Genomic DNA, 51,622 nt, shown 5'->3' on the forward strand with positions numbered 1-51,622 from the left:
CGAGGACGACACGCCGTACGCCCTTCCACAGCGCCGGGTCGGTGGCCCTCCGCCCGTCCACCAGGACGCGCACATGGGGCAGTTCGGCGGGGGTCAGGGAGCGGTACTCCTCGTGGTCGGCCTGGAGGACGGCGGCGGTCACCGGCTGCCCGTCGTGCGGGGTCAGCCCGAGCGCCGTCAGCTCCTCCGCGCCGTACATCGGGTCCGCCACGTACGGCCGTGCCCCGCGCGCCCTGAGCGCCTCGACGGTGGGGAAGACGCCGGAGAACGCGGTCTCCTTCACGCCGCCCCGGTAGGCCGCGCCCAGGACGAGCACCTCGGCGTCCCGCAGGTCGCCGTAGTGGTCGGCCAGGACGTCGACGGCGTAGTGCGGCATCTCCGCGTTGGCCTCGCGGGCCGCGCGGACGACGGTGGCCTCCGGGTCGTTCCACAGGTACATCTGCGGATACACGGGGATGCAGTGGCCGCCGACGGCGATGCCGGGGCGGTGGATGTGGCTGTACGGCTGGGTGTTGCAGGCCTCGATGACGGCCTCGGCGTCGATCCCCGCCCGGTCGGCGAACCGGGCGAACTGGTTGGCCAGCGCGATGTTCACGTCCCGGTACGTCGTCTCGGCGAGCTTCGCCATCTCCGCCGCCTCGGCCGAGCCGAGGTCCCACACGCCGTTGGGGCGCGGCAGGTCGTCCCGCTCGTCGAAGTCGAGCACCGATTCGTAGAACCGCTTGCCGGCCGCAGCGGAGGACGGGCCGAGGCCGCCCACGAGCTTCGGGTAGCGACGCAGGTCGGCGAAGACCCGCCCGGTGAGGACGCGTTCGGGGCTGAAGACCAGCGGGAAGTCCCGTTCGGCGGCGAGCCCCGAGCCCTCCTCCAGCATGGGCGCCCAGCGCTCCCTGGTCGTGCCGACGGGCAGGGTCGTCTCGTAGCTGACGAGCGTGCCGGGGCGCAGGCCCGCGGCGACGGCGCGGGTCGCGTCGTCCATCCAGCGGAAGTCGGGCGCGCCCTTCGCGTCGACGAAGAGCGGCACCACCAGGACGACGGCCTCCGCCTCGGCGACGGCCGCCGTGGTGTCGGTGGTGGCGGTCAGCCGCCCGGCGGCGACGGCCTCCTTGAGGCGGACGGCCAGTCCGCTCTCACCGGGGAAGGGCTCCGTCCCGTCCTTCACCAGCCGCACCACGCGGCCGTCCACGTCGGCGCCCGTCACGTGATGTCCCTTGGCCGCGAACTGGACGGCCAGCGGCAGCCCGATCTTCCCGAGCGCCACCACACAGATCCGCATTCTCGTCTCCTTCTCGGAAGAGTTCCGGGTCGTCGGTCAGGCCGTCCGGCAGGCCGTCGGCCGGGCCGTCGGCCAGAAGGCGGGTGTAGAGGCCGTCGAGCTTCCGCCCCTGCGCCTCCCAGGTCCACTGCTCCAGCAGGCCCGGCGCGTCGTAGGCGGCGCGGTAGCGCGCGGGGTCGGCGAGGACGGCGCGGAGGGCGCGAGCGCAGTCCTCCGGGTCCTCGGCGCGGAAGACCTCGCCCTGTCCGGTGGCGCGCACGGTCTCGGCCATGGTGCGCACGTCGCTGACGACCAGGGGCAGCCGGGCCTGGGAGTACTCGAAGAACTTGTTGCTGAGGGCGATCTCGTGGTTCGCCAGGTGGTGCAGCGGGCTGACGGCGACGTCCGCGGGCTCGACGAACGGGACCACCTGCCAGTACGGCACGTAGGGCAGTACGTGGATCCGTTCGTCGATCCCGGTGTGCCCGACGACCGCGCGGGCCGCCGGTGTCAGTCCGGACTGCGGATGCTTGGACACCAGCGCCAGGTGCACGCCGGGCATCCGCCTGAGCGCCTCGATCACGTCGCCGACGCCGCGTGCCGGGGAGATCCCGCCGAGGTAGACGACGAGCGGCGTGGACGCGTCGATCCCGCACAGCTCCCGCAGGTCGGGGACCGGCTCGGCGTCCTCCCCGTGCGCCTCGGCGGGGGGCACGGCGACCGGCGCGTTCAGGGTGACCGTGGGCAGCTCGGGCAGGCCGTGGTTCTTCCGGAGCAGTTCGGCGAGCGGCCGGGAGACCGTGACGACCGCGTCCGCCATGGCCGCGTGCGCGCGCTCGTAGCCGGAGACCCCGGCGAGCCAGCGCGGGTTGGGTGCGTTGAGGCCCGGAACGTACTCGTGCGCGTCCCAGACGAGCTTCACCGAGCGCCCCTCGGCACGGGCCCGGACGACGGCGCGGGCGGCGACGCCGAGCATGTGGTAGTCGTGCGCGTGGATGAGGTCGGGGGCCAGCTTGTCGATCTCCTTGGCGAAGGCCAGGTCGAAGTCGAGCAGGTGCGGCACCAGGCGCTGCCAGGCGCGGCGGCGCAGCGCGACCTTCCAGAACGCGACGGCCATATGGTCGGCGGCCGAGTCGAGGCTGCCCCTGCGGCGCTGCACGGAGGCGAGCTGGCGGGTGCGCAGCGCGACCCACCTGCCCAGGACGCGGGAGGCCGCGCGCGGCACCGCCAGCCCCGCCGTGCGCAGCGGCACCGACAGCGGGGCGTTCTCCTGGCGGGCCCGGAGCGCCAGCGCGTCCCTGCGCACGCGCAGGTCCGCGCGGTAGGCCTTGACCCACTGGGCGCGCTGCGCCGCCTTGCGCGAGTCGCGGTAGGCCAGCGGCCGGCGCAGCACGGGGCTGCGCACGTCGTGGGCGCGTACGGACAGCGGGGAGGGCTTGGGCAGCAGCCGCACCTCGGCTCCCTCGTGCCACCAGGTCCGGCGGCGCATGTCCGGCGAGGAGCCGAGCAGGCAGACCTCCCAGCCCGCCGCCGCGGCGGAGGCGGCGGACTTCTGGACCCGGGAATCGCCGTCGACTCCGTTGTTCACCAGCATGACGACGCGTCCCCGGCGGGGCTCCGGCGATTCCGGCGTCTCGGATCCCATGGCGTGCCTCCTCCACTTCCCGCTACACACCGCGGGTCCAGCCGAACGGGCGAATGGCGGCGGGAAACCGGGCGATCTTCCGTTTTTCCGCCGACCGCACTCATCGGATTCTCACCGGACGAATTCCACGGGCCCAGCCGTACTGGTTCCCCTGAGCGGCGCATTCGCTCAACCGAGGGGTACGGGGCTCCATATGGCCCATACAGGGGGTGCGGACGCCGGACGCCGCTCACACGGTGGTCAATGTCGCGACAGAGAGGAACCGGCTTCCATGAAGGTCGTCAGCATCGTCGGCGCCCGCCCGCAATTCGTGAAACTGGCCCCCATCGCCGCCGCCATGCGCGAGGCGGGTCACCGGCACCACATCGTGCACACCGGCCAGCATTACGACGCCGCGCTCTCCGACGTCTTCTTCTCCGGTCTCTCCATTCCCGATCCGGACACCCATCTGGGCGTCGGGTCGGGAAGTCACGGGGCGCAGACGGGTGGCGTCCTGGCGGCTCTCGACCCCGTACTCGAAAGGGAACGGCCCGATTGGGTGCTGGTTTACGGGGACACGAATTCCACGCTCGCCGGGGCCCTTTCCGCCGTGAAACAGCATCTGCCCGTCGCCCATCTGGAGGCGGGCCTCCGTTCGTTCAACCGGCGCATGCCCGAGGAGCACAACAGGGTGCTCACGGACCACGCGGCCGATCTGCTGCTGGCGCCGACGGCGGAGGCACTGCGCCATCTGGCACACGAGGGGCTGGAGGACCGCGCCGTGCTGGCCGGGGACGTGATGGTGGACATCTGCCTGTCCATCGGCGAGCGCGTACGGGCGGAGGGCCGTCCGCCCGCCGGGCTGCCGGACGGCATCGACCCCGGGGCGCCCTATCTGCTGGCGACCCTGCACCGCGCGGAGAACACCGACGACCCCGCCCGGCTGACCGCGCTCGCCGACGCGCTCGCCGACCTGCCGCTGCCCGTCGCGCTGCTGGCACACCCTCGGCTGCTGGCCCGCGCGGAGGAGCACGGCGTGAAGCTCGCCCGGGGCGCTGTCCGCGTCGGCGAGCCCCTTCCGTACGCCGGGATGGTCGCGGCCGTCCTGGGCGCGCACGGGGTGGTGACGGACTCGGGCGGGCTCCAGAAGGAGGCCTACCTCCTCGGCCGTCCCTGCACGACGCTGCGCCCCGAGACCGAGTGGCCCGAGACCCTCACGGGCGGCTGGAACGCGCTCGTGCCGCGCCCCTGGGAGCACGGCGCCGCCGCCTGGGCGGACCTCGCCGCGCGCCCGGCGCCCCGTGCCGCGCGGGGCACGCCCTACGGCGACGGACAGGCCGCCGCGCGAACCGTACGGCTGCTGGAGGAACACCAGGTGACGGAGGTACCCCGATGACGCAGCGAGCACCCGCCGTACGGCGGCCGGAGCCGCGCCCCGGGAGGCCGCATCTGCTCTATCTCGCCATCGGCTTCCCGCCCGCCGCGAAGAGCTGCGCCTACCGGATGCTGGAGACCGCGAACCAGTTCCGCGCGCGCGGCTGGGACGTCACCGTGGTCACCATCCGCCCGGAGGCGTGGGAGCGCGACTCGGGGCTCGACCACTCGCTGTCGGAGCGCGTGGACCCGGGCGTACGCCTGATCGAACTCCCCCTGGAGCGCGAGGACCTGGCGACCGACATCCGCACCTACTCCGAGGCGCGTGCCCTCGACCCCACGGGCTGGGTGCGACGGTGGCACAAGAGACAGCGGGCGCACTTCCCCGAGCCCGCGTTCGGCGGCTGGCGCGCGGCGCTGGAGCGCGCCGTGCTGCGCGCCCACCGCGAGCACCCCGTCGACCTGATGCTCGCGACGTGCGTGCCGTACGTCAGCCTGGCGGCGGCTGTACGGCTGCACGAGGAACACGCGGTGCCGTACGCGGTGGACTTCCGCGACGGCTGGTCCCTGGACGTTCTCAAGGGCGTGCCCGCCTTCGAGGCGGACTCCGACGAGGGCCGCTGGGAGGAGCGCGCCCTGCGCCGCGCCCACGCGCTGTGGGTCGTCAACGACCCCATCGCCGACTTCTACCGCGAGCGTCACCCGTCCCTCGCAGACCGCGTAAGGGTCGTGCGCAACGGCTACGACGAGGACAGCGTCCCCCCGGCGCCCCGTACGCCCGCTCCGGGCGACCGGCTGACCTTCGGCTATCTGGGCACGGTCAACTTCTCCGTACGGCTCCTGGAGACCGTGCTGGAGGGCTGGCGGCTGGCGCGGGAGCGCGAACCGCTGCTGCGGGACGCGCGGTTCGAGGTGCGCGGCCATCTCGGCGCGGGCGCGGGCCGCGGCGCGACCGCCCACGCCGATCTGCTGTCCCGCGCGGCGGCCGACGGGGTGTCCGTGGCGGGCCCCGTCGCCAAGGCGGACGTCGGCGCGCTGTACGCCCGCTGGGACGCGCTGGTGCTCATGCTCACCGGGGGCCGCTACGTGACCTCGGGCAAGGTCTACGAGTACATGGCCAGCGGCCTGCCCGTCGTCTCCGCACACGAGCCGGACCACGACGCGGCGGTCGTCCTGGAGGGGCATCCGCTGTGGACGGGCGCGCGGGGCGTGGAAGCGGAGGCACTGGCCGACGCGTTCGCGCAGGCGGCGCGCCTCGCGACGGGCGCGGACGCCGAGGCGCGCGCCGCCGCCCGCGCGCACGCCGCGCGCTTCGCGCGCCTGGCGCAGATCGTCCCGGCCGTGGAAGAGCTGGCGGAGTCGGTGGCCCCGGCGACGGCCCCGTCGGCCGCACCGCGGGCTCAGGACCCGTCCCCGCACGGGAGCGTCCGTACGGGGCCGTCCGGGCCCTCCGGACCGTCCGGGCCGTCGCGGGCCGTCCCTCCGCCGGATCCGGACGGTCCCTCCGACCCGGAGGGCCCCTCCGACCCGGACCTCCTGGAAGGAGCCCCGCGATGATCGAGGTCCTGCTGGTCGCCGGGGACACCCCGCGGGAGGGCGCGCTCGCCTCGTCCGTCGCCGCGCTCCGCGAACGGGGCGCGCGCGTCCGCATCGCCGGGTACGTCGATCCCGTACTGCTGCCGTCCGAGCTGCGGCGTGTCGAGGTCGTCCGGCTGCCCTGGGAGCGCCCCGCGCGGTCCTCGGCCGTGGCCCGTCGGATGTGGCAGCACACGCGCGGGGACGGCGTGCTGCGCCGGCACGCGCGCGAGGCGGACGTCCTGGTCGCCCTGGACCCGAAGTCGGTCTACACGGTCTGGCAGCTCGCCCAGCGCAACGTCCGCGCGGACGCGGTGCACGGCGTCTCCCCCGCCCTCGCCGCCGTCGAGTCCCGCGCGGCCGGACGGACGCGCGGCGCGGCGGCGTACCCCTCGCTGGTGCCCGCGCTCCACGCCGCAGCGCTCTCCCGCCGGGTGGGCCGGGGCATGCTCAAGGGATGCGCGAGAGCGGTGCGCTTCCCGTTCACGCGCAGGGTGCTCCGTACCGGCGCGGGGGCGCGCACGTGGCGGTACGCGCTGGCGGTGCCCGGCATCCCGGACGGGCTGCGCGCCCGCGCCGCGCGGGGCATCGCGCGGCGGCTGCGCCAGGCGGGTCGCCCCATGGGCGCGGCCCTGGCCCTGAACGACGTGGCACGGCGCGTACGGACGCCCCGGCTGCGCGGCGAGCTGCTCGTCGACGCGGCGGCCGAGGAGCTGCGCGCGGGCCGGGACACCGCGCGCGTCGCGGACGGCGTGACCTCCGCCCTCGCCGCCGCCGACCGACACCACGCCAGGGGCGCCCACAAGCAGACGGCCACCTGGCTGCTGCGGGCCCTCAACCTGCTCTTCCACCGGCAGCGCCACCTGGACGCGCTCGCCTCGCCGCTGGCGAGCAACCCGGAGGGCTATCTCAACCCCTGGTACGCCGGCCGCGCGGCACGGGCCGTGCTCGCCCCGCGCGGACGTGCCGCACCGGCCGCCGCACCACTCCGGGGGCGCCCCCTGCGGCTCCTGACGGTCACCTCGGGCAACGCGAACTTCATGCCGCTCCTCCAGGACGAACTGGCCGCGGACAGCCGCGTCGAGACCCGCGCGCTGGACCTCGCCCAGCACCCGCAGCTCCGGCATCTGACGGTCGCCCCGCACCGCCGACTGGAGACGGCCCTGCGCGGCGGGGACACGGAGTACGGGCGGCTGACGGAGCGTCTGCTGCGGCCGTATCTCGACTGGGCGGACACGGCGTTCATCGAATGGTGCGCCCCGCAGGCCGCCCTGCTGACCTCCCTCGACCCGGGCACCACCCGGATGGTGATCCGGCTGCACAGCTACGAGCTGTTCACGCTGTGGCCGCAGTTGACGGACTTCTCCCGGGTGGACGACGTGGTCTTCATCGCGGACCACGTACGGGACCTCGCGCGGGACGTCCTTCCGGCGCTGCGCGGCGAGCACGCGCCCCGGCTGCACATGCTGCACAACGCGCTCGACCTGGGCCGCTTCGCGCGCCCCAAGGACGACACGGCCCGCTTCACCCTGGGGCTCGTCGGCGCCACCCAAGTGGTGAAGGACCCACGCTGGGCGCTGGACGTCGTCCGGCTGCTGCGCCGTCACGACCCGCGCTACCGGCTGCTCATCGCCAGCGGCCCGCTCAACCCGCGCGTCGGCGCGGGCGCGCGGGCCTACAACGAGCTGCTGGAGCGGGACTTCGCCGAACTGGAGCCCTCGGGGGCCGTGCGCCGCCTGGGCGCGCGGGACGACATGCCCGCCGAGTTCGCACGGATGGGCGTCGTCCTCAGCTCGTCCGTCCGCGAGGGGAGTCACTGCGCGGTCATGGAGGGCGCGGCCAGCGGCGCCGTCCCCGTGGTGCGCGACTGGCCGTTCTTCGCGGAACGCCCGACCGGCGCGCGCACCTTCTGGCCCGGGGAGTGGGTGGTCGCCGGCCCGGAGGAGGCGGCCGAACGGATCCTGGCCGTGACCGGTACGGAGGAGACCTGGCGCGCGGCGGGCGCGGCGGCGGCACGGCACGCCCTGGAGACCTGGGACTGGCCGGTCGTCCGCCCCTCCTACGAGGAGCTGCTGTTCGGCGCGTAGCCGGACGGCCGGGAACGGAAGGAGCGGGGAGGGGCCGGACGGCGGCCCCTCCCCGCTCCCTCGCGGTACGGCGGACTACGGCGGACACGGCGGACGGCCAGGCCGTCGGCACGCGGACGGTCAGGTCGTCGGCACCGCGAGGCCTCCTTCCGCGAGGCCGTCACCGAGGCCGTCCCCGGTCCCGCGGGCCGTCCCGCGGGCCGCCCGCGCCGACTCCAGGACGGCCGCCGACACCTCCACCGTGCGCAGCCCCTCCCGCGCGGTCACGATCTCGCTGTGCTTGCCCTCGACGGCGTCCCGGAACCGCTCGTGCTCGACGACCAGGGGCTCGCGCTTGGGGAACGCGTACCGGATCATGTCGCCCTCCGCGACGCCCCGGAAGGCGCGCAGGGCCTCCCACTCGGTGGCGAAGGCCCCGTTCGCGTGGAAGGTGAGGTCCGCCGTGAGGGTGTCGGCGACGAAACAGCCCCGCTCCCCCGTGACGGCCGTGAACCGCTCCTTGAGAGGGCTCAGCCAGTTGACGAGATGGCTGACCATCGTGCCGTCCGTCAGGGAGCCCACGACGGCCACCATGTCCTCGTGCTCCCGGCCGCTCTTGGAGACCGTACGGGCCGACAGGGTGGCGTACTCGTGACCGGTGATCCAGCTCGTCAGGTCGATGTCGTGGGTCGCCAGGTCCTTCACCACGCCGACGTCGGCGATCCGGTGCGGGAACGGCCCCTGGCGGCGGGTCACCACCTGGAAGACCTCGCCCAGTTCACCCGTCTCCAGACGGCTGCGCAACTGCTGGAGCGCCGGGTTGAACCGTTCGATGTGGCCGACCCCGGCGACCAGTCCGCGCGCCTCGAACGCGTCGACAAGCCGCCGCGCCGCCTCCGCTGAGTGCGCCAGAGGCTTCTCGATGAGCGCGCACACGCCGTTCGCGGCGAGCTGGAGCCCGGCCTCCTCGTGCAGGGCCGTCGGGCACGCGATCACCGCGTAGTCGACGCCCAGTGCGATCAGGGACGCCACATCGGGCAGCACGGGCACGCCGTGCAGCGCGTCGTGCGGGTCGCCCGCCGGATCGACGGCGCCGACGAACTCCACCCCGTCGAGCCGACGGAGGATACGGGCGTGGTTGCGGCCCATCGCGCCCAGCCCGATCAGCCCGGCGCGCAGCACGCGCCCGGGCGGCTTCCTGGGCGTCGAGCAGTCCACCGCCGTCATGACGGCACCACCTCCCCGCGCTCCCGGCCCCCCACGGCCCCCGCGGCCCCTGCCACGCGGAGGGCCTCGCCCGCGGCCGCCACGATGTGGGCCAGGTCGTCGGGGGTGAGCCCCGGGTGGACGGGGAGCGAGAGCACCTCCTCCGACGCCCGGTCGCTCACCGGCAGATGGACGCCCAGGTCCTCGTACGGGCGCAGCCGGTGGATGGGCGTCGGGTAGTAGACCGCGCTGCCGACCCCGAGCGTCCGCAGCTCCTCCTGCACGGCCTCCCGTACGGCCGCGCCGCCGGGAACGCGGACCGTGTACTGGTGGTAGACGTGCCGGGCCCCGTCCGCGACGGGCGGCACGGTGAGCCCCCTGAGGCCGGAGTCGAGGACGCTCGCGTTGCGCCGGCGCTGCTCGGTCCAGCCCTCCAGCCGTGCGAGCTGGACGCGCCCGATGGCCGCCGCCACGTCGGTCATGCGCATATTGGCGCCGACGATCTCGTTCGCGTACCGCTGCTCCATGCCCTGGTTGCGCAGCAGCCGGAGGGTCCGCGCGTGTCCCTCGTCGGGGACGGTCACGATGCCGCCCTCCAGGGCGTGCATGTTCTTCGTCGGGTAGAAGCTGAAGCAGGCCGCCTCGCCGAACGTGCCGACCGGCCTGCCGTGCAGCGCGGCACCGTGCGCCTGGCAGGCGTCCTCGACGACCGCGAGCCCGTGCCGCTGCGCGAGCCGCGTGAGCCCGCCCATGGGCGCCGGGTGCCCGTACAGATGGACCGGCATCAGCGCTGCCGTACGCGGACCGATCGCGTCGGCCACCGCGTCGGGGTCCAGGCAGAAGGTGTCCGCGTCGATCTCGGCGAAGACGGGTTCGGCGCCCGCGAGGCGTACGGCGTTGGCCGTCGCCGCGAACGAGAAGGACGGCACCACGACCTCGTCGCCCCGGCCGATGCCGAGGGCGAGGAGCGCCAGGTGGAGGGCGGAGGTGCCGGAGTTCACGGCGACGCACGTGCGCCCCTCGACGAGGGCGCCGAACTCCTCCTCGAACGCGGCGACCTCCGGCCCCTGCACCACCTGGCCGCTGCGCAGTACGCGGACGGCGGCGTCGATCTCCTCGTCGCCGATCACCGGCTTCGCAGCGGGAATCATGTCTCTTCGCAACCCTTGCATGCCTTGCATGGCGGATTCCTCCGGTCGCCCCCTCGCCCCCTCGGCAGATTCACCGTCATGTGGACCCGTATCCGACGGCCGATTCGCAGGATGAGCTGAGGATTCGCCCATACGGAGAGACATGTGCGGCCAGGTGGGTGGCCCCCCGCGCGACAGGTGGGCAGCTCCCTCGCGCGAAGGGGCCCGGCATCCCCGCGCGAGGGGAACGAGGCGGTGCCGGTCCTCCCGGGGCGCTAAGGGCGCGGGACCAGTACGTCCAGGCCCTCGTCGAAGAGGTCGCCCGTTTCGGGGCACTCCCATACGCCCGGTTCACGTTCCGTCAGCCGGACGCCCGCACGGCCCACCCAGCCGATACGGCGCGCGGGGACCCCGGCGACGAGGGCGAAGTCCGGGACGTCGGCGGTCACCACCGCGCCCGCGGCCACCATCGCCCAGCACCCCACGCGTACGGGCGCGACGCACACCGAGCGGGCGCCCAGAGAGGCGCCGTCGGCGACGGTGACGCCGACGGCCTCCCAGTCGCCCGCGCGCTTGAGCGCGCCGTCGGCGCCCACCGAGCGCGGGTTGCGGTCGTTGGTGAGCACCACGGCGGGGCCGACGAAGACGCCCTCGCCGAGCCGCGCGGGCTCGTAGACCAGGGCGTGGTTCTGGAGCTTGGTGCGGCTGCCCATGCGTACGCCGGGGCCCACGTAGGCGCCACGTCCGATCACGCAGTCCTCGCCCAGGACGGCGTGCTCGCGGATCTGGGCCAGCTCCCACACGGTCGTACCGGCACCCACCCGGGCGTCCTCGGCCACCTGCGCCCCGGGCATCACACGAAAGCCGGGCCGGGTCCCTGGGGTGCCGTCGGATCCTTCGGTGCCGTCCGTGCCGTCGGTCCCTTCGTTCTCCTCGGTCACTGTCACGCGGCTCTCCCTCTGTTCCTGGGTCGTGCGTTTCTGGGTCGCTCCCCCGTGGCCGAGGATGCGGGCCGTCCCGCCGACCGTCCCCAGGGGCGCGCCGCGCGGTCGCGGGGGCGTGGGCCGCACGGGTGACCGGGACGCGCGCGGCGTGCCGTGCACGCCGGGGCCACGGGGCGGCGGGAATGGTGGTCGGCATGGCCCGTCTCGAACAGTTCTCCGCCTCTTCCTCCGCCCAAGCCACCGGGGGGACACGGGGGTTCAGCCTGCCGGGCACCCTCGCCCAGCGCTGGAACGCCTGCCTCGTCGCCGCCTGCGGCCTCGCCGTCCTGATCGGCGGCTACGCGCACCGCTGGGCCAACGACGACGCGCTGATCTACACCCGCGCGGTCCGCCAGATCCTCGCGGGCAACGGCCCGGTCTACAACATCGGGGAGCGCGCGGAGAGTTCGACGGGGACGCTGTGGCAGTGGCTGCTCGTCGCGGGCAGCGCGGTCCCCGGTGTCGCCGACCCGCTGCGGCTGGCGGTCGCGCTCGGGCTGCTGCTGACCGTCGCCGGGTACGTGCTGGCCCTGGACGGCACCCGCCGGCTGTGGCGGCTGCGGCGCCCCTCCGGGGCACTGATGCTGCCCGCGGGCGTCCTGGTGCTGCTGCCGCTGCGCGCCGTGTGGGACTACGCCACGTCCGGGCTGGAGACCGGCCTGTCGTTCTTCTGGCTGGGCCTGAGCTGGTGGCTGCTCGTCAGGGCGCGTGCCGCCAGGGCGGAGGGCGGCCGGGTCCGTACGGGCGTGACGGTGTTCGTCTTCGGCCTGGGGCCGCTCGTACGGCCGGATCTCACCCTGGTCACCGTCCTGTTCCTGGCCGCCCTGTGGGTCATGGAACGGCCGTCCGGTCGCTCCCTCGCGAAATGGTCGTGCGTCGCGGGGGCACTGCCCTTCGGGTACGAGGTGTTCCGCGCGGGCTACTACGGCGTGCTGGTGCCCCTTCCGGCCATCGCGAAGGAGGCGTCGGGCACGCAGTGGCAGTACGGCTTCGACTATCTGCGCAACACCCTCGTGCCGTACTACCTGTGGGTGCCCCTCCTGCTGCTCGCCGCCTTCGCCGCGGCCGGAGCGGTGCGGGCCCGGCGCCGGGGCCGCGTGCCGGGCTTGAGGGACCGTACGCGGCAGGCCGACGCGGCACTGGTGGCGGCGCCGGTGCTGGCCGGGCTGCTGTCGGCGTTCTTCGTGGTGAAGGTCGGCGGGGACTTCATGCACGGCCGGATGGTGCTGCCCGCGCTCTTCCTGGTGCTCCTTCCCGTGGCCCTGCTGCCGTACGGGCGGGAGACCCGGGTCCTGTCGGCGGCGCTCGCCGTGTGGGCCGTGGCCTGCGCGACGCTGTGCCGCCCCCCGATCGAGTCTCCCGAGCCCCGGATCGTCTTCGACTCGCACACCGTCTACCAGCGCGGCCTGGACCACCCGCACCCGACCAGCCAGGCCGTCCACGTGGCGCACGACCTGCCCGTCGTGGACGCCGTACGGGCGGCCCGGAACGCCCAGGAGCGGCACGGCACCCGCAGCCTGGTGCTGGAGACGGTGGACGACGCCCAGTACCCGGTGCTCCCCCTCGCCCCGCATGTGAAGGCTGACCTCGCCGCCACCGAGTCGCGGCTGGGCAACGTGGGCGCCCTTCTGCCTCTCGACGCGCTCGCCGTCGACACCCTGGGCCTCGCGAACCCGCTGGGCGCCCACACGCTTCCCACACGGCACTCCAAGGCGGGCCACGAGAAGCCCCTCGACCGCGCGTGGGCCGTCGCCGACCTGACGCCGCCGGGAACGCCGCTGCCCGCGTACGTGGACCCGCTGCGCGTCCGCGCGGCCCGTCACGCCCTCACCTGCGGGCGCCTCGCCGAGCTCCAGGCGTCGGTGCGCGCGCCGATGACGCCCGGCCGTTTCCTCCAGAACCTCGGCGGCGCCTGGTCCCGCACCCAGTTCCGTATCCCGGCCGACCCGGTCGCCGCGGAGCGTCAGGAGTGCGGCGGAACCGGCGGCGGCAGCGGCAACGGTGCCGGGACCGGCGGGAGCGTCAGAAGCGGCGGGGGCGGGCGCTGAGAGTCGCCCGCCCCCGCCGCGCTCCCGGGACTACTTCCGGCCGTTCCCGCGCGCCTTCACCAGGGCCCGCGTCACGACGGGCGGCAGCAGATCGGCCGCGACCTTCTTGGCCGCCTTCCGGCCGCCGCCACCGCCTCCGTTGCGCGCGGGCTCGCCGTGCGCAACCTTCCCGTGGCGGGACGGGGGCAGCGGCGGCGCGTCGGCCTTGCGCGCGCCCACGAGCAGCAGGCGGTGCCCGGCGACCTCCTGCCACTGGAGCCAGCACTTGCCGCGCTCCCGCAGCGCGGCGTGCAGTTCGTCCTGCCACGGCCCGGGGTCGCCCCAGGTGCCGTAGAACTTGTGGCCCGACACGCAGATGGGCCGCAGCCCGCTCTCCAGGACGGCCTGCCAGGTCGCGCAGGCGACGCCCGGGGTGTGCTCGGAACGGTAGTCGTCCAGGACGACGACGCCCTCCGGGGTGAGCGCCTGGCAGGCGGCCTGGATGTCGCCCCGTACGTGCGCGTACAGGTGTGAGGCGTCGACGTGCACGTAGCGGCAGCTCCCGGGGGCGATCTCGTCCGGGACGACGGAGGTGGGGGCCTGGACGACGCGGGGCAGTTCGTCGTGGAAGGAGAGGAAGTTCGCCTCGAAGGCCCGCCGGGTGAGGGTGGAGTAGGACCCGCGCATCTCCCGTCCGTTGGCCTCGTCCGGCGCGGCGTCGGAGTCGAAGAGGTCGCAGACGGTGAACGTCTCCTCCGGACGGAGGTAGGACTGCATCATCACCGCGCTCTTGCCCATGTAGGCGCCCATTTCCAGAAGGTCGCCCCGTTCGCCGATCCGCCGCTGACGGTCCAGGAACCAGTCGAAGAGGATGAGATCCGTACGGTAGAACCAGCCGGGCACGTCGTCGAACGAGCGTGGGGCCGGGAGTTCCTCATGGGTCAGGGGGGCGCGCTTGCCGTCTGCGACTGGTGCGGTGCTCATACGGAGCGGGTCTCCTCTGGTGACGGGGAGCGTTCGAGGGGCCTGGTGCCTCTGTATAGGGGTCGTGGGGCCGGTGACGCACGCGCGGGACGGGGCGATCCGGAGAGCTTCCGCCGCCTGCCGTCCGGTGTGCACCGGGAGTTCAGCTCGCGTTACGGGCGTGCTCGCGCGGGCTAGGGGGTGTCTGACCAATGAGCGCACGCACCAGACACCGCGGGCATTGGTCAGACACCCCTAGGGCCGCACGGGAGAGGCCGTACCGCCATGCGTCGCCGGACCCCCGGTCCGGCCGGACCCGACGGACCGTCCGGACAGGGCGGTCCGTCCGCGCAGCCGCTTCCCGGCCCTGGGGCGGGCCTCCCCGCGCTTCGGCCGCCGGGCGGCCGGACCGCCGCCACCGGCGTCCTCGTCGGCCCTGCCGTCCGGGCTGAGCCAGCCGGGGAAGTGGGGCTCGACCAGCGGCCACAGGGCGCGCCGTACGGGCGCGGAGCCGAGCAGCACGGCGCAGACCACGGCGAGCACGGTCGTCGCGCCGACCGCGAGGAGCCCGCCCTCGTACACCGGGCCGTACCCGCCCAGCCCCTGCACGGCCTTGACGAGCAGTCCGTGCAGCAGGAACGGGTACACCGTGACGGCCCCGAGCGCCGTGAAGCCCGTACGGCGCGAGGGCACCAGGGCGAGGAAGGCGGCGACGAGCACGGCGGAGACCGCGAACAGCCCGAGCCGCACGCCCACGTAGACATACGGTTCGACGCCGAGCTGGGCGCTGCCGTGCTCCATCAGCACCCAGCGCGGGTCCACCCGGGGCGCGGCCCAGTACGCGCCGACGGCGGCGAGCGCCATCAGGGGCAGTGCCCAGCGGCGCGCCGCCCTGTTGCGCAGGGGCCGCAGGTGCTCGGAGCGCAGCCGCAGCCCCAGCACGAACCAGGGCAGGAACATCAGCACGCGGGACAGGGCGAGTTCGCCGCCCAGGTCGGTGAGCCCGGCGCCGACCGACAGGACGGCGGCCACCGCGACCGGCCAGCGCACCGCCCGCCACAGGGGCGAGGTGAGCCGCCACAGGAACAGGGCCGCCAGGAACCAGCACACGGACTGCGGCTCCGTGGGCGTGACGGCGAACGGCTGGTCAAGGAAGAGCGCGTAGACCCCGGCGTAGGCGGCCTCGAAGGCGAGGTACGGCAGCAGCACTCCGGCGAGCAGCTTGCGCACCTGGTCGGGCCGCCCGGTGAAGCCCCGCGAGAAGTAGCCGCACAGCAGCACGAAGGCGGGCATGTGGAACGCGTACACGAGCAGGTGGGCCGTACGGACACCCCGCATGCCCTCGACGAACGGGGCCCAGTTGTGCCCCATCACGACGAGGACGACGAGAAGGAACTTGGCGTTGTCGAGGAAAGGGTCCCGCCCTCCGGGGGCGGAGGCCCCGGACAGCCGCCGGAAGCGGGCACGGGGCCGCGCACCGCCCGGCCCGCCCGGTCCGCCCGGTCCTCCTTGCCCGCCCGGTTCTCTCGTGCGGACATACGCTCCCCCGGGTGCGGTGCCGGGCGGTGGCACCGTCACGGAAGGGGTGGAGCCTTCAGGGGCGGGGGAATCGGGGGCAGGGGGCGCCTCGGGGGCGCTCGGGTGCTCTCTGTGCATCACGCCGTCCTCGGTTCACTCGTTCCGGGCTGGTCGCTCTTTCCGGATGAGCGCCGCCGGCTCTCCCGTTCCGTCCGTCCCGTCAGGCCCGGCAGCGGCGGCTCCACCAGGGGCCGCGCGAGCCGCCGTACGGGCGCGCTCGACAGCAGCACCGCCAGGACGACGCCGATCGCGGTCAGCAGCGCGGCTCCGGGCAGGCCCCACGGCAGCAGCGGCGCGTGCCATCCCCAGGCGGAGGCGGCCGATGTCAGCAGGCCGTGCAGCAGGTACGGGTACAGGGTCACGGCGCCCAGTCCCGTGAACCAGGTGCGACGCCGGGGCACCAGCGCCAGGAAGGCCGCGGTCATGGCGGCGGCGATCGCGAAGAGCGCGACCCTGGCCAGCAGATACCGCACCGGTCCCGCCCCCAGTCCCTCGTACCCCTGGCTCATCCACGTCCAGTGGACGTTCGTGCCGGGCGCGAAGACGTAGGCGCCCACGGCGGCCCCCAGCAGCACGAACGGCGCCCAGCCGCGCACCCGGGGCTCCCGGAGCCGCGCGAGGTGCTCGGGGCGCAGCCGCAGGCCCAGCACGAACCAGGGCAGGAACATCAGCACGCGGGGCAGCGCCAGGTCGTACCCGAGCGTCGTGGTCCCCGCGGCGAGGGAGATCAGCACGGCGAGGGGCACCGGGTACGGCACGGCCCGCCACACGGGCGCGGTCAGGCGCCAGACGAACAGCGCGGCGAGGAACCAGCACAGGAACGTCGGCTCGGTCGGGGTCAGCGCGAAGGGGCGGTCCCGGGCGGCGGAGTCCAGCGCGGTGTAGAGCGTCTCGAAGACGAGATACGGCGCCAGGACCCCGGCGAGCAGCCTGCGCACCTGGTCGGGCCGTCCCGTGAAACCCCGCGACAGGTAGCCGCACAGCAGCACGAAGGCGGGCATGTGGAAGGCGGTGATCCACAGGTACGCGCCCTTGGCCGGGCGGACCGCCTCGACCAGGGCCAGGGGCCAGACGTGGCCCACCACGACGAGGACGATCAGCAGGAACTTGGCGTTGTCGAGGAAGGCATCGCGTTCCGGGGGCTCGGGCACGGTGCCCGGCCCTGCGCGGTCCGCGATCTCGGTGGCCATTGATCAGACAGTAAGCGCGGTACGACCGCGCTCCCGGCGCGAAATGCCGCCGCGCGGCCGAACGGGGTACAGAACGGCGGATCGCCCCACGACCGCTCCGCACACCCCCATATCGCGCCTCTCACACCCCACAGGAATAATGGCGCAACACGGACATCGCGCTGCCCTGTGCGGGTCCGCGCACCACCTGAGGACGAGAGATGCGGAGCCCCGATGAAGATCGTGTTCCTGCTGGACAACGCCTACGGAATCGGCGGGACGATCAGGTCGACGGTGAACCTCTCCCGGGCCCTCGCCGAGCGCCACGAGGTCGAGGTCGTCAGCCTCCGCAGGGGCGCGGAGCACCCTGCCCTGCCGTTCGATCCACGGATCAGGCTGACGCCCCTGATCGACCTGAGGCGCTCCTCCCCGGGATACGACGGTGACGACCCGCTCCATCACCGGTTGAGCGAACGCTTCACCGAAGGGACCGACCATTTCGCGCGGGGCATATCGACCCGGCTCTGCGATGTCCGCATGGAGGAGTTCCTGCGGGACACCGACGCGGATGTCGTGATCGGCACCCGCCCCAAGATCAACGACTATCTCGCGGCCTACGGCAGCGACCGGTACATACGCATCGGCCAGGAACACCTCACCCAGGCCATGCACCGCGCGCACATACGGACGCACCAGAACGCGGCGATACCCTCCCTCGACGCCTTCGTGACCGTCTCCTACGCCGACGCGGTCGACTACCGCAACGCGCTCCCCGAGGCCCTGGAGACCGGCACCCGGATCGTCTGCGTCCCCAATGCCGTCCCGCCCGCCCAGGTCGAGCCCTCCGACGGCGAGGCCAAGCTGATCGTCGCGGCCGGCCGCCTCATCAAGGTCAAGCGCTACGACCGCCTGATACGGGCCTTCGCACTCGTCTCCGAGCAGCACTCCGACTGGAAGCTCCGCCTCTACGGCAGGGGCAGGCAGCACGACGCGCTCCGCGCGCTCATCAACAAGCTCGGCCTCTACGACCGCGTCTCCCTCATGGGCCCCCGCTCGCCCCTGGACGCCGAATGGGCCAAGGGCGCCATCGCCGCCGTCTCCTCCGACGCCGAATCGTTCGGCATGACCCTGGTCGAGGCCATGCACTGCGGCGTCCCGGTCGTCAGCACCGACGCCCCCTACGGGCCCGGCGAGATCATCGCCAATGGCCGCGACGGACTGCTCTCGCCGCTCGGCGACGACGAGGAGATCTCCGTACGCGCGTTCGCCGACGCGCTCCTCCAGCTCATCGAGGACCCCGCGCTGCGCCACCGGATGGCGGACGCCGCGCTCGACAAGGCCGCGCGGTACGCGCCGGACCGGATCGCCGCCGAGTACGAGGCCCTGATCGACGGCATCCGCGCCGAACGGCCCGAGCGCGTCACCGTCGAGACCGCGGCCCGCCAGGTGCCCACCGCGCCGTCGACGACCGCCCCGGCCACCCCGGACACCCCGGCCACGCAGACCGCCCCGGCCGCCCCGGCCGCGGCGAGGAGCGGCTCCGAGGCGCCCGTGAGGCCCGCACGGCCCGCCGCCACCGCCGGGCCCCGGACCGTCCGCCGCAGGCCCGCCGCGGCGCGCACACGGCGTCCGCTCACCCCGCGCCGCGTCGCCGCCACCGTGCTGCGGCCCGTCCTGCGGCTGGTGCGCGAGCCCGGCAGCCCCCTGCCGCTCGCCGAGGCCCACGTCCGCGTCGAGGAGGACGGCTCGCTCTCCGTGCGGTTGCCCGCCGACGGGGTGCCGCCGCAGGGCGGCTCCCTGCTGCTGCGCCCCCGCCACTCCCCCGGCGTCTCCCCCGTGCGCGTCCCCCTGCCGCCGCGCGAGCAGGCCGTGGACGGATGGCTGGAGGCCCGCCTCGGCCACGGCACGCACGCGCTGGCCGAGGCCCGATGGGACACGTACGTCGAGCGCGCCAGCGACCGCAGGCGGCGCCGCCTGCGCGCGGGCACCGTCGAGACGGCACGGCTGCTCACCCTCGACCCGCCGCTCCCCCGCGACACGGAGGGACGTCTCAATCCCTGGGTGCCGTACGCGACGACCGACGGATATCTGGCCGTACGGGCGTGGCGCCGCGCGGGCCACGCCGAGGTCACCGCGGTCTCCCTGGACAGCCGCGCCTTCACCGTGCGGGCCGCGCTCCACGGGGACGCCGCGGGAGCGCCCGAGGAGGCGTCCCTGATCGGCGTCTCCCGCACCGACCCGGCACACAACTTCTCGCTCCCCGCGCACACCCCGCCCGGGCCCGACGGCACGCTCACCTTCGCGCTGCCCTACGACTTGCCCGCCGCCCTCGGCTCACGGGACGAGGACCCCGTCTGGGACCTTTGGGTGCAGCCGGGGCCGGACGGGCAGCACGTACGGATGGCGCGCCTGCTGGGCGACCTGGCCGACCGCAAGAAGACCGACGTGTCCCCCGTCGCCCGGCTGGGCGACAGCGAGACCGGCGTACGGCTCCACTTCACGCTCGACAACGGCCTGGCCGTCGGCCTCCAGCCGCTGCCCGGCGAGCCCTCGGAGCACGCCGTCCCCGCCCCGGAGCAAGCCGCCCCGCACCGCCCCACCACCACCGCACCCGACACCACCGGATCCACCCTGGAGGCGGCGTGACAGCCCCGGAAACGGCCCCGGCCCCGGCCCAGGCCCCCGACCCCGCTCCGGACACGCTCAAGGTCAGCGTCGTCATCCCCACGTACAACACGGGCCCCACCGTGCTGACCGGGCTGCGCGCGCTGCGCGGACAGACGCTCCCGCGCGACGAGTTCGAGGTCATCTACGTGGACGACGGCTCCACCGACGACACGGCGGACATCCTGGAGCGCGAGCTGGACGGCGAGCGGAACATGCGGGTCATCCGGATCGAGAACTCCGGCTGGCCGGGCAGGCCCCGCAACATCGGTACCGAGGCCGCCCGCGGCGAGTATGTGCACTACGTGGACGACGACGACTGGCTCGCCCCCGAAGCCCTGGAACGGCTCCACGCGCGGGCGCGCGAGACGGACGCCGACGTCGTCATCGGGCGTATGGCCGGGCACGGCCGCGGCGCGCCCCGCGCGGTCTTCGACAAGCCCCTGGCCCGCGCGAGCCTGCGCGAGAACACCTCGCTGCTCGGCTCGATGACCGTGCACAAGCTGTTCCGGCGCGCGTTCCTGCGCGAGAAGGAGCTGCGGTTCGCCGAGGGCAAGGTGCGCCTGGAGGACCACATCTTCATGCTGCGCGCCTATCTGCTGACCGACCGCGTCTCCACGGTGCACGACTACACCTGCTACCACTGGGTGCGGCACAGCAACGGCCAGCACAACATCAGCTACCAGCGCATCGACCCCGTCCCGTACGTCGACAGCATCCGCAGGGTCCTCGCCGTACTGGACGCCCCGGAGACGCGCGTACCGTCCGGGCGGCTGCGCAACAGGCTGCTGGCCAACTGGTACGGCTACAAGGGCCTGCGGCGCCTCACGGGGCGCGGTCTGCTCATCCAGCCCGCCGAGCACCGGTACGCCTGGTTCGACGCGGTCGGCGCGCTGGCCGCCGACATCCCCGAGGAGGCGGACGCCCATCTGCCCGCCAGGCTGCGCGTCGTCTCGGCGCTCGCCCGCCACGGCGACCGGCAGGCCTGGGAGGACTTCGCGGTGTTCGAGGCGGGCATCGCGCACGAGCACCAGGTGCAGTCGGCCGAATGGCACGACGGACGCCTCACCGTGCGCTGCCGCACGCGCCTGGTGCACCCCGCGTTCGCGGGGGCGCCCGTCGAGCCCGTCTCGTTCGTACGGCACGGGAAGGGCTACCGCTGGGAGCTGCCCGCCAGTGTGACGGCCGTGCCCGGCGTCGCCGAGGCGGCGGACTTCACGGAGGACGTCTCCGGCGGCAAGGCACGCGGCCTGCTCCACCACGCGGAGGGCGGCACAGCCCTCGCCGTCAAGGGCACGCACCGCTTCACGGCGGTGCCGCTGGGCGAGCCCGCGACGGGCGCGGACCGCCACGAAGGCCTCCTGGGCCGCGTGGCCCGGCGGCTGCGCGGAACGGCGGGCCCCGGGGCAGGGTCACGCACCGGCGCTCCGGAGCGCTTCGCGCTGCGCTACGAGACGGAGTTCACCGTCGACCCCGCCACCGCCGACCAGGGCGGCCCGCTCGCGCCGGGCACCTGGCACGTGAAGACGCAGACCAGTAGCTGCGGCTGGATCACCGCCCCGAAGCTCCGAGGCTTGCGCGTCGAGGGACCCCAGGAGCCCGATGAGTACCGGGAGTTCGAGGAGCCCCGGGACGAGACCGAGTCCCGGGACGAGGCCACGGAGCGGCGGACCGGCGACGGGGAGGACCGGACCGACGCCGGCGCCGGTCAGAGCCTGTCGTCGTCGCCGAGCGCCTCAGCGAGCGCCTGAGAGCCGTTCAGCTCGTGCTCGGCCTCCACCTCGGCCTCGGCGTCGACGGGCTCCAGCTCGCGCGCCTGGGCCGCCTGACGGGCGTTGCGTGCCTCGGCCTCGGCGGCGAGGGCGAGGCACGCGGCGTTGAAGCGCGCGAGGGAGGGCGGTTCGGCCGGGCCGAGCAGGTGGACCTTCAGCGCGCGGCGGGCCTCCGCGAGCAGGTCCCGTTCGGGGTGCCGGACGGTCTCCAGCAGCTCCGGCACGCCCTCGGCGGCGGGCGTCAGGATGGCCGCCGCCCGCACGGTGGGATAGGCGGTGCGGTACTCCTCCTCGCTCATCCCTGAGGTGTTGGCGACCGCGTACGGCTTCTCGCTGACCAGATAGTCGGAGACCACCGAGGACACGTCGGAGATCAGCAGGTCCGACTGGTTGAAGCAGGAGTAGATGCCCGGCCCGGGTCCGGTGACCACCTGGTGCTCCCAGTCCGGGAGGGACGCCCAGTACGCCTCCTCCCACGCAGCCGTGGCCTGCGCGACGCGGTCGGCGTGGCCGGGCTCGGGGCGGGACTGGGCGAGCATGCGCTCCACCTCGTCAGCCCCCGGGCGCGCGGTGCTGAGCGTCAGTTCCTCCAGCTCGACGGCGGCCCGTTCCAGCCCGGCCACCGTCTCCGGCCCCGGACGTGGTCCCGTACGGCGCGCGTTGGCCTCGGTCACCAGCTCCCGGATCCTCATGTCGGCCTCGCGCGCGCGGGGATCGACCGAACCCGTCATGGGGTGCGGCTTGTAGAGGAGCCGCACCCCGGGGTCGGCCAGCAGGGCCCGCACGATGTTCTCGCCCGCCAGGATGACGGAGGTGTTGCCCGGATCGGTCGTCCAGCCCTCCCAGGTGGGCGCGTACAGCACGGTCAGCATCTCCGGCGCCGGGCCGGGGCGGGCCGGACGGATGGGCGCGAGCTGGGGGCGGCCCACCTCGACCACGTCCTTGTCCTCGACCCCGATGTCCGCCGCCCGGTACCGCTCCCGCGCCGCCTCACCGGCCACCCACACCTGGTCGTACGCCTTCGCGTACGGGTTGCACGAGGACAGCTTGTCGCTCTCCCCGTGGTTGATGAACGCGTGCTTGAGGGTGGGGATGCGCAGCGCCTGCGAGGTCTTGCCGGAGTTCGCGGGGTGCAGCAGGACGCGCAGGGCCGAGTGCTCCAGGCGCATCAGATGCGCGACCTTGGGGAGGCACAGGACGGGGATGTCCGTGGCGCCGAGCTTGCGCACCATGAACCGTTCGCGCAGCACGATGAGGGGCTGTCCGTCCAGCGCCGCCAGGGTGGAGAGCCACATGTTCGCCTGGTACGCGGACGAGGTGCCGCCCGAGAAGTAGAGCGCCACCGTGGGGCGGTACTCCGCGAGCCAGCCGTCCAGCCAGGCCAGGGCCCGCTCCTCGTCTGCCACCCGCCTGCGGGGCAGCAGCCAGGTGCCCAGCCAGGCCGTGCCCGCGAGCAGGACGGCACAGCAGCAGCTCGCCACCAGCGCCGCCGCCGACTCGTCGCCCGTACCCGCCGAGACGGCCGCACCGGCCGTGACCAGCGCCCCCACGGCCGTCAGCCGCAGAGTGCCCTGCCGGGCGAACAGCGCGGGCGGCGCGGGGGTCAGTCCGAGGCCCGTGGCGTCGATGTTCCGGATGACGAAGGGGAGCCTGCGGCGCGTCCGTACGGCCCCGGCCACCGCCTGGCACAGGAAGTGCAGCGCCCAGCAGCCGAGGACGGCCACCAGCAGCCAGGCGCCCTTCCCGTCGGGCCGCAGCGCGTCCAGGCGCGCCAGGCCGCCCAGGAGGAGCGCGTCGCGCAGCAACTGGCGCACGGGCGCCGTCATCTGGGCCCGCCCCAGCCGCCTCGCGGCACCGCGCTGCCACCGCAGGAGCAGGACGTCGGTGAGCACCCCGAGCACGGCCCCGGCGACGACGAGCGCCGCTCCGGACAGCACGATGCCCAGCAGTTGCAGGACGTATCCCAGGGCCAGCAGCGCGAGCGTGCCGCCGAGGGCGGCCAGCTCACGCAGCGAGCGCGCGCCTGTGCGTGCCAAACGACACCTCCCGGCCTACCGAACTTTCACGGTAGGCCGGGAGGCGAGGTCACGTCGCGTCCCGGTCGGCCAAACGGGGGTGCCCCCTGGGCCGGCGGAACGTCCTTACCGGTTGCTCCTCAGCAGCGTGCGCATGGTCCGCATGGCAACCGAGAGGTTCGCCAGGTCGAAGGTGTCGGAGGACTGGATCTCGTCCAGCGTGCCCCGCGCCCGGACGAGGATCGCGTGGTTCTTCTCCTCCCACGCCTCGTACCGCTGCTCCGCGCTCGCGCTCCCGTTCCCCGCCGCCAGGACGTCGGCGGTGAGGAGCTGGTGCGCCGCGTACAGGTCCTCGCGGATCGACGCGCGCGCCATCGACTGCCAGCGGTCGGCGCGCGGCAGCTCGCTGACGCGCTGCTGGAGCTGCGTGATGCCGAGCCGGTCGGCCAGGTCGAAGTAGACCTCCGCGACGTCCAGCAGGTCCTTGTCCATCCGGCCCGCGACCGCGACCACGTCGAGCGTGGAGAACGCGGCGGAGAAGCCCGCGACGCGCAGCGCCAGGTCGGAGGGGACACCGGCCCCGGAGAGCTGGTCGTAGACCTTCTGGTGCCACTTGAGGTCGTCGCCCTTGAGGAGCTTCGGCAGCTCCGACCAGACGGTCTCCACGCGGTCGCTGAACTGCTCGATGGTGTCGGCCAGCAGCAGCGGCTGCGGGCGGTTGTTGAGCAGCCAGCGGGTGCCGCGCTCCACGAGCTGGCGCGAGCGCAGCCGGATGGAGGTGAGGACCTCGGCCGAGACCTTGTTGTCCAGGGCCTCCGCCTCGTCCCAGATGTCGCCCAGCCGGAAGATGGCGCGCGCCGCCGTGTGGGCGCGGACGATCTCCTCCGTCGAGGCGCCCGACTCCTCCTTCATGCGGTGCAGGAAGGTCGAGCCTCCGGTGTTGACCGTGTCGTTGACCAGCACCGTCGTCACGATCTCACGGCGCAGCGCGTGCGAGTCGATCTGCTGGCTGAACCGCTCGCGCAGCGCCTTGGGGAAGTACGCGTACGCGAGCCGCTGGAGATAGGCGTCGTCCGGCAGTTCGGTACCGATCAGTGCCTCGGTGACCGTGATCTTGGTGTAGGCGAGCATGACGGCCAGCTCGGGCTGGGTCAGGCCCTGCCCGTTGGAGAGCCGCTCACGGATCTGGCGGTCGGTGGGCAGGAACTCCAGCCCCCGGTCCAGCCGCCCTTCCTTGACCAGCTTGCGCATGTGCCGCTGATTGGCCATCAGCAGGCTGGAGGCCTGCTCCGAGGAGTTGGCCAGGGCCGCGTTCTGCGCGTAGTTGTTCCGCAGGACCAGCTCGCCGACCTCGTCGGTCATCTCGGCCAGCAGGGAATTGCGCTGCTTGACGGTCATGTCGCCCTCGGCGACGACCGCGTTGAGCAGGATCTTGATGTTCACCTCGTGGTCGGAGGTGTCCACACCGGCGCTGTTGTCGATCGCGTCGGTGTTGATCCTGCCGCCGTTACGGGCGAACTCGATCCGGCCGAGCTGGGTGCAGCCCAGGTTGCCGCCCTCGCCGACGACCTTGACCCGCAGGTCCTGGCCGTCCACCCGGATCGCGTCGTTGCCCTTGTCGCCGACGTCCGCGTTCGACTCCGTGGACGCCTTGACGTAGGTGCCGATGCCTCCGTTCCACAGCAGGTCCACCGGGGCCGAGAGGATCGCCTTCATCAGATCCGCGGGGGTCATCTTGCTGACCCCCTGCTCGATGCCGAGCGCGGCGCGCACCTGCGGGGTGATGGGCACCGACTTGGCGCTGCGCGGGTGGATCCCGCCGCCCGCCGAGATCAGGTCCTTGTCGTAGTCCGCCCAGGACGAGCGCGGCAGCTCGAACAGGCGCCTGCGCTCGTGGTACGAGCTGGCCGCCTCCGGGTTCGGGTCCAGGAAGATGTGCCGGTGGTCGAAGGCGGCGATCAGCCGGATGTGCTCGGAGAGCAGCATCCCGTTGCCGAACACGTCGCCCGACATGTCACCGACGCCGACCGCCGTGAAGTCCTGGGTCTGGGTGTCGTGGCCAAGCTCGCGGAAATGGCGCTTCACCGACTCCCAGGCGCCCTTGGCGGTGATGCCCATGCCCTTGTGGTCGTATCCCGCCGAACCGCCGGAGGCGAAGGCGTCACCGAGCCAGAAGCCGTACGCCTCCGCGACCTCGTTGGCGATGTCCGAGAAGGTCGCGGTGCCCTTGTCGGCGGCGACGACCAGATAGGTGTCGTCCCCGTCGTGCCGGACCACGTCCTGGGGGTGCTCGACCTCGCCGCCCACCAGGTTGTCGGTGATGTCGAGCAGGCCGGAGATGAACGTCTTGTAGCAGGCGATGCCCTCGGCCTGCCACGCGTCGCGGTCCACGGCCGGGTCGGGCAGCCTCTTGCCGACGAATCCGCCCTTGGCGCCGACCGGCACGATGACGGTGTTCTTGACCTCCTGCGCCTTGACCAGGCCGAGGATCTCCGTACGGAAGTCCTCCTTCCGGTCCGACCAGCGCAGCCCGCCGCGCGCGACCTTGCCGAACCGCAGGTGCACGCCCTCGACGCGCGGCGAGTACACCCACACCTCGTACTGCGGGCGCGGGGCCGGCAGGTCGGGGATCGCCTTGGGGTCGAGCTTCATCGACACGTACGAGTGAGGCTCGCCCCGGCTGTCCTTCTGGAAGTAGTTGGTGCGCAGGGTGGCCCGGATGACGGTGAGGAACGAGCGCAGGATGCGGTCCTCGTCGAGGCTCGCGACCTGGTCCAGCGCCCCGTTCAGCTCCTCCAGGAGCCCGTCGGTCAGCTCGTGCCCGGCGGCGGTACGGCCCGGGTCGAGGCGGGCCTCGAACAGGCTGACGAGCAGCCGCGTCGTGTGCACGTTCCGCCGGAGGGTGTCCTCCATGTAGGCCTGGCTGAAGGCGTTGCCCGCCTGTCGCAGGTACTTCGCGTACGCGCGCAGCACCATCGCCTGCCGCCAGGAGAGCCCGGCGGAGAGCACCAGCGCGTTCAGCCCGTCGTTCTCGGCGCGGCCCTCCCAGATCGCGGAGAACGCTTCCTGGAAGCGCTCACGCGTCTCCTCGTTGAGGTCCTTGCGCTGCGAGGCGGGCATGCGCAGCCCGAAGTCGTAGATCCACGCGGCCGAACGGTCCGCGCACCGCAGCTCGTACGGACGCTCGTCCACGACCTCGACGCCCATGGCCTGGAGGCCGGGCAGGACGGCGGAGAGCGAGACGGGCTCACCCGTGCGGTAGATCTTGAAGCGGCGCTCGCCCGCGGCCGCGCCCACCGGCTCGTAGAGGCTCAGCGCGAAGTCGCCCCCGATCCCGCCCTCCTCGCTCCCCCGGCCGTTCCGGGCGAGGCGCTCGATGTGCTGGAGGTCGGCGACGGCGGCGCGCGGCGGGAAGTCCGCCTTGTACCCCTCGGGGAAGGCGTGCGCGTACTTGTGCGACAGCTCGGCCGCCTGCTCCTCGCCGCACTCGGCGACCAGCGCCTCACTGAACCCGTCGGCCCAGGAGCGGGCGGCCTCGGCGAGCCGCGCCTCGATCCGGTCGACCTCGGCGTCCGTCAGCTCGATCAGCTCGGCGCCGGGCGTCACGCGGATGACGAAGTGCAGCCGGGAGAGCACCGACTCGGTGTTCCACGCGGTGAAGTCGACGCTGGTGCCGCCCAGTTCCTCGGTGAGGATGTCGGTGAGCCGCAGCCGGACGCCCGTCGTGTAGCGGTCGCGCGGGAGATAGACCAGCGCGGAGTAGTAGCGCCCGTACTCGTCCTGGCGCAGGTAGAGCCGCAGCTTGCGGCGCTCCTGGAGGTAGAGGACCGAGGTGACGATCGAGCGGAGCTGGTCGGTGGAGGTCTGGAACAGCTCGTCGCGCGGATAGGTCTCCAGGATCTGGAGCAGATCGCGCCCCGCGTGGCTGTCGGGCGTGAACCCGGCGCCGTCCAGGACCTCGGCGACCTTGCGGCGGATCACCGGCACGCGCCGCACCGACTCGGTGTACGCGGCGGAGGAGAACAGGCCGAGGAAGCGGCGCTCCCCCACGACATTCCCGTCCGCGTCGAACTTCTTGACGCCGATGTAGTCCAGGTACGAGGCACGGTGGACCGTGGCGCGGCTGTTGGCCTTCGTCAGCACCAGCAGCCGGTGCTCGCGGGCCTTGGCGCGCGCGTCGGCCGGCAGCCGGTTGAAGGACGGCGAGACGGGGTGGCCGTCCTCGGCGGTGTGCCGCGGGTCGGAGCGCAGGATGCCCAGCCCGGTGCCCGGGACGGGCGCGAGGATCAGCTCCTCGCCGTCGTCCTCGGAGGGGATCCGCTCGACATCCAGCTCGTACTCCCGGTAGCCCAGGAACGTGAAGTGGTCGTCGGCGAGCCACTTCAGCAGCTCGCGGGCCTCCTCCACCTCCTGGTCCCGCAGATCGTCGGCGATCGGCTCCTCGGGCAGCTCGTCGGCGATACGGAGCGCGGCGCCGCGCATCTTCTGCCAGTCCTCGACGGCCTCGCGGACGTCGGAGAGGACGCGCAGCAGATCGCCGTTGATCTGCTTGAGGTCCTCCCTGTCCGTCTCCCGGTCGATCTCGACGTGGATCCAGGACTCGGTCAGCGCGTCGTGCGGCAGCTCCTCGCGCGCGGCCTTGGCCTCGGCGGCCGTGGCGGGCTCCTCCCTGCCGGTGGAGAGCACCTCCAGGAGGCGGCCGGTCAGGTCCCTGCGCACCACCATCTGCGGGTGGATCACGGCGTGGATGCCACGGCCCTGCCGGGACAGCTCGTTGGTGACGGAGTCGACGAGGAAGGGCATGTCGTCCGTGACGACCTCGACGACGGTGTGCGTGCACGACCAGCCGTTCTCGTCGACGGACGGGGAGTAGACGCGTACGTTCGCGGTGCCCTGCGGACGCTCCTGGGCCAGCCGGTAGTGGGCGAGAGCTGCCCCGAGGATGTCGACCGGGTCACGGTCCGTGAGGTCCTCGGGCGCGGTGTGCAGGTAGTAGCGCTGGAGATACGCGGCGAGTGCGTCGTCCTCAAGCCCCTTCACCGGGTGATGGCCCCCGGCCGGGCTCTGTTCAGCCACCCGGGCGGCCTCTGCCAGCCGCTCGGCTTTTGCTTCATCCAGCTTGGTCTGCATGTCCTCTGGCTCCTGTCGCGCGCCGTTGCGTGACGTCGGGATGGTGATGGCACGGCATCGGGACACGGGTCCACTCGGATCCGCCGCTGTGCCGGGAGATACGACCAGCGGCGCCCCGTGCGCTGTCGCGCTGCGGGCGCTCGGCGGAGGGCGGCCTGTCGGCGGCGCCTCCGGTGAATATCGCGCTGATCACGTAGGTAAGGCTATCTCCCCGCACCCTAGGCCCGTCATGAGCCTTATGTGTACAAAACCCGGAGACTGACTTATGCGTTCTGGCATGGGGCTTCGCGGCCCGCTCCCCGGACAGCCCCCTTGGCAAAGGGCCCGTGCCGGAGCACGTTGAACCCAAAGGTCCCATCCTGGTTCCACTACGGCTTCCCCCTACGACTCCCTATGGCGCCCCTACGGCTCCCCACTGTCCCGCGGAGGTGGACCCCATGACCGCGAAAATCCTGATCGTGACCGGCGACGCGGCGGAATCCCTGGAGGTGCTCTACCCGTACCAGCGACTCCGCGAGGAGGGCTACGACGTCCATATCGCCGCCCCCGCCCGCAAGCACCTCCGCTTCGTCGTCCACGACTTCGAGGACGGCTTCGACACGTACACCGAGAAGCCCGGGTACACCTGGCCGGCGGACCTCGCCTTCTCCGAGATCGATCCCGGTCGGTACGCCGCTCTGGTGATCCCGGGCGGCCGGGCGCCGGAGTACCTGCGGAACGATCCCGAGCTGCGCAAGATCGTCAAGGCCTTCTTCGACGCCGACAAGCCCGTCGCGCAGATCTGTCACGGCCCGCTGATCACGGCGGCGATCGGCGGACTGAGCGGGCGCAGGGTCACCTCGTATCCGGCGCTGGAGCTGGACATGCAGACCGCCGGGGCGACCTTCCAGGACGCCGAGGCCGTGGTGGACGGCACCCTCGTCTCGTCCCGGGCCTGGCCGGACCACTCGGCCTGGATGCGCGAGTTCCTGACCGTCCTGCGCGCGAAGGCGCCGGTCACCTGACGCCTGCCTCACCTGGCGTCTGCCCGGCGGCCCGTCGTCCCTGTGCCCCGCGTCCCGGCCCGTCAGCCCACGGGGTCGGCGCCGCCCGCGGCGGATGCGCTGCCCGCGGCGGATATCCGCTCCGCGGTCTCGACGGCCTCCCGGAGCGTGTCCACCACCGGGACCCCCGCGACCTCCAGGCTCGCTCTGCTGTGCGAGCCGCCCGTGAACAGCACGGCCCTCGCCCCCGCGTGCGCGGCGGCGAGGGCGTCGTCCACCGCGTCCCCGATGACCACCGTGCGCTCCGGAGGAACCCCCTCCAGCGCGGCCAGGTGCCGCACCATCTGCTCCGCCTTGCCCGAGTGACCGCCCCCGTTGCCCCCGGCCGCGCCGTCCACACGCGTGAAGCGGTCCGCGATCCCGTGCTCCCGCAGCAGCGGCACGAGCCTGTCGTGCGGGGCGAGCGAGCACAGCGACTGGGTGTGCCCGGCGGCCTGCCGCGCCGCCAGCAGCTCCGCCGCGCCCTCCGCGAGCCCTGCGCCCGCGGCGCACTGCCAGTAGTGCCGGTGGAAGGTCTCGTCCATGACCTGCCACTCGCTGCCGCTCGGGGCGCGCCCGAGCAGCCTCTCGTAGAACTTCGGCACCGGAACGCAGTACAACTCCCGGTACCGCTCCAGGGTGATCGGGGGGAGGCCCAGCTCCCCGAAGGCCGCGTTCGTCGCGTCGATCACCGCGTGGATGTCGTGCAGCAGGGTGCCGTTCCAGTCCCAGACGATGTGTGCCGCCCCGCCGGCGTTCCCGTTCTGCCTCTGCCCCAAGACCATGCGTCCGACGTTACGTGCCGGGTCTGACAGCGCGGAACCGAATTCCGCGTCAGCCGACCAGCTCGGGGATCTCCTGTGTCGCGAACCACAGCAGCTCGTGGTCCTCCACGCCGTCCACCGTGAACCGCGCGTCCTCGTCGCCCCGCCCGGCCGCCTCCAGGGCCTCCGCCGCGGCGGCGACGTCCTGCTCCGCGTCCTCCGCGTCCACGTGCACGGCCGCCGCCTTCGCCAGCGGCACAGCCTCCGCGACGCGCACCCTGCCCACCGTGTCCCCGGCCAGGAGGCTGTCCGTCCCGTCCGCCCCGTCCGTCACCTCGTGGTCGGGCACCTCGGCGACCACGACCACCCGCCGCCGCGCGGCCTCCGCGTCGTCGGCCAGCAGCCGCAGCGAGGCACGGGCGGCGCGGCCCAGCGCGGCGTACTCCAGCTCCTCGTCCTCGTCCGAGGCGTCCGACACGTACCACTCGCGCAGTCCGGGGGTCACCGCGTACGCCTCAAGGGGGCCTGGCCCCAGCTCGCCCGCCCCATGAGCCTGCCGGAGCGCGGGGAGGGTCAGAGGGACATAGACACGCATGGCTGCCGCTTTCGTGTATCGCCGAACCGGGTGTGACGCCAGCATACGGTCCCGCTCCACGCGCCGCCGTGGCCGACCGCCGCGGGACGTTCCGCGAAACCGCAGGTAGAGGACGCGTGATGGCAACACCGGTACGCCGATGACTCCTGATAGGTGAACCGCTCCGGGACCCTCCGGCCGTCACCCCCACCCGTTGCGGCCCGCACCCGGCACGGCTACAACCGATCCCAGCCACTCGGTTACCGCCCGGTATCTGATCCGCCGGGCCGGAACGCACTCCACGGGGGACCTCTGTCCATGACCACGCCCGCGTCCGCACCCACGCCGCCGTCCTCGTCCGCTACCTCGTCCGTTTCCTCGTCCGGACCCGCTCCGACGTCCGCGTCCTCGTCTTCCGCCTCCGTTCCCTCCGCTTCCCCCTCCGCTCCCTCCGCTCCCTCCGCTTCTCCGGACCGGTCCAGGACCGCGCCCCGTGCCGTTGGCCCCGGCGGCGGGCGGGGACCCGGCGGGCGCGGTCCCGGAAGCCGCTCGTCGTCCGCCGCCGCGCCGCCCGGACGCCCCGGCGGACGCGCGGGCTCCGCGCCGTCCCGGCCGCCCGGCAGGCGGGACTCGCGCCGCCCCGCCGACTCGGCCCTGCGCGCGGCGGCGATGCGCTCCCGCGAGCGCCAGCCGCCGTTCTGGTTCGCCCGCCGGCTGCTCCTCGTACTGAGCGGCCAGTGCCCCGTCCATACGCTCCTGGCGCACGCCCGAGGCGCCGCGTACGACCGTCTCGCCGGGCTCGCCCCGCTGGCCCCGCTCCGTCCGCGCGGCGCCGACCGTACGACGCCCGCGGTGCTGGAGGCCCGGGGCACCCAGCCGCGGGACGGCGTGATCGAGGCGTTCGCCCGCATCGCCACGGGAGGCCGCCAGCGCGCCATGGCCTTCCGCCTGGAGCTGAGCCAGGACCGCCGCTGGCAGTGCACGGCGATCGAGCTGGACACCCCCTGAGGCCCTGAGGCCCTGACGCTCCCGACGGCCCCGACGGCCTGTGCGGGCATACGAGAAGGCCGGGCCCCTCTCCCGGGAACCCGGCCCTCTCGGACGTCCGTCACGCGCGGCCCATGGCCGCTCACGTCACTTCTTCTTGCGGCGTCCCTTCTGGGCCTTGCGGCGCTCGGCGCGCGTCATGCCGTCGGCCTGCGAACGGATCGGGCCGCCCGGCTCGGTCGCGCTGCCGCCCGCGTCCATCTCGCCCTCGACGACACCGCCCTCGGCGGTCGGCGCCGAGAAGTGCAGCCTGTCCGGGCGCTGCGGGGCGTCCAGTCCCTTGGCGCGGATCGCGGGCGCCGGGCCGCCGGAGGCCCCGGCCGGAACCGCGTCCTTCTGGAGCGAGGGCTGCTCGGGCTTGGCGTCCTCGACCGGCACCTCCTCGACCTGCTGCTCGACCTGGACCTCCAGGTTGAACAGATAGCCGACGGACTCCTCCTTGATGCCCTCCATCATGGCCTGGAACATGTCGTAGCCCTCGCGCTGGTACTCGACCAGGGGGTCCTTCTGGGCCATCGCGCGCAGGCCGATGCCCTCCTGGAGGTAGTCCATCTCGTAGAGGTGCTCGCGCCACTTGCGGTCCAGGACGGAGAGCACCACGCGGCGCTCCAGCTCGCGCATGATGTCCGAGCCGAGTTCCTGCTCACGCGCGTCGTACTGCTCGTGGATGTCGTCCTTGACGGACTCGATGATGAAGTCGGCCGTGATGCCCTCGCGGTCGCCCGCGGCCTCCTCCAGGTCCTCCACGGTGACCTTCACCGGGTAGAGCTGCTTGAAGGCGCCCCACAGCCGGTCCAGGTCCCACTCCTCGGCGAAGCCCTCGACGGTCTCCGCCTGCACGTACGCCTCGATGGTGTCGTCCATGAAGTGGCGCACCTGCTCGTGCAGGTCCTCGCCCTCCAGGACGCGGCGGCGCTCGCCGTAGATGACCTCGCGCTGCCGGTTGAGGACCTCGTCGTACTTGAGGACGTTCTTCCGGATCTCGAAGTTCTGCTGCTCGACCTGGGACTGGGCGGAGGCGATGGCGCGGGTCACCATCTTGTTCTCGATCGGGACGTCGTCCGGCACGTTCGCCATCGACATCACGCGCTCGACCATCTGGGCCTTGAACAGGCGCATCAGGTCGTCGCCCAGCGAGAGGTAGAACCGGGACTCGCCCGGGTCGCCCTGACGGCCGGAACGGCCCCGGAGCTGGTTGTCGATCCGGCGGGACTCGTGGCGCTCGGTGCCCAGCACGTAGAGCCCGCCGAGCTCCTTGACCTCGTCGACCGCCGACTTGACCGACTTCTCGGCCTTCTCCAGCGCGGCGGGGAGGGCCGCGGCCCACTCCTCCACGTGCTCGTTCGGGTCGAGGCCGCGGTCGCGCAGCTCGTTCTCCGCCATGCCCTCCGCGTTGCCGCCGAGCTTGATGTCGGTGCCTCGTCCGGCCATGTTCGTCGCGACGGTGACGGCGCCCTTACGGCCCGCCTCGGCGACGATCAGGGCCTCACGCTCGTGGTTCTTCGCGTTGAGCACCTGGTGCGGGACGCCGCGCTTGGTGAGCTGCTTGGAGAGGTACTCCGATTTCTCGACCGAGGTCGTGCCGACGAGGATCGGCTGGCCGGTGGCGTGCTTCTCCGCGATGTCGTCGACGACCGCGTCGAACTTGGCGACCTCCGTCCGGTAGATCAGGTCGGCCTGATCGGCGCGGGCCAGCGGACGGTTGGTCGGGATGGGGACCACACCGAGCTTGTAGATCTGGTGGAACTCCGCGGCCTCCGTCATGGCCGTACCGGTCATGCCGCACAGGCCCGGGGTCTTCTTGCCGTTCTGGTCCTCGCGCTCGTAGAGCCGGAAGAAGTTCTGGAGGGTGATCGTGGCGAGCGTCTGGTTCTCGTCCTTGATATCGACCTGCTCCTTGGCCTCGATGGCCTGGTGCATGCCCTCGTTGTAACGGCGGCCCGCGAGGATACGGCCGGTGTGCTCGTCGACGATCATGACTTCGCCGTCCATGACGACGTAGTCCTTGTCCTTCTTGTAGAGCTCCTTGGCCTTGATCGCGTTGTTGAGATAACCGACCAGAGGCGTGTTCACCGACTCGTAGAGATTGTCGATGCCGAGCCAGTCCTCGACCTTGGCGACACCGGCCTCGTGAATGGCGACGGTGCGCTTCTTCTCGTCGATCTCGTAGTCACCGGTCTCGGGCTTCTGCGTGCGCGGGTCGCCCGCCTCGCCCTTCTCCAGGCGCTTCACCAGCTTGGAGAAGTCGCTGTACCACTTGGTGGCCTGGTCGGCGGGGCCGGAGATGATCAGCGGCGTACGCGCCTCGTCCACGAGGATCGAGTCGACCTCGTCGACGATCGCGAAATTGTGGCCACGCTGCACGAGTTCGTCCTTCGACCACGCCATGTTGTCGCGCAGATAGTCGAAGCCGAATTCGTTGTTCGTGCCGTAGGTGATGTCGCAGTTGTACTGCTCGCGGCGCTCGGCCGGGGTCATGTTGGCGACGATGCAGCCGACCGTCAGACCGAGGAAACGGTGGACGCGGCCCATCCACTCCGAGTCGCGCTGCGCGAGATAGTCGTTGACCGTGACGATGTGCACGCCCCGGCCCGAAATCGCGTTCAGATACGCGGGGAGCGTGCCGACCAGGGTCTTGCCCTCACCGGTCTTCATCTCGGCGACATAGCCGAGGTGCAGCGCGCCGCCACCCATCAACTGCACGTCGTAGTGCCGCTCACCGAGCACGCGCTTGGCCGCCTCGCGAACGGTCGCGAAGGCCTCCGGCATCAGGTCGTCGAGGCTTTCGCCCTCGGCGTAGCGCTCCTTGTACTCGTCCGTGAGGGCTCGCAGCTCGGCGTCCGACAGGCCGACGAAGTCCTCTTCGATGGAATTCACCTGCCGCGCGATGCGGTCCAGCTTGCGCAGGATCTTCCCTTCACCTGCGCGCATGAGCTTGCCGAAGACGGACACTTAGGGTGGCTCCTTGCCGGTCGGGCCTGGCACGGTCTGCACTGTCTGTGCGCGGGCACGGGGTCCTCTCCTTGCTGAGGGCCTTCGCCGCACCGGCCATCGTATGCGAGGGACGACTGCCCCTGTACCCCCAACGTGCCGGAGCCCCCGAAGGTGCCGGAGAGGCGGGCGGCACAATCGGGATATGGAACCCATCACACTCCGTACGGAGCGCCTCATACTGCGCCCTCTTCAAGAAGAGGACACGGACGCGGTGGCCGCCGCCTGCGACGACCCCGACATCCTGCGCTGGGTACCGCTGCCGGATCCGTACGAGCGCAAGCACGCCGAGGAGTTCGTGGGCCTCACCAGCCCGGAGGGCTGGAGCGACGACACCATGTACAACTTCGGCGTCTTCACGCACGAGGGCGCCCTGGTCGGCGCGATGGGCCTGGTGCGGATCGCGCACCTGAGGACGGCCGAACGCCAGGCCGAGCTGGGCTTCTGGACGGCGCGCGACCAGCGGCGCAGGGGCTACACGGCCGAGGCGGGCCGCGCGGTGGCCCGCTGGGCCTTCGCCGACCTGGGCGTCGAACGCCTGGAGTGGGTCGCCCAGGTCGGGAACGAGGGCTCGCTGGGCGTCGCGCGCAGCGTCGGCTTCGTCCTGGAGGGCGTACAGCGCGCCCGTATCGTCCACCGGGGCACGCGGCGCGACGCGTGGATCGCGGCGCTGCTGCCGTCGGACTGGGGACGCGGCCAGGAGACGCCCTACCTGCCGGGCCCGCCGGCTTCCTGAGCCGCCTTCCGGACGCGGGGGCGGCACGGTCGTACCGACGGGAAGTGGACTGTCAGTGGCGCCACTTAGGGTGTGCCGCATGGTCTCCCCCGTACGTCCTGAACACCGTCCTGAACACTCGCTCTCCGCCGACGAGGCCCGCAGGATCGCGCTCCGGGCACAGGGACTGCTCGGCGCCCCGGACCGCCGCGCCGGGGTGCGCGGAGTGCTGCGGCACCTCGGCGCCGTGCAGCTCGACACGATCTCGGTGCTGGCCCGCTCCCACGAGCTGGTGCCGTACGCACGCCTGGGCGCCGTGGGCCGCGAGGCGGTGGAGTCCGCGTACTGGTCGGGCGGGCACAGCTTCGAGTACTGGTCGCATGCCGCCTGCGTGCTGCCCGTCGAGGAATGGCCGCACTTCGCGTTCCGCAGGCGCGCCTTCCGCGAGCGGGGACACCGCTGGCACCAGATGAAGGACCGGGACGGCTCGTCCGCCGCCGTGCGCGAGAAGCTCAAGGCGGAGGGCCCCCTGACCACCGCCGAGCTGGGCGGCGGGCGGAACGGGGGCGAGTGGTGGGACTGGTCCGAGAGCAAGATCGCGGTGGAGTGGCTGCTGGACACCGGCGAGGTCGTCGTCGCCGAGCGCCGCGGCTGGAAGCGGGTGTACGACCTGGCGGAGCGCGCCGTCCCCGACGCCCTCTTCCACGACGACCTCGACGACCGCACCTGCATAAGGCGCCTGGTGGCCCAGGCGGGAGCCGCGCTGGGCGTCGCCACGCGCGCGGACCTCGCGGACTACCACCGCCTCAAGGCCGAGCAGGTCGACGCGGCCCTGCCGGACACGGAGCTGGTGCCGGTCGAGGTCCAGGGCTGGGGAAGGCCCGCCTGGGCGGACCCGGCGGCGCTGGAGACGGCCCCGCGCGGCAGGCACCGTACGACGCTGCTGTCGCCCTTCGACTCGCTGATCTGGGACCGGGCGCGTACGGAGCGTGTCTTCGGCTTCACACACCGGCTGGAGGCGTACGTGCCCAGGCCGAAGCGTGTGCACGGCTATTTCGCGATGCCCCTGCTGGCGGGCGGCAAGCTGGTCGGCCGCGTGGACCCGGCCCGCGAGGGGACCACGCTGGTCGCCCGGCAGCTCTCCGTGCGCGGCGAGCGCGACGCGGAGCCGATGGCGCGGGCGCTGCGCGAGGCGGCGCAGTGGGTCGGCTGCGACACGGTCCGCGTGGAACGCTGCGAGCCGGAGGCCGTACGCACCCCGCTGGAGTCGGCCCTGAAGACGGCACTGGGCACGGCCTGAGGGTCTGCTCGGGGGACCGGAGCCCGGCCTGGGCCCCGGGCTCAGACCCAGGGGCGGGGGCCGTGGGGGCGGGACCGCGTACGGACACGGGAAGACCGGTGACCGGCCGGCCGGTCACCGGATTTCGAGGATCTTCTCCCGCATCGCGTACACCACGGCCTCCATCCGGGAGTGGAGCTGGAGCTTCTCCAGGATGTTCCGCACGTGGTTCTTGACCGTGTTCTCGCTGATGAAGAGCTCTTTCGCGATGTCCCGGTTGTTCATCCCGGTGGCGACGAGCTTGAGGACCTCCAGCTCCCGCTCGGTCAGCTTGGGAGCGGGCACCAGCTTGCTCTCGTCGGTGCGCTGGATCATCGACTTGAACTCGGTGAGGAGCTTGGCCGCCATCGACGGGCTGATCTGCGACTGACCGTCCGCGACGGCCCGGATGGCCGTCGAGACCTCGTCCGTGGAGATCTCCTTGAGGAGATATCCCGTGGCCCCCGCCTTGATCGCGTCGTAGAGATCGGCCTCCTCGTCGCTGATCGTCAGCATGATGATCTTCGCGCTGGGGGCTACCTCCTTGATGGAGGTGCACGCCTCGATCCCGCCCCGCTTCGGCATCCGGACATCCATCAGCACGATGTCGGGCAGCAGATCGGCGGCCTTGTCCACGGCCTCCGCGCCGTCCCCGGCCTCACCGACGACCTGGATGTCCTCCTCCTGCGCGAGGACGATCTCCAGCCCCCGCCGGAACAGCGCGTGATCGTCCACCACGAGAACCCGGATCGGCTCCTTGCGGCGCTCTCTCTCGTGCGGCTCCTCCGCCTCCGGACGCGGGTGTGCATCGGGCACGGGCATCGCTGGCCCGAAGCTCTCCACCATCGTTCCTCCCCCTGCACCCTATGCCGCACCAACCCCGCTCCGCAGAAAGGCGGTTGGTGTGTGTCCAGATGTTACTCATGCCCGCGCCCCCGGCCGGGTTCCAGACCCTGCCGGGGGCGCGTTCATCTGGCCGGTGGCTCACCGGGCCCCGTCAAGCGTTGAGTGCGCCACCCGCGCCGTGCGGAGGCTCCTCGACGAACGGGTCCGGCTCCAGATGGATCACGCCGTAGTCATAGCCGTGCCGCCGGTAGACGACGCTCGGCTGCTTTGTCTCGGAGTCGACGAACAGATAGAAGTCGTGCCCGATCAGCTCCATCTCGTAGAGCGCCTGGTCGAGCGTCATGGGCGCCGCGGCGTGCGTCTTCTCCCGGACCACGAGCGGGCCCTCACCCTGGATCTCCAGCGATCCCATCTTGGTGATCACCGGCTGCCCGTCGTCCTCGGGGGCGGCCGCCGGGCGCGCGGCCGCGTCGAGTTCTCCGTTGAGCTCCGACGCGAGGTGGGCGGTCGCCGCCGCCACACTCATCGGGGAGCGGCCCCCCGCGCGGTGCACCCGGCGCTTGTCGTGCTGCTTCCGCAGCCGCGCTTCGAGCTTGCTGGACGCCAGGTCCAGCGCCGCGTAGGGATCGGAGGCCGCTGCCTCCGCACGGATGACCGGTCCTCGACTACGCAGGGTGATCTCCACCCTGTCGGAACGGTCGGCCTGCCGGGGGTTGTGCTCCTTGCACACCTCGACATCAAGGTTGATCACCTTTCCGTCGAGCTTCTTGATCTTCTCCAGCTTCTCGGCCACGTGCTTGCGGAACCGGTCGGGCACCTCTGTCTTGCGGCCCTTGACGACGATGTCCACGCAGAACTCCGTTCCCGGACGGGTCCGTCGTGACGTGCGGAGCCCGTCCTTGGTGCACTGACGCCGGAGGCTCGGCCTCCTGCCGTTCGCTCTCCGGCACAAGGTCGGCTTGCGACTTTCACCTCCTTCTCCCCCGCAGGGAAGATCGCCACCCAATCCGAACGTACCTCCAGTGGGGGAGAGTCGGCACCCCCTACCGGTACGTACCTCCGTTCGGGCGAAGTTTCCCTCGTATCACCTGCAACGTTGCCGGTGGTCATCGAGTTCCGGACAGCTTTCCAAGGCGCCTTTTCGCACCCTTGGTGACCCCATCTCGTCAATCTGTCGTCAGTCCGCCCGCGAACCGGTACGGACAGCGAGCACAGCGGCTCCCGTCACTCCTCCCAGCGCTCTGGCCGCCTCCGCCAGCGAGGCGCCCGTCGTCATCAGATCGTCCACCAGCACCGTCTCCTCCGCCGTCAGCAGGCTCCCGACGCCCGGCACCACCTCCAGGGCACCCCGCAGGTTCTCCGCCCGCTGCGCGGCCGTCAGACCCGCCTGGTCGGCCACGGCCCGCCGCTGCCGCAGCACAGGGAGCATCCGCGCCGGGACACCGTCCCTCCGCAGCCGCGCGGCGGCCGCCCGCGCGATCCTCCGCACCGGGTCGTGCCCTCGCCGGGCCGTGGCCCGGCGCGCGGACGGCACCGGCACGAGGACGAGCGCCCGCGCACTCTCGCGCCCCTGGCCGCCCCGCGGGCCGCGTAGGCCGCGCTGCCGGTCCTCCTGGCGGCCCTCCTGTCGGCCCCACCGGTCCCGTAGCCGTCCGGGAACGGGCCCGGCGGCAGCCGCCCGTACGGCCCCGGCGAGCGCGGCTCCCAGCGGCGCGGCGAGCCGCAGCGCACCGCGCTCCTTGTGAGCGAGCAGCGTGGCCCGTGCCTCGTCGGCGTACGGGAGCGTCCCGTAGACCGGAGGCAATCCGGACGGCACCGGCGACGGCCAGACCCGCCGCGGCACCGCGCCTGTCAGCACGCTGCTGCACTCGTCACACAGACCGTCCCTCGTCCGCGGACAGCCGCACCCGGCACAGCCCATGGGCAGCACCAGACCTGCGATTTCCTGCCGGAGCGTGTGGCACAACTCCCGCATGACTTCACTGTCCCAGCCGGGTGCCGGGCCGACCAGCCCTGTGGATAACTCCCGGCGGCCCCGGAAACGCGGGGTGGCGGCCCCGGAAACGCGGGGTCTGCCCCGCCCGCCTCAGCCCGGGTAGACGGGCGCCGAGCCCTCCCCCGTCAGCGTTCTCCAGTTGGAGTCGGGCGGAAGCCGCACGATGCCGTCCTCCGAGTCCGCGAGCAGCGGCCTGTTCTCGTCCTCCGAGGCGGCCACGCCCGTCACATCGTTGATGCCCGGAAGCGTGGGCTGGTCCGAGGCCGAGCCGTCCGTCTCCATGTAGAGGAGCTGTTGCACGCTGCCGGACTCCCGGCCGACGACGACGAGCCTGCTGCCGCCCGCCCACGACGCCGCGACCACGTCCTCCAGTTGCGGGGCCACAGGGCGCAGCGCGGCGACGCTCGCTTCCGGCTTCTTCGTCGTACCGCCGTGGTGCACGCGCCCGAGCTGCAACGTCGAGCTTCCCTGCGGCTCACGCACCCGCAGCGCTATCCGCAAGCCGTCCGAGGCGATCTTCACCGACTCGATGCGCTGCCCCTTGCGCAGGCCCGGCACCTCGATCTCTTCCGGCTTCTCCTTGCCGCCGCGCAGCCGCAGCAGCCGCGGGTTCTTCGGGTCGCGGTCGGCGATCCAGAGGTCCCCGAGCCCGTCCCAACTGGGCGCCGTCAGCCGGTCGTCCTCGTGCTTCGCCTTGCTCATGAGCACGGGGTCGCCCAGCGTCCCCGGCCCGCCCTCCAGGGACGCGACGTAGAGCGAACGGCGTCCCCGGGTGACGGCCGCCGCTTCCTTCTCCGGACGGTTGACCGCGACCGCGCCCATCTCGACCTTGCCGGTGCCCAGCGCGCCCTCGACGGGCTCGGGCTGGTCGAAGTGGCGTCCCAGGGCCGTCACGCGGTGGTTCTTGTCGATGAAGTAGACCCGCTTGGCGCTGCCGTTGAGCCTGCCCGGCTGGTAGTCGGCGGCGTCCTCGCGCGTTTGCGTGCACATCTCGGCGCCCTGCGGGCCACGCAGATCGACCTTGCTGACCTTGGCGGACGCCTGGTCCTGCACGCTGTGGAGCACCTGTGCGGCCATCCTGTCGCACTGCGTCCGGCTCGCTCTCGATCCCTTCGCGTTCAGCCGTACCGTCAGCGCGCCCGCGTCGTCGAGCGTCAGATGACGCTGCTTGGGCGCGAGCCGTGTGCCCCTGGGGAAGGCGGTCTTCACGACGGGGTCGATCCATCCCGTCGGTCCCTCCAGCAGCGCGGCGATCGTCTCCGTCACCGGGTTGATCCTGCGCCGCAGATAGACCGGGTCGGCGACCAGGACGTTCTTGCCGTTCGTCACCGACTCGGAGTCCGGGCCGAGTTCGGCGTAGTAGTAGTTGTTGATGGGCCGGTAGATGCGCTGGAAGTCGGACTGGCCGAGCACGAGCCCGTCCGGCATCCGGTCGATCCGCCACTGACCGTCCACCTTGGTCAGATAGAACCTCGCGTTGTACTCGCCCTTGGCCGGCGAATACGCGTGCTTACGGTCGACCTCGGCCATCCGCCTGCCCGTGACCTGCGTGACGTAGCCGTCCTTGCCCGGCAGATCGCGCTCCGCCTTCGGCGCCTTCCGTACGCTCGGCCCGGACGAGAGCACATGCGTCCCGGAGAACGGGTTCCACGCGCGCGCCATCTGCGGCGTCAGATACTCCTGCGCGGTCGGGAAGTTGGCCTCGTCGCTCGTCGTCGCCTCCAGGAATCCCCGGACGATCTGCTGCGGGGTCTCGCCCTTCTGGGGACTCACGCTGTAGACGCGCACCTGGGTGTCAGCCTGGGCGCGGTGCGAGGAGTTGACCCGGTCCAGCCCGCCTTCGTCCGGCATGGAGGCACAGCCGGCGAGGAGCGCCCCCAGCACGGCCAGTGACGCGAGGGCCCGTACGCGGCGGACGGACCGCCACCGGCGCCCGTACCCGCCGGAACGCCCGGACCGCCCGGACGACCCGGACCGCCCGGACTGTCGCCGTCGCCGCACGTCCGCGTCCATCTCCGCGCCCCTCCCGCTTCCGGCTCTGCTCGTGGCGATCCCGGTGCCTTCGCCGGCCCCGGTGTCCCGCTCCCTCATGCGCGTCCTCCGGATCCGGCGGAACCGGAGGCTCCGCCGGGCCCCGCGGCGCTTCCTGTGCCACCCGCTCCCCCGCGTCCGCCGGGCGCGCGCTCGTCGCGCGGCTCGCTCCGGCCCGCGGGAAGCTCGGCGCGCGCGGGGGCGCTCCGTCCGGCGGAGACGGACGCGACAGGGACGCCCGACTCCGCCGACGGCTGTGCCGGAATCGTGCCGTCCAGTCCGCGCCGACGGCGCGAGTCGGCGGGCTCCAGCGGTATCGGCGAGGCCCGCAGCGCGTCGCCCGCCGTGCAGGGCAGCGTGAGCCGGAACTGCGAACCGTCCCCCGGGTCGCCCCACGCCTGGAGCCAGCCGCCGTGCAGCCGCGCGTCCTCCAGCGCGATGGAGAGCCCCAGCCCCGTGCCGCCCGTCGTACGGGCCCGCGCGGGATCGGCCCGCCAGAAACGGTTGAAGACCTTGTCCACCTCGTTGCGCTTCAGCCCGACGCCGTAGTCCCGTACGGCCACGGCCACCGTGCCGTTCCCCGTCGCCAGGCGGACGACGACGTCGCGGCCCTCGCCGTGCTCGATGGCGTTGTCCACCAGGTTCCGCAGGACGCGCTCGATGCGGCGGCCGTCGGCCTCGGCGATCACGGGCCGCTCGTCGCCGAGTATCAGCACCCGGCTGCCCTTGCGGTCGGCCAGCGGTTCGGCCCCCTCGACAACGCGATGGACCATGTCCCGCAGGTCGACGGGCCCGGCCTCCAGATTGGCCGCTCCCGCGTCGAAACGGCTGATCTCCAGCAGGTCGCCGAGCAGCGACTCGAAACGGTCGAGCTGGCCCAGCAGCAGCTCCGCCGAACGCGCGGTCGCGGGGTCGAAGTCCTCACGCGCCTCGTGGATCACGTCGGCGGCCATCCGCACCGTCGTCAGCGGCGTACGCAGCTCGTGCGAGACGTCCGAGACGAAGCGCCGCTGCATCCGCGACAGCTCTTCGAGCTGCTGGATCTTCAGATGGAGGTTCTGGGCCATCTTGTTGAAGGACTCGCCCAGCCGGGCGATGTCGTCCTCGCCCGTGACCTTCATCCGTTCCTGGAGCCGCCCGGCCGCCAGCCGCTCGGAGATCCCGGCCGCCATCCGTACGGGCGTCACCACCTGCCGCACCACCAGCCAGGCGATCGCCCCGAGCAGCACGACCACGAACACCCCGGCCGTCGCCAGCGTGCCCTTGACCAGGCTCAACGACTCCTCCTCCTGCGTGAAGGGGAAGACGTAGTAGAGCTGGTAGGGATTGCCCCGCGCGTCGTTGAGCCGCTTGCCGACGATCAGCGCAGGATCGCTCCCGCCGTCCTGCCGTACGACGCGTGCGTACCGCTGGTGCATGCCCGTCTTGCGGTCCAGCGCCTCGCGCAGGTCCTCCGGAACGCTCTCCTCCGGCTTGATGTCCCCGGACGAGCGCGGACCGCGCGTACTGACGTTCCCGCTCCCCAGGAACGGGGCCTCGTTGCTCTTCGACCCGAGCGCGACAACCGAGTACACGCCCTGGCCACCGCTGGCGAGCTGCTCCACCAGGTTGTTCAGCCAGGTGCCCGAGTTCTGCACCCCACTGCCGCTACGGACGCTGTCGTCACTGCCCGTACGGCCGCCGCCCGAGCTGTCGGCCTGCTGCTGCGCGGCGCTGAAGCCGCCCGTGGCCTGGCTCAGCGCGGCCTTCTCCTTGGCCTCCAGCAGGCCGTTGCGCACCTGGCCGATGACGACGATGCCGAGCAGGAGCACGACACCGAGCGACATCAGCAGCGTGGCCGCGACGACCCTGAGCTGGATGTTCCGGCGCCACAGCCGCATCACCGGCAGCAGCGGCCTGCGCACCCAGCGCACGAAGAAGCGCACCATGGGCCGGGCGCCCGGGCCGGTGGCCCCCTCCGGCAGCAAGCCGTCGGAGAAGAGCACCCCACTTCGCCACAAACGCCCGAACTTGGAGATATCGGACTCCCGGCCCCCGGCCCGGCCCCCGCCGGACCGGCGCGGAGCAGAGCCGTTCCGGGACATGTCAGCTAGGTCCGGCCTTGTAGCCGACGCCGCGCACGGTCACCACGATCTCCGGCCGCTCGGGGTCCTTCTCGACCTTCGAGCGCAGCCGCTGCACATGCACGTTGACCAGCCGCGTATCGGCCGCGTGCCGGTATCCCCACACCTGCTCCAGCAGCACCTCACGTGTGAAGACCTGCCAGGGCTTGCGGGCCAGCGCGACCAGAAGATCGAACTCCAGCGGCGTGAGGGCTATCGACTGCCCCTCACGCTTCACCGAGTGCCCGGCGACATCGATCACCAGGTCACCGATCGCGAGCTGCTCCGGCGCGGGCTCCTCCGAGCGGCGCAGCCGCGCGCGGATCCGGGCCACCAGCTCCTTGGGCTTGAACGGCTTGACGATGTAGTCGTCGGCACCCGACTCCAGGCCGACCACCACGTCCACCGTGTCGCTCTTCGCGGTGAGCATGACCACCGGCACCCCGGACTCCGCCCGGATCAGACGGCACACCTCGATGCCGTCCCTCCCGGGCAGCATCAGGTCGAGCAGCACAAGGTCAGGCTTGGTCTCCCGGAAGGCGGCAAGCGCCTTGTCGCCGTCTGCCACGAACGACGGCTCAAAGCCTTCGCCCCGCAGGACGATGCCGAGCATCTCTGCCAGTGCGGTGTCGTCATCGACGACAAGGACGCGTCCCTTCATGCGTTCATCATCCCATTACGCGTTCGTGACGTTCCCTTTCGTGACGTGGAACACAATTCCGCGACGGTGTCCGCCGTCACAGGAGAGATCACTCCACGGTCCGTGACGATGGCCGTCACCAGGTCGGGCGGGGTCACGTCGAAGGCCGGGTTGTAGGCCTGCGCGCCCACCGGAGCCAGCGGTATCCCCCCGCCCGTCTCCGGTCCGCCACCGGTCCTGTGCACCGGTGGGATCTCCGTCACCTCGTGCCCGGGACGCTGCTCCACCTCGATGTCGCTCCCCCTCTCCGTCGTCAGATCCACGGTCGTCACCGGCGCCACCACCACGAACGGCACCTCGTGATGCCGGGCCAGCACCGCCAGCGGATACGTACCGACCTTGTTCGCCACCGCGCCGTCCGCCGCGATCCGGTCGGCACCCACCAGCACCGCGTCCACCTCGCCCTCGGCGAAGAGCGAGCCGGCCGCGTTGTCCGACAGCACGCTGTACGGCATCCCTTCCCGTGCCGCCTCGTACGCCGTCAGCCGCGCGCCCTGGAGCAGCGGCCGGGTCTCGTCCACCCACAGCTTCCTCAGCTCGCCCGCCTGGTGCACGGCCCGCACGACGCCCAGCGCGGTGCCCTGGCCCCCGGAAACCAGCACGCCGGTGTTGCAGTGGGTGAGCAGCCGCAGCCCGCCGCCGGGCACCAGCTCCCCGAGCAGCTCGTTGCCGTACTCCGAGAGCCGCGCGCTCGCCTCCGCGTCCTCCCGGTGCAGCGCCCTCGCCTCGGCCAGCGCCTGCGCGGCGGCCCTCTGGCTCCCGTTCCCCGAGCGCGCCATCGCCGCCTTGTACGCCTCCTCCACACGACGAACCCCGTAGGCGAGGTTGACCGCCGTGGGCCGCGCGTGCGCCAACTGCTCGGCCGCGTCCGCGACATCGAACCCCCGGGCCGCCGCGAGGGCCACCCCGTACGCCCCCGCGATGCCCAGCAGCGGGGCACCTCGCACCGCCAGCGACTGGATCGCAGCCACCAGCGCGGGTACGTCCGTACACACGAGCTCGACTTCTTCGGCGGGCAACCGCGTCTGGTCGAGGAGCACCAGCACCGGTCCTTCCGGTAGCTCCTCCCAACGAAGCGCCGGACCACACTGTTCAGCCATTCGAACAGTCTGCCTTGCGACAGCGTGCCTCCAGAAGGCAGCCGCGACTCCCGGGGCATGACCCCGGTGACTGCGCGTCGTGGCACGATGGCAGCCAACCAGGCGACGGAGCTACACACACCCCGAGGTGACCTCACGTGAACGACTCTCCGGGCTGGGCTTCGCCCGGATCCTCTTCGTCCGACCCCCGCCCGAACCCCGGGAAGGGGGGCCAGGACGACGACAAGGAGCGCACGACTTCCGAGGCAACGCCCCAGACCCCGTCCGACCAGCCGCCCACAGCGCCTGACCGGACCGAGGCCCCGTCGGACCAGCACCCGCGCAACTGGTCGGCCCAGCAGCCCCCCGCCTCCGGCGCCCCTGGCTGGGGCGCGGCACCACCGCCCCCGAACCGTCCGGGTCCGGGGCGGCCGGGGCCCGGCGGCCCCGCACCCGGCGGCTGGAACACCCCGTGGGCCCAGACCCCTCAGGCCGCGAAGCCGGGCGTCGTGCCCCTCCGCCCGCTCGGAGTCGGCGAGATCCTCGACGGCGCCGTGAGCACCATGCGCGCCCACTGGCGGACGGTGCTCGGCATCGCCCTGGCCGTGGCAGTCATCACCCAGCTCGCCTCGACCGTCGCCGTCGGCATCTGGTTCCCCGAGAGCGGGGACCTCGACGCGCTCAGCAACGACCCCGACCCGACCCTCGACGAGTTCTCCGACGCCCTCGGCGGCGCGCTCGGCAGCCTCGGCGTCGCCATGGTCGTCGGCATGCTCGGCAGCGTCATCGCCACCGCCATGCTCACCGTCGTCGTCAGCCGGGCCGTCCTCGGGCGCGGCGTCACCATCGGCGAGGCCTGGCGGGACTCCCGGCCCCAACTCCTGCGCCTCCTGGGCCTGCTCCTCCTCGTCCCCGTCCTCATCACCGTGGTCATGCTGCTCTGCCTGACCCCCGGCCTCGCCGCCGTCGCCGGCGACTCCGCGAACCTCGCCCTCTCCTTCCTCTTCCTCGGCATGCTGGCCGGCACCGTCGCCGCCGCCTGGCTCTGGGTCCGCTACTGCCTCGCCGCGCCCGCACTGATGCTGGAGAAGCAGGGCGTCCTGACCTCGATGCGCCGCTCCGCCAAGCTCGTACGGGGAAGCTGGTGGCGCATCTTCGGCATCCAGCTCCTGGCGCTCATCCTGGTGTTCATCGTCTCCTCCGTGGTCCAGATGCCCACGACCTTCATCGCCACGCTCGTCGGCGGAGACGGCGGCACCTCTCTCACCGGTGCCGCGGCGGCCACCGGGTGGACCTCGCTGATCATCTCCGGCATCGGCTCCGTGGTCGCCTCCACGATCTCGCTGCCCGTCAGCGCGGGCGTCACGGCTCTGCTCTACCTCGACCAGCGCATCCGCCGGGAAGCCCTCGACCTCGAACTCGCACGAGCCGCCGGAGTCCCCGGCTACGGCGACCCGCAGGCCGACCGCCCCACCCCCGGAAGCTGACCCGATGACGGGGAGCCTCGCCGACGCGGCGCTCCGCCCGGTGGCCGCCCTCCACCGGGCGGCCCTCACGAGCGCCGACGGCGACGGCCCCGTCACCACCCCACGCCTCCCCGCACGCGAGGACGCGGAACGCGAACTCTCCAAGCCCCGGTACCACGAGAACGACCCCAATCTCCTCCAGCGCATCATCGAGTGGGTCTGGGACCGCATCAGCTCCCTCCTCGACGCCGCCTCGGGCGCGACACCCGGCGGCCCCACCGGCCTCATCGCCGTCATCGCTGTCCTCGTCCTGCTGGCCCTCGCCCTCCGGCTGCGCCTCGGCAAACTCCGCGCCCAGCCGACGAGCGACACCAGCGCCCTCTTCGACAACCGCCCCCGCACCGCCGCGGACCACCGCGCCAGCTCCGAGGCACACGCCTCCGAGGCCCGCTGGAGCGAAGCCGTCCAGGAACGGATGCGCGCTCTCGTCCGCTCCCTGGAAGAACGTGCCCTCCTCGACCCCCGCCCCGGCCGCACCGCCGACGAGGCGGCCGACGAAGCAGGCCTCGCCCTGCCCGAACACGCAGACGCCCTCCAAGCCGCGGCGCACTCCTTCGACGAGGTGACATACGCGGACCGCCCCGCCGACGAAGCCGCGTACCTCCGCCTCCGCGATCTCGACACCGCGCTCCGCCGCGCCACCCCGGCCGCTCCCGCGAACGACCGGGAGCCCGCGGCCTCCCGGGGCGGAGGGCGCAGTTGAGCACCACCTCCACCTCGCCCACCGCACGCCAGGTGTGGTCGCGCACACGCGGGTTCCTGCTGGCCGCCGCCGTCCTGGCGGTGGCAGGTGTGGCCATCGCAGCCCTCCGCTCCGGCGGCGAACACGGGCGCCTCGATCCCCGCTCCTCCGACCCCCACGGCAGCCGCGCCGTCGCCGAACTCCTCGCGGACCGCGACATCACCACCAAGGTCCTCTCCAGCACCGCCGAGGCCACCGCCCAGGCAGGCCCCGACACCACCCTCGTGGTCACCCGCCCGGACCGGCTGAGCGACGACGAACGCCGCGAACTCCGCGACGCCGCCCAACGCAGCGGCCGCACCGTCCTCCTCGCCCCCGACGCCACGTCCGTCTCCGCACTCGTCCCCGGCGTACGAGCGGCATCCACCCCCGCACCGGTGCAGCAGACCCCGCCCGACTGCGACCTCCCCACGGCGACCCGGGCAGGGGATGCCGAACTCGGCGGCTACCGCTACTCCACGAACCTGAAACACACGGACGCCTGCTACCTCCGCCAAGGCCTGCCCTCCCTTCTCCGACTCACGAAGTCCCCCGACAACGACACCGTCCTCCTCGGCACCGGCGACCCGCTCACCAACGAGCGCCTCGACAAGTACGGCAACGCCTCCCTCGCCCTCCAACTGCTCGGTTCGCGCCCCCACCTCCTCTGGTACATGCCGCCCGCCGCCGGCACCGCACCGCCCGAGGGCGAGGAACGCGGATTCCTCGACCTCATCCCGTCAGGCTGGAAATGGGCCACGCTCCAGCTCGGCATCGCTGCCGTGCTCGTCGCCCTCTGGCGAGCACGCCGCCTGGGCCCGCTCGTCCATGAACACCTCCCTGTCTCCGTCCGTGCGTCCGAGGCCACCGAGGGCAGGGCCCGCCTCTACCGCAGGGCGAACGCCCGCGACCGCGCCGCGGCCTCGCTCCGCGCGGCCACCCGCACCCGCCTCGCGCCGCTCGTGGGCGTCTCCCTCTCCCAGGCGCACTTCCCCGAGGTCCTCGCCCCCGCCCTCGCCGACCACGCGGATCACCGCCCGGACAGCGCACGAGCCCCCGACATCACCACCCTCCTCTTCGGGCCGACGCCGGCGACCGACGCGGCCATGATCCAACTGGCCGACGATCTGGACCGGTTCGAGCAACAGATCACCGCAGTCGCCTCCCCCGCTTCCGTCACCTCACCTCCGAGAGACAAGGACCGCACCCCGTGAGCGCCCCCTCCGCAGACAGCGCCCGCGACGCCCTAGAGGCGCTCCGCCAAGAGATCGGCAAGGCGGTCGTCGGCCAGGACGCCGCCGTGACCGGCCTTGTCGTCGCCCTCCTGTGCCGCGGCCATGTCCTCCTCGAAGGCGTACCCGGCGTCGCCAAGACCCTGCTCGTACGATCCCTGGCCGCGACCCTCGAACTCGACACCAAGCGCCTGCAGTTCACGCCGGACCTCATGCCGAGCGACGTCACCGGATCCCTGGTCTACGACGCCCGCACCGCCGAGTTCTCCTTCCAGCCCGGCCCGGTCTTCACCAACCTTCTCCTCGCGGATGAGATCAACCGGACCCCGCCGAAGACACAGGCGTCCCTGCTCGAAGCCATGGAGGAACACCAGGTCTCCGTCGACGGCACCCCCCGCGCGCTGCCCGAGCCCTTCCTCGTGGCAGCCACGCAGAACCCGGTGGAGTACGAGGGCACCTATCCGCTTCCGGAGGCCCAGCTAGACCGCTTCCTGCTGAAGCTGAACGTCCCTCTGCCGCCACGCGAAGCCGAGATCGACGTCCTCACCCGCCATGCCGAGGGCTTCGACCCCCGGGACCTCGAAGCCGCAGGCGTCAGGGCCGTCGCGGGCTCCGAGGAGATCGAAGCCGCCCGTGCCGCGGTCGCCAAGACCTCGGTCTCCGCCGAAGTCACCGGCTACATCGTCGATATCTGTCGTGCCACGCGTGATTCCCCCTCGCTCTCCCTCGGGGTCTCCCCCCGAGGCGCCACCGCCCTGCTCGCCGCCGCCCGCGCGTGGGCGTGGCTCATGGGGCGCGACTACGTCATCCCCGACGACGTCAAGGCATTCGCCCTGCCGACGCTCCGGCACCGCATCCAGCTCCGCCCCGAGGCCGAGATGGAAGGCGTCACCCCCGACAGCGTGATCAACTCGATCCTCGCCCATGTCCCGGTCCCCCGCTGAGGCAGCGAGACCTGACTCATGGCACTCACCGGACGCACAGCCCTCATCGCAGCTCTCGGGGCCCTGCTCGTCGGCCTTCTCCTCCCCCACTGGCTTGGTCTGCTCGCCGTCGAGATCCCCCTGCTGCTCGCAATCCTCTACGACCTCGCGAGGGCCGCACCAGTCCATCAGCTCGTCTTCACTCGAAGCGGTGACACCTCAGTTCGACTTGGCGAACACGTGAACGCCTCACTGATTGTCACCAACCCCAGTCGTCGCACCCTGCACGCTGACCTCCGCGACGCCTGGCCGCCGAGCTCCTGGCCGGCATCCGGCGAAGCGACGCCGGGCCGCCATCAGTTGCACATCGCGTCCGGCGAGCGCCAACGCATCACCACCACGCTCCACCCCACCCGACGCGGCGACCGTCGCGCCGAGCGCATCACCGTGCGCTCGTACGGCCCACTCCGCCTGGCCGCCCGCCAGGGCCACCACGACGTCCCCTGGACCATCCGCGTGCTTCCGGCCTTCGCCAGCCGCAAGCACCTACCGGGAAAGCTCGCCCGCCTCCGCGAACTCGACGGACGGACCAGCATCCTCACCCGCGGCGAAGGCACCGAATTCGACAGCCTCCGCGAGTACGTCCCCGGAGACGACACCCGCTCCATCGACTGGCGCGCGACCGCCCGCCAGTCCGCCGTCGCCGTCCGCACATGGCGCCCCGAGCGCGACCGCCGAGTCCTCCTCGTCCTGGACACGGGCCGCACCTCCGCGGGCCGCGTGGGCGACATCCCGCGCCTCGACGTCTCCATGGACGCGGCGCTCCTTCTCGGAGCCCTCGCGTCCCGCGCGGGCGACCGCGTCGACCTGCTGGCCTACGACAGGAAGCCCCGCGCCACGGTCAACGGGCGCACGGCTCACCAGGTCCTCCCGGCCCTCGTCGACGCCATGGCCCCGCTCGAACCGGCGCTTCTGGAGTCGGACGCCCGCGGCATCTCCACGGCAGCGCTCCGCATCGCGCCGCACCGATCCCTGCTGGTCCTGCTCACGGGCCTCGACGCCGCACCGGTAGAGGAAGGGCTCCTGCCAGTCCTCCCTCTCCTCACCCAGCGCCATACGGTCGTGGTGGCGGCCATTTCCGACCCCCGTATCCAGGAAATGGCGGACGCACGAGGCACAGTGGACGCGGTGTACGAAGCCGCCGCGGCGTCTCAGGCCCAAGCCGAACGTCAGCACACGGCCGAACGTCTCCGCCGGCACGGCGTCATCGTCGTGGATGCCCTCCCCGCGGATCTTGCCCCGACGCTCGCGGACACGTACCTGGCGCTCAAGGCAGCGGGAAAGCTCTGAAGGAAGAGCAGGGCTTACGGAATGGACAGCGGTAGGAGCCCGGCGCCCCTGTAAACACGAAAAAGCCCCGTCGGCGCGATGGCCAACGGGGCTTCTTCTATGTTTAGTTCGGCGGTGTCCTACTCTCCCACACGCTCCCGCATGCAGTACCATC

35 protein-coding genes are annotated in these 51,622 nt (G+C 72.6%); 15 read left to right on the forward strand and 20 right to left on the reverse strand.

From position 1 onward, the window contains the following. The coding region (locus tag ABD343_RS28445; protein ID WP_344532280.1) for a nucleotide sugar dehydrogenase at nt 1–1,246 on the reverse strand (1,246 nt) is incomplete at its 3' end. Beyond that, nucleotides 1,131–2,900, reverse strand: a complete 1,770-nt coding sequence (locus ABD343_RS28450) for a glycosyltransferase family 4 protein (RefSeq protein ID WP_344532185.1) — start codon at nt 2,898–2,900, stop codon at nt 1,131–1,133. The genes ABD343_RS28445 and ABD343_RS28450, both read right to left, overlap by 116 nt. 271 nt (nt 2,901–3,171) lie before the next feature. On the opposite strand from ABD343_RS28450, the gene wecB reads away from it, so the two are divergent. From wecB to ABD343_RS28465, 3 genes are read left to right on the forward strand one after another with little or no spacing between them, the layout of a single operon-like run. After that, nucleotides 3,172–4,275 (forward strand): non-hydrolyzing UDP-N-acetylglucosamine 2-epimerase, encoded by a 1,104-nt coding sequence (wecB, locus tag ABD343_RS28455; protein ID WP_344532186.1) that lies wholly within the window; start codon nt 3,172–3,174, stop codon nt 4,273–4,275. Beyond that, nucleotides 4,272–5,810, forward strand: coding sequence for a glycosyltransferase (locus ABD343_RS28460; protein ID WP_344532187.1), 1,539 nt, complete (start codon nt 4,272–4,274; stop codon nt 5,808–5,810). Before wecB ends, ABD343_RS28460 begins: the two co-directional genes overlap by 4 nt. Then, complete coding sequence (locus ABD343_RS28465; protein ID WP_344532188.1) at nt 5,807–7,915, forward strand: glycosyltransferase; 2,109 nt, start codon at nt 5,807–5,809, stop codon at nt 7,913–7,915. The genes ABD343_RS28460 and ABD343_RS28465 overlap by 4 nt, the downstream gene beginning before the upstream one ends. Nucleotides 7,916–8,035: 120 nt before the next feature. On the opposite strand, the gene ABD343_RS28470 is transcribed toward ABD343_RS28465, so the two are convergent. The 3 genes from ABD343_RS28470 to ABD343_RS28480 form a co-directional block, all read right to left on the reverse strand. Then, complete coding sequence (locus ABD343_RS28470; protein ID WP_344532189.1) at nt 8,036–9,121, reverse strand: Gfo/Idh/MocA family oxidoreductase; 1,086 nt, start codon at nt 9,119–9,121, stop codon at nt 8,036–8,038. Further along, complete coding sequence (locus tag ABD343_RS28475; RefSeq protein WP_425578303.1) at nt 9,118–10,272, reverse strand: DegT/DnrJ/EryC1/StrS family aminotransferase; 1,155 nt, start codon at nt 10,270–10,272, stop codon at nt 9,118–9,120. The genes ABD343_RS28470 and ABD343_RS28475 overlap by 4 nt, the downstream gene beginning before the upstream one ends. A gap of 233 nt (nt 10,273–10,505) precedes the next feature. Beyond that, nucleotides 10,506–11,084: an acyltransferase gene (locus tag ABD343_RS28480; RefSeq protein ID WP_344532281.1), complete on the reverse strand. Its 579-nt coding sequence runs from the start codon at nt 11,082–11,084 to the stop codon at nt 10,506–10,508. A 284-nt stretch (nt 11,085–11,368) separates the two neighbouring features. On the opposite strand from ABD343_RS28480, the gene ABD343_RS28485 reads away from it, so the two are divergent. Beyond that, the gene (locus ABD343_RS28485; protein ID WP_344532191.1) at nt 11,369–13,261 is read left to right on the forward strand and encodes an arabinofuranosyltransferase AftB family protein; all 1,893 of its coding nucleotides are present in this window, start codon (nt 11,369–11,371) and stop codon (nt 13,259–13,261) included. Between the two features lie 30 nt (nt 13,262–13,291). On the opposite strand, the gene ABD343_RS28490 is transcribed toward ABD343_RS28485, so the two are convergent. From ABD343_RS28490 to ABD343_RS28500, 3 genes are all read right to left on the reverse strand, one after another. Continuing rightward, entirely contained in the window at nt 13,292–14,224 is a 933-nt protein-coding gene (locus ABD343_RS28490; protein WP_344532192.1) for a class I SAM-dependent methyltransferase, read from the reverse strand. 234 nt (nt 14,225–14,458) lie between these two features. Then, complete coding sequence (locus tag ABD343_RS28495) at nt 14,459–15,574, reverse strand: acyltransferase family protein (RefSeq protein WP_425578285.1); 1,116 nt, start codon at nt 15,572–15,574, stop codon at nt 14,459–14,461. 284 nt (nt 15,575–15,858) lie between these two features. Beyond that, nucleotides 15,859–16,971, reverse strand: coding sequence for an acyltransferase family protein (locus ABD343_RS28500; RefSeq protein WP_344532194.1), 1,113 nt, complete (start codon nt 16,969–16,971; stop codon nt 15,859–15,861). A 213-nt stretch (nt 16,972–17,184) separates the two neighbouring features. Here ABD343_RS28500 and ABD343_RS28505 point away from each other — a divergent pair, with 213 nt between their 5' ends. Further along, entirely contained in the window at nt 17,185–19,596 is a 2,412-nt protein-coding gene (locus ABD343_RS28505; protein WP_344532195.1) for a glycosyltransferase, read from the forward strand. Continuing rightward, nucleotides 19,593–21,365 carry a glycosyltransferase family 2 protein gene (locus ABD343_RS28510; protein ID WP_344532196.1) on the forward strand — a complete coding sequence of 591 codons (1,773 nt, stop codon included), beginning with the start codon at nt 19,593–19,595 and terminating at the stop codon, nt 21,363–21,365. The genes ABD343_RS28505 and ABD343_RS28510 overlap by 4 nt, the downstream gene beginning before the upstream one ends. Here ABD343_RS28510 and ABD343_RS28515 read toward each other — a convergent pair. Further along, complete coding sequence (locus ABD343_RS28515) at nt 21,323–23,422, reverse strand: hypothetical protein (RefSeq protein WP_344532197.1); 2,100 nt, start codon at nt 23,420–23,422, stop codon at nt 21,323–21,325. The two genes, ABD343_RS28510 and ABD343_RS28515, sit on opposite strands and share 43 nt — an antisense overlap. A gap of 105 nt (nt 23,423–23,527) precedes the next feature. After that, nucleotides 23,528–28,531 carry an NAD-glutamate dehydrogenase gene (locus tag ABD343_RS28520; protein WP_344532198.1) on the reverse strand — a complete coding sequence of 1,668 codons (5,004 nt, stop codon included), beginning with the start codon at nt 28,529–28,531 and terminating at the stop codon, nt 23,528–23,530. A 437-nt stretch (nt 28,532–28,968) separates the two neighbouring features. Here ABD343_RS28520 and ABD343_RS28525 point away from each other — a divergent pair, with 437 nt between their 5' ends. Beyond that, complete coding sequence (locus ABD343_RS28525) at nt 28,969–29,535, forward strand: DJ-1/PfpI family protein (RefSeq protein ID WP_344532199.1); 567 nt, start codon at nt 28,969–28,971, stop codon at nt 29,533–29,535. A gap of 62 nt (nt 29,536–29,597) precedes the next feature. Here ABD343_RS28525 and ABD343_RS28530 read toward each other — a convergent pair whose 3' ends face one another. Beyond that, nucleotides 29,598–30,338, reverse strand: coding sequence for an HAD family hydrolase (locus ABD343_RS28530; protein WP_344532200.1), 741 nt, complete (start codon nt 30,336–30,338; stop codon nt 29,598–29,600). Between the two features lie 49 nt (nt 30,339–30,387). Continuing rightward, a complete protein-coding gene (locus ABD343_RS28535) occupies nt 30,388–30,912 on the reverse strand; it encodes a DUF6912 family protein (protein ID WP_344532201.1) in 525 nt (174 codons plus the stop codon). Between the two features lie 648 nt (nt 30,913–31,560). Here ABD343_RS28535 and ABD343_RS28540 point away from each other — a divergent pair. Beyond that, nucleotides 31,561–31,899, forward strand: a complete 339-nt coding sequence (locus ABD343_RS28540) for an Rv3235 family protein (RefSeq protein WP_344532202.1) — start codon at nt 31,561–31,563, stop codon at nt 31,897–31,899. A gap of 126 nt (nt 31,900–32,025) precedes the next feature. Here ABD343_RS28540 and secA read toward each other — a convergent pair whose 3' ends face one another. Next, a complete protein-coding gene (gene secA, locus ABD343_RS28545) occupies nt 32,026–34,890 on the reverse strand; it encodes a preprotein translocase subunit SecA (RefSeq protein WP_344532203.1) in 2,865 nt (954 codons plus the stop codon). A gap of 184 nt (nt 34,891–35,074) precedes the next feature. Between secA and ABD343_RS28550 the strand changes: the two genes are divergently transcribed. Both ABD343_RS28550 and ABD343_RS28555 read left to right on the forward strand, forming a co-directional pair. Continuing rightward, complete coding sequence (locus ABD343_RS28550; protein ID WP_344532204.1) at nt 35,075–35,665, forward strand: GNAT family N-acetyltransferase; 591 nt, start codon at nt 35,075–35,077, stop codon at nt 35,663–35,665. 79 nt (nt 35,666–35,744) lie between these two features. Then, nucleotides 35,745–36,944, forward strand: a complete 1,200-nt coding sequence (locus ABD343_RS28555) for a winged helix-turn-helix domain-containing protein (protein ID WP_344532205.1) — start codon at nt 35,745–35,747, stop codon at nt 36,942–36,944. Nucleotides 36,945–37,058: 114 nt separating this feature from the next. On the opposite strand, the gene ABD343_RS28560 is transcribed toward ABD343_RS28555, so the two are convergent. From ABD343_RS28560 to mtnA, 7 genes are all read right to left on the reverse strand, one after another. After that, on the reverse strand, nt 37,059–37,808 hold the full coding sequence (locus ABD343_RS28560; RefSeq protein ID WP_425578286.1) for a response regulator: 750 nt from the start codon (nt 37,806–37,808) through the stop codon (nt 37,059–37,061). Between the two features lie 151 nt (nt 37,809–37,959). After that, a complete protein-coding gene (gene hpf, locus ABD343_RS28565) occupies nt 37,960–38,658 on the reverse strand; it encodes a ribosome hibernation-promoting factor, HPF/YfiA family (protein WP_344532206.1) in 699 nt (232 codons plus the stop codon). Between the two features lie 327 nt (nt 38,659–38,985). Next, a complete protein-coding gene (locus ABD343_RS28570) occupies nt 38,986–39,666 on the reverse strand; it encodes a ComF family protein (RefSeq protein ID WP_344532207.1) in 681 nt (226 codons plus the stop codon). A 228-nt stretch (nt 39,667–39,894) separates the two neighbouring features. Next, a complete protein-coding gene (locus ABD343_RS28575; protein ID WP_344532208.1) occupies nt 39,895–41,895 on the reverse strand; it encodes an LpqB family beta-propeller domain-containing protein in 2,001 nt (666 codons plus the stop codon). After that, nucleotides 41,892–43,919, reverse strand: coding sequence for an MtrAB system histidine kinase MtrB (gene mtrB / locus ABD343_RS28580; RefSeq protein WP_344532209.1), 2,028 nt, complete (start codon nt 43,917–43,919; stop codon nt 41,892–41,894). Before mtrB ends, ABD343_RS28575 begins: the two co-directional genes overlap by 4 nt. A 1-nt stretch (nt 43,920) precedes the next feature. Then, nucleotides 43,921–44,598, reverse strand: coding sequence for a two-component system response regulator MtrA (gene mtrA, locus ABD343_RS28585; RefSeq protein ID WP_027738342.1), 678 nt, complete (start codon nt 44,596–44,598; stop codon nt 43,921–43,923). After that, complete coding sequence (gene mtnA, locus ABD343_RS28590; protein WP_344532210.1) at nt 44,595–45,737, reverse strand: S-methyl-5-thioribose-1-phosphate isomerase; 1,143 nt, start codon at nt 45,735–45,737, stop codon at nt 44,595–44,597. Before mtnA ends, mtrA begins: the two co-directional genes overlap by 4 nt. A gap of 488 nt (nt 45,738–46,225) precedes the next feature. Between mtnA and ABD343_RS28595 the strand changes: the two genes are divergently transcribed. From ABD343_RS28595 to ABD343_RS28615, 5 genes are read left to right on the forward strand one after another with little or no spacing between them, the layout of a single operon-like run. Next, nucleotides 46,226–47,203 (forward strand): DUF7847 domain-containing protein, encoded by a 978-nt coding sequence (locus ABD343_RS28595; RefSeq protein WP_344532211.1) that lies wholly within the window; start codon nt 46,226–46,228, stop codon nt 47,201–47,203. A gap of 4 nt (nt 47,204–47,207) precedes the next feature. Beyond that, nucleotides 47,208–47,945, forward strand: coding sequence for a DUF4129 domain-containing protein (locus ABD343_RS28600; RefSeq protein ID WP_344532212.1), 738 nt, complete (start codon nt 47,208–47,210; stop codon nt 47,943–47,945). Continuing rightward, nucleotides 47,942–49,177: a DUF4350 domain-containing protein gene (locus tag ABD343_RS28605; protein WP_344532213.1), complete on the forward strand. Its 1,236-nt coding sequence runs from the start codon at nt 47,942–47,944 to the stop codon at nt 49,175–49,177. Before ABD343_RS28600 ends, ABD343_RS28605 begins: the two co-directional genes overlap by 4 nt. Continuing rightward, nucleotides 49,174–50,139 carry an AAA family ATPase gene (locus ABD343_RS28610; protein WP_344532214.1) on the forward strand — a complete coding sequence of 322 codons (966 nt, stop codon included), beginning with the start codon at nt 49,174–49,176 and terminating at the stop codon, nt 50,137–50,139. The genes ABD343_RS28605 and ABD343_RS28610 overlap by 4 nt, the downstream gene beginning before the upstream one ends. Before the next feature lie 18 nt (nt 50,140–50,157). Next, on the forward strand, nt 50,158–51,468 hold the full coding sequence (locus ABD343_RS28615) for a DUF58 domain-containing protein (protein WP_344532215.1): 1,311 nt from the start codon (nt 50,158–50,160) through the stop codon (nt 51,466–51,468). Nucleotides 51,469–51,622 lie beyond the last annotated feature (154 nt).

Origin of the sequence: Streptomyces albiaxialis, from assembly GCF_039530985.1 — a bacterium.
Taxonomy (GTDB): Bacteria; Actinomycetota; Actinomycetes; order Streptomycetales; family Streptomycetaceae; genus Streptomyces; species Streptomyces albiaxialis.

Coding starts and splice junctions, on each gene's coding strand:
- ABD343_RS28495 (WP_425578285.1), bottom strand. CDS start 15,574: ATGGGGCACAACTGGGCCCCGTTCGTCGAGGGCATGCGGGGTGTCCGT.
- ABD343_RS28485 (WP_344532191.1), top strand. CDS start 11,369: ATGGCCCGTCTCGAACAGTTCTCCGCCTCTTCCTCCGCCCAAGCCACC.
- ABD343_RS28460 (WP_344532187.1), top strand. CDS start 4,272: ATGACGCAGCGAGCACCCGCCGTACGGCGGCCGGAGCCGCGCCCCGGG.
- mtrB (WP_344532209.1), bottom strand. CDS start 43,919: ATGTCCCGGAACGGCTCTGCTCCGCGCCGGTCCGGCGGGGGCCGGGCC.
- ABD343_RS28475 (WP_425578303.1), bottom strand. CDS start 10,272: ATGCAAGGGTTGCGAAGAGACATGATTCCCGCTGCGAAGCCGGTGATC.
- wecB (WP_344532186.1), top strand. CDS start 3,172: ATGAAGGTCGTCAGCATCGTCGGCGCCCGCCCGCAATTCGTGAAACTG.
- ABD343_RS28500 (WP_344532194.1), bottom strand. CDS start 16,971: ATGGCCACCGAGATCGCGGACCGCGCAGGGCCGGGCACCGTGCCCGAG.
- mtnA (WP_344532210.1), bottom strand. CDS start 45,737: ATGGCTGAACAGTGTGGTCCGGCGCTTCGTTGGGAGGAGCTACCGGAA.
- ABD343_RS28480 (WP_344532281.1), bottom strand. CDS start 11,084: ATGCCCGGGGCGCAGGTGGCCGAGGACGCCCGGGTGGGTGCCGGTACG.
- ABD343_RS28600 (WP_344532212.1), top strand. CDS start 47,208: ATGACGGGGAGCCTCGCCGACGCGGCGCTCCGCCCGGTGGCCGCCCTC.
- ABD343_RS28560 (WP_425578286.1), bottom strand. CDS start 37,808: ATGGTGGAGAGCTTCGGGCCAGCGATGCCCGTGCCCGATGCACACCCG.
- ABD343_RS28535 (WP_344532201.1), bottom strand. CDS start 30,912: ATGCGTGTCTATGTCCCTCTGACCCTCCCCGCGCTCCGGCAGGCTCAT.
- ABD343_RS28540 (WP_344532202.1), top strand. CDS start 31,561: ATGCGCTCCCGCGAGCGCCAGCCGCCGTTCTGGTTCGCCCGCCGGCTG.
- ABD343_RS28450 (WP_344532185.1), bottom strand. CDS start 2,900: ATGGGATCCGAGACGCCGGAATCGCCGGAGCCCCGCCGGGGACGCGTC.
- ABD343_RS28525 (WP_344532199.1), top strand. CDS start 28,969: ATGACCGCGAAAATCCTGATCGTGACCGGCGACGCGGCGGAATCCCTG.
- ABD343_RS28465 (WP_344532188.1), top strand. CDS start 5,807: ATGATCGAGGTCCTGCTGGTCGCCGGGGACACCCCGCGGGAGGGCGCG.
- ABD343_RS28505 (WP_344532195.1), top strand. CDS start 17,185: ATGAAGATCGTGTTCCTGCTGGACAACGCCTACGGAATCGGCGGGACG.
- ABD343_RS28520 (WP_344532198.1), bottom strand. CDS start 28,531: ATGCAGACCAAGCTGGATGAAGCAAAAGCCGAGCGGCTGGCAGAGGCC.
- ABD343_RS28555 (WP_344532205.1), top strand. CDS start 35,745: ATGGTCTCCCCCGTACGTCCTGAACACCGTCCTGAACACTCGCTCTCC.
- ABD343_RS28530 (WP_344532200.1), bottom strand. CDS start 30,338: ATGGTCTTGGGGCAGAGGCAGAACGGGAACGCCGGCGGGGCGGCACAC.
- ABD343_RS28470 (WP_344532189.1), bottom strand. CDS start 9,121: ATGACGGCGGTGGACTGCTCGACGCCCAGGAAGCCGCCCGGGCGCGTG.
- ABD343_RS28615 (WP_344532215.1), top strand. CDS start 50,158: ATGGCACTCACCGGACGCACAGCCCTCATCGCAGCTCTCGGGGCCCTG.
- ABD343_RS28550 (WP_344532204.1), top strand. CDS start 35,075: ATGGAACCCATCACACTCCGTACGGAGCGCCTCATACTGCGCCCTCTT.
- ABD343_RS28490 (WP_344532192.1), bottom strand. CDS start 14,224: ATGAGCACCGCACCAGTCGCAGACGGCAAGCGCGCCCCCCTGACCCAT.
- mtrA (WP_027738342.1), bottom strand. CDS start 44,598: ATGAAGGGACGCGTCCTTGTCGTCGATGACGACACCGCACTGGCAGAG.
- ABD343_RS28575 (WP_344532208.1), bottom strand. CDS start 41,895: ATGAGGGAGCGGGACACCGGGGCCGGCGAAGGCACCGGGATCGCCACG.